Consider the following 57671-nt stretch of genomic DNA (forward strand, 5'->3'; position numbering starts at 1 on the left):
GGGTAAAAAATTAAACCTTTATCCTGAATTAGTTGAAGAAATGTTCAAATTGATTCACATGGAGTCTATCCGTAAACAAACGGAAGTAATGAACCAACAACCTGCTTAATTTTTAGCAAGTTTATTAATAGAAAAAGCATCAGTTTTATCGCTGATGCTTTTTTGTTTTTAGAAAGGTAATTTATCAATGAAAATACTTCCACATTTTCATTTTGAAAAAAAGCTGTTTAGTTTGACGGCTCATTGCATCCATATTTATTTCTCTATTGAAACAAATAGATGTTTGTGAGGATAATAGAAAAAAACAATCTCGTTTTTTAGAAATATATTGTAAGAATAAAGGCTTATTTTGGTCAAATAGAACTGGAACTTTCATACTTTGTTCCGAATTTTTGTGCTTAATTGAAGGAAGAAATGATGAATGTAAACGATAAATATCTGTTTGAGCAAAAATAAAAGTTGAGTAAAACATTAATCCAAAGATAAAAGTAGCTCTTTTCATGGGATAAGAATATTTGTTTTATTTGAATAACGTCAAATTCGGAGCAAAATTTTAAAAGTATTAATAAACGACTATTGTAATGAAGCATTTTTTAATTCACTAATAATCAATGGTTTATCTCTAATACTTTTTCTTTTTTATTATATTTTATCCGATTATGTAATTATTTAATTACATAATTACATAATTACATAATTTAGAATTCTTATTTCTTCACTAACTTTGCAAAAAAAACAACAATCAAGTGAGTAAATACGCAACAACCGAAATAACCAGTGCCGAAATTCCATCGGATAACCCTGTTCATCAACGTTTATATTTTCCGTATGTAGAGGCGGCAAAAATTATTCATGGAAATGTTTTAGAATTGGGCTGTGGCTGGGGTCGTGGCGTAGAAACACTCATAGAAAAATGTGAAAATTACACTGGTCTCGACAAAAACCAACCTTTGATTGACCAACTTCAAGCTGCCTATCCGAAACATACTTTTCGTACAGCAGATTTGCCGCACCTTTCTGCTTTTCAAGATAATACTTTTGATTTTGTAGTGACGTTTCAAGTTATCGAACATATTCAGGATGACCATAAGTTTTTGTCAGAGATTGCAAGAGTTTTGAAACCTAACGGCAAAGTTTTACTAACAACTGTTAATCGCCCTTATTCATTAAGTCGAAATCCATGGCATATTCGTGAATATGACACGCAGGAATTACGTACATTGATGCAAAATTATTTCTCTAAAGTAGAAACAATGGGTGTTGGAGGAAACCAAAAAGTATGGGATTATTACGAAGAAAATAAGCAATCGGTCAATAAAATTATGCGTTTTGATATTTTTGATTTGCAACACCGATTACCCGCTTGGATGCTCCGCGTTCCTTACGAATTTTTGAATCGTTTCAACAGAAATAAATTAATGGCCGAAACAGGGAGTTTAGCCGCTTCAATTGATGTAACTGACTTTCATGTATCAAATGAACCTGAGAAATGCATTGACTTCTTTTTTGTAGCAACTAAGTAGTTGTTTTTGTTGCGAGTTGTTTAAATTGCTAAAAATAAAAATACGATGATTCGTATCTAGCTTAAAATATAAATTTGCAACAAAACTCTGCCATAAAACTTTGCACCTTTATCTACACATACCTTTCTGCCGTCGAGCTTGTCATTACTGTGATTTTCATTTCAGCACAAATCTGATGTTGAAAACAACCGTTGTCGAATCTATTTGTAAAGAAATTGAATTACAAGCCGATTACCTCAAAAATAAGCATTTAGAAACCATTTACTTTGGTGGTGGAACTCCTTCCCTACTTAACATGAATGAATTGTACGACATTTTTGAGACAATTAAAAGGTTTTACACTTTTGCCGACGACATAGAAATAACAATGGAAGCCAATCCTGATGATATTACAAGAGATAGATTGGCTATTTTACAAAGGTTTGGTTTTAATCGTTTGAGTATCGGCATTCAGTCATTCGACGATAACCACTTGAAATACCTAAACCGCATCCATAATTCACAAAATGCGGAGGATTGTGTGCATCTGGCTCAAGAAATGGGTTTTGAGAACCTCACAATTGATTTAATTTATGGCATTCATCCATTGTTGACACTGCCTAAAAAAGAAAAAAAAACAGACTCGGCATTTACACACGGTGTTCATCAAATTTGGCAACGAGATTTAGAAAAAGCCATTTCGCTGAATGTACCTCATATTTCCTCTTATTGCCTCACAATTGAACCCAAAACAGTTTTTGGCAAATGGTTACAAATCAACAAGATTCCGCCGATTGATGAAGAGTTTGCGTCTCAACAATTTGATATTTTGGTCAATACTTTAGCAGAATCTGGCTATGAACAATATGAGATTTCTAATTTTTGTAGAGATAATCGCTATTCAAAGCATAATACTTCGTACTGGAAACGCCATGAATATCTAGGTGTTGGTCCGTCTGCTCATTCATTCAATGGGGAGTCTCGCCAATTTAATGTATCGAATAATCCAGCTTATATCAAAGCACTTTCGCTTGGGCAAGTACCCGCCGATTTTGAGATTTTAACTCCTGAAGAAAAAGTAAACGACTACATTATGACTGGCTTACGCACCAAATGGGGCTGTAATCTACTAGAAATCGACAAGTTAGTTGGTCAAAAATGGATAAAATCTAATGAAGAAGTACTACGCCAAAATATCTCTCTGAATTTCTTAAAACTTGATAACCATCTACTTACTCTCACACAAAAAGGAAAATTATTCGCCGATAAAATTGCAAGCGATTTGTTCTTGGTATAAAAATTTAAATAATCGTTTTTCTACTTAGCAAATCTTTTCACCAAAAACCTCATCAACAAATTCAGTAAAATATTTACCAAAAATCCTAATCCAAAGGCAATAGCAATTGGGTAAATCGGCAATAAAATTGCTTGTAAATACAAAAAAGAAGCAAAACCTATAAAGCCCGTTAGCATTCCTCTCAAAATAATTGAAGTACCATAAGCACCTTGTGTATAGTGCGTAAAAGCAGATAAAATAGCTGTAATAATGGGAAAAGGCGTCAATATTCCACTCCAAGTTGGACCAAGAATTTTGGCTAAATATGTAATAAGGGCAACAAAAACCGTGATAATAATCATTCTTAAATAAATATCATATTTCAATGTTTGGTTAAGGCTCGCTTTTTTTTCCAATATTGGAAAAATGCCAAGTCCAATCAAACTCAAAGCAATTGTTGAAGCAAACCACGCATTCAAACCCATCAATGCCTCAATACAATTAAGTAATAAAGTGGTGGTCAAAAATGCCAAATAAGCCAATAACAAACTTAAGTACCATTTGAATTTGATAGCCGAATAAATGTATGCAAAGCAAAAAGCAAGCACACCAATAATGCCAATCATTACTCCTTTGATGCTATTAACAGTAAAATCCACTCCTTGTTCGAGTGTAAAGAACAACATAATCGGTCCTGCTATCCAAGGTAAACTTGCAATCATTCCACCGACTAAATTCCCCCATTTTTTACTCGCTAATGTAACACCACCAATCACAATTGGCATCATTATCAATTTAATCAATAAAGTATTCATGGTGCAAGAAAACAAAAAAACTTGTTACAACAATCAATAATTGTAACAAGTTTTGGAAATCTGTAATGGTAAAATTTTATTTCACCGCATTCAATACTCTTGGAATTGGAATTATTTCAGTTTGACGGCCATCAATGTATCGGAAACCCTTTTCATCAAAAAAACCATCTTCTTCCAGCATGATTCTGACTGTTTTCTTCCATTCGGCCAATTCTACGGAAGCATTTAATTCGATTGAATAGGCCGTATTTAAGTTTAATGGGTAATCACCGCTACCGATTGTTTTGCCTTGATTGTCCCACATACCAATTGTCGGGCCAGCGGCGTGACCATGATTACCAATTGGATGTGTATAAATCGTTCCTTTTAAACCTTGTTTTTTTGATTGTTCGAGAGCTTTTGCCAAGATTTCATTACCCGACATTCCAGCTTTAAAATTATTTGTTAAGCAATTTTGTACTTCATTTCCTTGTTTAAACGCATTTTTCAAAAAATCTGGCACTTCGCTTTCACCCGCTCGAAGCACATAAGCGTGTTGTTGCTGGTCAGTATTAAGACGTAAATAAGTAATGCCAAAATCGCAATGTAATAAATCACCTGCCATGATTACTTGTTTTTGTGGACGTTTGGAAAAAGTACGTAAGTGGTCGAAATTTTCGGGGTCATACCGTTGAATGTCAACGGTTGGATGAAACCACGTTTCTAAACCTAAATCGGTTACTCGCTGACGCATCCACCAAACAACATCATCAGTTGTAGTTATACCAGGTTGAATAACTCTATCTGAAAATGCTTCTTGAATAATTTCGTGTGAAATACGGCAGATTTGTTGATAAATCGCCATTTCTCGTTCGGTGCGGGTTTCAAGCCAATTAACCGCTAAATTTGATGCAGAAACCACCCGATTATGAAACTCAGCAGGTAATTTATCCATAAATTCTTTTTGTTCAGTAAAAGTTAGGCCATCAGCATGTGCATAATATTTCGAGAAATTCAAGCCTATTTTTTTGGGATTTTTATCTTTAATGGTTTTTATTAAAGCATCCCATTGGTCAGGACTGGTATTCAAATCCCATTCACCTTTGAGCAAATTTCCAACATCATAGCGGGCAATTGCGTAGCGTTCGACCCCTCCTTTTTCACCTTCAGGCGGCGTTCCGCTGTCAAAGAAAACCATAATTGTACGCCTACGTGCAGAAAGCCATACGGCAGGCAACATCGTTTTCATTACAGGATCTTCGTTATATTCTCTCGAAATAATAATCCACATATCGATACCTTCTTTTCGCATCAATTTGGGTAAAAGATTAGTCATTTTATCTTCTAAAAGTTCATCAATAACGTTTGCACGTTCTCTTTCAGAAAGAATTTTTGGGGTAGAAATTTGTGAAAAACTAAAAAAACCAGAGAGTCCAAAGAGTAAAAATAACAGCGTTTTTTTCATGATGAAGCTAGGAGAAATGAATGATAAAAAATAAATAAACACCAATATTATTGCATTTTAAAGCCAAAGATAAATCGCACAATGCTAAAATTGACTATTTTCTAAAAAATATTCAAAGATTTTTATACTTTTGAAAACATTCCACTGAAATACAGATTCTAGCTATTCATATCTAATGAAACTAATTTCCTTCTATCTACTTTTTACTGTTCTATTTTTAAACAGTTCATTAATTTTTGCTCAAAATAAAACCCAAATTATCAGAGGGACAGTTATTGACCGAATCACTAGACAACCAGTTATTGGTGCTTCTATTGCAGTCATTGGCACTTCACAAGGTTCATTAAGTGATGTTTTAGGAAATTTTTCTATTCCAAATGTGCCAATTGGACGACGTTCAGTAAAATGTACTTCGATTGGATATGAAGCATTTTCGAGTGAAGAATTTATTTTGAATTCAGTGCGAGAAGTCGTATTGACTATTGATTTGAAGGAAAGTACTGGAGAATTACAAGAAGTTAAAATTACGGCTTCACAAAATACCAGTCGTCCTGTAAATGATTTAGCTTATGTAAGTGCGAGGTCATTTACGGTCGAAGAAACTGAAAGGATTCCTGCCTCGGTGAATGACCCAGGTAGGATGGCACTTTCTTATCCAGGCGTAAAAGCTGGAAGAGATGAAACTGAAAATAAGATTATTGTGAGAGGGAATTCTCCATTTGGCATTTTGTGGCGACTAGAAGGTATTGATATTCCGAATCCAAATCACTTTGCACAACCTGGTTCGGGTGGTGGCGGAATAACGGTTTTCTCTGCACAATTAATGAGTCGTTCAGATTTTTTTACTGGTGGAATGCCCGCCGAATATGGAAATGCTCTTTCAGGAGCATTTGATATCCGTTTTCGAGAAGGAAATCAGCAAAAAAGAGAATACCGTACAAAATTAGGGGTTTTAGGACTTGATTTTTCAACAGAAGGAGCGATTCAAAAAGGTCGTTCTTCGTATTTAATCAACTATCGTTACTCAACATTAGGTTTATTGAGCCAAATGGGTTTCAATTTGGTTGGAGAACGCGTTACAAATAATTTTCAAGATTTATCATTCAATTTAGCTTTTCATAGCAAAGACGGAAAAAAAACAACTACTATTTTTGGTTTAGGTGGATTAAGCGAAGAGCATTATATGCCCGTTGAAGACCCACAAAAAAGAATTTTGGGAAAATCAGACAATTGGGAAGAACGCATAAGGCCAGCAAATATGGGTGCTGTGGGCGTAACTTATAATGCAAATCTCAACGAAAAATCTTCTATCAAATTCGTTGTAGCGGCAATTGGAAGTTCAATCAATCGAACAGGAGATACACTAAATTTACAAAATGTTCATTATCGGTACGAAACTCAAAAATATGAAGAATCACGGTTAGCCACGACTGTGGCTTATAATTATAAGTTTACCCCTAAAACCCGTTTTAAAATGGGGGCAATTTTAAATCTTGTTGACTTTGTATTTTTCAAAGAAACAGCTCCTCGAACAAACGTTTCGGATGTAAATCAATTTAATGTTGGTCGCCAAACCTCAGTTAATGGCAGTGGAAACACTCAAACGAGTCAGGCTTACGCTCAAGTTGTACAAAATTTAGGAAAAGGCTTAACAATGAATGCAGGTTTACATTTTATGTACTTGTTTTTGAATAAAACTTCATCTTTAGAGCCTCGTTTTTCGATACAATACCGTTCTCCAAATGCTCATAGTTTGAGTTTTGCTTATGGTTTACATAGTCAATTTTTACCAATGAGTGCCTATTTTTATGTCAGAAAAGACAGTGTTGATGGCAAAGTTATCACTACAAAAGCGAATGCTAATTTACAATTTCCTCGTTCCAATCATTTCATTTTAAGCTATAATTATATTACACCAAATTTATGGAAATTTTCGGCCGAGGTTTACTATCAATTAATCAATCGAGTGCCCGTTGAACCTAAAATTGGCTCAACTTATTGGATGTTGAATTATGCAGAGAGTTTTCCTGAAACCCCAACAGTAAGCAAAGGGAAAGGAAAAAACAAAGGAATTGACGTTTCAATTGAGCGTTTTTTCTCTAAAAAATACTATTTACTTATCACTGGTTCAATTTTCGATGCTAAATATCAAGCTTACGACGGCAAAATATACAATTCAGCTTTCAATGACAGATTTAGTACTGCATTGACTTTTGGCCGAGAATTTATGTTTAAAAATGGTTCTGTATTCCAATTAGGTGGTCGTTCTATTTATAATGGCGGCTATCGTTATACCCCTCTCGATGAAGCTGAATCGGCCAAACAAAAACGTTTTGTTGCATTAAAAGGAGCAGATTATGCAGCTTTTGCCCCAGCCTATTTTAGAATTGACGGCAGAGTATCATACAGAACTAATCGCAAAAAATTTGCTTCAGTAGTTTCATTAGATGTTCAAAATCTAACTAATCAAATTAATTATACAAGTGTACAATACAACAGCGTCACCAATAAGCTTGAACCACGTAAATCTGGCAGTGGTTTTGTGCCAATTTTGAGTTATCAACTTGATTTTTAGCATTTAGTATTATCAAAAAGTTTTTCAATCAGAATGACTCACTTTCGACAAGAATTTAAAGTTGAAAAGTCATTCTTTTTTGTTATAATATTTCTGCAGAAAAATAAAGCACAACGTTTCTTCATTTTTTCACGTCATTAAATTAAGAATTACTGAGGAAACAGAATCGGGTCGTTTAGCTTCACACTTTGCCTATTCATCTCAATTAAAGCCCCAAAGGCAATTTTAATTTCAATCTTTCCTTAGAATTCTTATATTTGTCAAAAATACATTTATTCAATTCTAACGACAGTGATAAATAAAAAAATTACGCTATTAACAGTAGCGATGGGATTATGGGTATGTTCATGTGTTGAACCATTCAATCTGAACATAGCAAGTGTTTTAAGAATTTTAACAGTTGATGCCACCATAACTGATACTTCTGACGAACAAACAATTACACTTACAGAATCAGTCAACTCAAACGGTTCAGCTTATTCGCTTCCTTTATTAAAAGCAACAGTTAATATAATTGTAAATGGTTCGGAAACTACAGCCCTGACAGAGAAGGGAAACGGCGTTTATGCATTGCCAACAACATTTAAAATGAAGGCAGGAAATTCATATAAATTGATTTTCTCGAAAGCCGATGGCACAAAGTACGAATCAAGCGTAGATAAGTTAACTACTGTTCCCGAAATCATTGGAGTCCATGATGAATTTAAAGTTGATGGAATTGAAAAAGGAAATTTCTTTGACCCAGCCAATTACATTTATCTTGATACCCAAGACCCCGTCAACGATAAAAATAACTATTTATGGTCATGGAAACTATGGGAACGCCAGTCAGTTTGTGCTACATGCTACAATGGCAGGTATTTTCTAACTCCACTGCCAGCTCGATGCCGCGAAGAGAGAGCTTTTGCGTCTCAAATGTTCGATTACTTTTGTCCAGGCGACTGTTGGGATATACTTTCCAATAAAGACCTCAATGTTTTCAGTGATATTTATTCAAATGGCCAGCCAATAAACAACAGATTGATTGCTAAGATTCCTTATTATAATGTAAAAGGGGCATTAATTGAAATCAAACAACAATCAATTTCACCAGATGCTTATCGTTATTTCAAGTTGCTTGCTGACCAAGTACAGAACAACGGTAGTTTAGTAGATACACCCCCAGCTGCACTTATCGGGAATATCAAAAATATTGCAAAACCTGATGAGCCTATTGCTGGCTTTTTCATGGTGACAAGTGTTCGCACAGTTAAATATTGGATTGATCGAAAAGGAGCTGAAGGCAAAAAGCTAAACCCTGTTGGCTTACTTGACCATCCTTTAACTCCTGAGCCAATGGGTAATGACTTGACAAGACCGCCATTTGCACAATGTATTTTAAGTCAAACCCGTACTCCTAGCAAGCCTAATGGCTGGGTAAACTAAAAGCACTTTATTCAAATCCTTTTGAAAATTTCAGATATGAAAAAAATATATTTACTATTATTTTTACTTATCAATATCTCGGCAATTGCTCAAGTAAACTACCGTTTTAGCGGTTATGTACGTGATACCGTCGATGGTAAACCATTAGTAAAAGCATCAATTAACATTGATTTTGGCAAATTTGGTGGAGTTACTGATGAAAAGGGCTTCTTCGATTTATCATTACCTTCTGGAGAACATGCCATTACACTAAGATATGTGGGCTATCGACCAACAAGAGAAATTATTTATTTACGTGGAAATATAGAACGTAATTTTCTGATTCGTCCACTTGAAAATGAATTAGAAGAAGTAATTGTTTCTAGTAAGGGTGCTGAATCAAATATCCAACGACCTCTTCTTGGTGTTTCTCAATTGAGTATCAAAACTTTACGTAAACTCCCAGCCGCCATTGGCGAAGTTGATATTCTACGTGGTTTACAAATGCTTCCAGGGGTTACGAGTGTTGGTGAAGCTTCAAATGGGGTAAATATTCGTGGTGGAACAACCGACCAAAACTTATTACTACTTGATGATATTCCGATTTTTAACCCAACTCACATGTTTGGATTATTTACGGCATTTCCTTCGGAAGCAGCTTCAAGTGTGGAAGTTTATAAAGGAAATACGCCTGCTCGTTTTGGTGGAAGAGCGGCGTCAGTAATGGATGTCACACTTCAACAACCATCATTAGACAAATTTAAAGTAAGCGGTGGCATAAGTTTTGTATCAAATCGAATTGCTGTAGAAACCCCGATTATCAAAGATAAATTGGCTATTATGGTTTCAGGAAGAGCTTCTTATAATGACTTTTTATTGCCAATTGTGTCGCCAAAATTAAAAGATATTAAAGCAAATTTTGCCGATTTAGTTACAAAGATTTTTTGGAGAGTCAATAGTAAAAATACAATTACGGCTTCTGGTTATTATAGCAAAGATTTTTTCCAAACAAAATTATTGGGTGGCATTGGAGCAATTAACGCAACTTCAACACAGTATGACTACCGTAGTAAAAGTTTTTCAGCAAGATGGTTTTATGCAATATCTAATCGACTAAATCTTCAAACAACCATTGTTTCTGCCGATTATGTACCAAAAACTTTATTACCAGAACTTAATTCTGACAATAAGGTGGTGCTGCTTTCAGGCATTCAATATAAACAAGTTAAAAGTAATTTAAACTACTCGATCGAAAAACATAGAATCGAAGTTGGCGTGAGTGCGACTCGCTATAATATTGACCCAGGTCAATTAATTCCTGGTACAAGCAGAAGTGTTCTATCTATTCAAACACCGAAAGAACATTCACTTGAAACCGCCATTCATGCTGAGGATGAAATTGCACTTTCACCAAAAGCAACCGTTTCAATCGGAGCGAGATATTCACAGTTTTTTGCTCTAGGCCCAGGAAATGTACAAACTTACGCTCCTGGTGAACCAAGAGACGCTTTCTCTGCACGAGATACAATTACTTATGGCAATGGTAAAATTATGAAATCTTACGGTGGACTTGAACCACGTTTAGGTATCAAATATTCATTGAATCCGAGCACTTCTATCAAATTAGGCTATAATTTGATGCGTCAATACATGCAGGTTGTAACCAATACCACAACTCCCCTACCAACTTCTCGTTGGAAAACTTCTGATTTACACATAAAACCACAAGTGAGTAGTTTACTTTCTGGCGGTCTTTTTCATAATTTGCCAGGAAATATTTATGAGTTTTCATTGGAAGCCTACTATCGACTAACAAATAACATCATTGATTATAAGCCTGGTGCAGATTTTCTATTGGATGGTTACCCAGAAACGCAACTTTTACAAGGAAAAAATCGCTCTTATGGATTAGAAGTAATGTTTTCAAAGAAAAAAGGCGAAGCAACAGGTTGGATAAACTATACATATTCTCGCTCACAGAATAAAGTTTCTGAAGGAACAGGCTTTGGCGAACAAATCAATTTTGGTAATTGGTACGCCGCCAATTATGACCGTCCACACTCATTCAATGCTTCGGTTATTATAAATCAAGGTACACACCACGATTTTTCATTCAATTTTTCGTATAGCACAGGTCGTCCTTACACTTTACCCGAAGGATTCATTGTTTATCAGGGTCGCAGTTATCCATACTATGGGGTGCGTAATAATGCTCGTCTGCCTGACTATCACCGCCTTGATTTTGCGTGGAATATTTACCAGCCTGGTATGAAAGACAAACGTTTCAAAAGCCACTTTACGTTTACTATTTTCAATGTTTATGGCAAGAAAAATGCGTACTCGGTATTCGTAAGAAGTCAAGGAACTGCTGTTTCAACTTACAAATTGGTGGTTTTTGGAGCTCCAATTGTTTCATTATCATACAATTTCAAGTTTTAAATTTCGATTTTAAAATATTCAAACATGGCATAATTAATCAAAAAATTATGCCATGTTTAAAACTCCAAATAAGGTTCAATCTTATTAATAGTTGCCTCATCTAATACCTTAATTTGCTTCAAATCTACAATCGTTTTAAAAAAACCATGCTGCTCACGATAGGCGATAATCGCTTTTGCTTGATAATATTTTAAATAAGGATGCTTAAAATTTTCGACTGGTAATTGATTGATTTTCAGTTTTTTAACGCCACTTTTTACAAAACCATATTTTAATAATTCATCAACAGTTTCTGGTGGAAGCCCATAAGTTTCTCTTACTTGCTCAGCATTTACAAAACCACCTAAAATATCTCGATATTTAATTATTCTTTTGGCAAATCCCGACCCGATTCCTGTAATTTTCTTAAAATCGGTTGTATCTCCTGTATTCAAATCGAATTTTACGGGTTGTTTAAAAGATGGTTTTGGCAAAGTTACTATCGGCGAAACAATAGGAGTTTCATTTGATGAAGTCAATTCAGTTTGAGGCGTGTTATTCGCTTCATTTTCCGTAGAAGGCAAAGTAATAAAAGGTTCTAGACGTTCGTATGTTTCGGGTAAAATACCATAAATCTTTGCAAAATCCTCTTTTCGACGAAATTTACCTCCTTTACTACGATATTTTTCAATCCGTTCGGCAATAAATTTGGGTAATCCCAATTCCTCTAGCTGGGTTATTGAAGCAATATTTGGGTCAAAATTAAAGTTTTTAAACTTCTTGGAAGGAGCAGCATACTTATTATAATCATTATATTTTTGCCCATACTGTGATTCTTTCCCATAAAAAGGCTTCTGATTATCAAGCGATACGGTCAAACTATCAAGCATTTTAGGCGAAGAAATAACTAAATTTTGTTGTTTTTGACTGAAAATAAAATCAGCCCCAAACATAAGCACAATTATTAGTAAGATAATGCCGAAAATAACAATAACACCTCTCGCCTCAGCGGGTGACATACTAAGCAGATTACGAACAAAATTCGTTAGTTTTTTCATTGTGTGGATATATAAATTGAATTATTGGCAAAATTTAAGATATACGCTAAGTATTTGCAAGGTTTTCGTTAATTTTGTGAAATTTTTTTTCGCATCTTGTATAAAGTTCATATTCTATCATAAGTAAAATGAGTCAACCAACAACAGCAACGCCTGCCACTTCTCTCCAAGACATTATTAGCCATGCAAAAGAATATGGCTTCGTGTTTCCTTCATCCGAAATTTACGACGGACTTCAAGCCGTTTATGATTATGGGCAAAATGGTGTTGAATTAAAAAACAACCTCAAAGCAGCTTGGTGGAAAGCCATGACACAACTGCACGATAATATTGTAGGTATTGATGCTGCCATATTTATGCATCCACTTACTTGGAAAGCATCGGGCCACGTTGATGGTTTCAACGACCCAATGATTGATAATAAAGACAGTAAAAAACGCTACCGTGCCGACCAACTTTTGGAAGGAAAAGCAGAAGAATATGCAAAAGCTGGCGAAGAAGAAAAAGCACAAAATCTACTCAATGAAATGGGACGATTGCTAGGTGCTGAAGATTTAGAAGGTGTTAGAAACTTGATTATTGCCGAAAATATCGTTTGTCCAATTTCAAAAACTTTAAATTGGACAGAAGTTCGTCAATTTAACCTGATGTTTTCTACTCAAGTAGGTTCGGTTGCCGAGGATTCAAGCTTAATTTATCTACGCCCAGAAACTGCACAAGGTATTTTTGTAAATTTCTTGAATGTACAAAAAACTGGTCGAATGAAGGTGCCCTTTGGTATTGCACAAATCGGAAAAGCATTTAGAAATGAAATCGTGGCTCGCCAGTTTACATTCCGTATGCGTGAGTTTGAACAAATGGAAATGCAGTTTTTCGTTCGTCCTGATACTTCTGAAGAGTGGTACAAATCTTGGAAAGATGCTCGTTTGAAGTTCCATAAAGCTGTTGGACTTCCTGCTGCAAAGTTAAAATACCACGACCACGAAAAATTAGCTCACTACGCCAAAGCAGCTGTTGATATTGAATTTGAATTTCCTTTCGGTTTCCGTGAAATAGAAGGTATTCATGCACGTTCAGATTTTGATTTGAAAGCACATCAAGATTTATCGAAGAAAAAACAACAATATTTTGATGCTGACCTCGACGAGAACGGCAAACCTTTTGGGAATTATATTCCGTGGGTTGTTGAAACTTCGGTTGGAGCTGACCGTTTATTTTTAGCAGTTTTCTGTAATGCGTTTACCAAAGAAACAATTGTAAGTAGCGAAGAAGGCAAAGAAGATAAAGAGCGTGTTTACTTAAAATTGCACCCAGCTTTGGCACCAATCAAAGCAGCGGTTTTACCTTTGGTTAAAAAAGATGGTTTAGCAGAAAAAGCTCAAGCAATTGCAAATTCGTTGAAATCAAGTTTCAGAACTACTTATGACGACGGAGGTGCAATTGGGAAGCGTTACACACGTCAAGATTTAATCGGAACACCTTATTGCATTGCAGTTGATTATCAAACAATGGAGGACGATACAGTAACGATTCGTCACCGTGACTCAATGGAACAAGAGCGTGTAAAAATCAGCGAGTTAAAAGAAAAAATTGGTTATGAAGTCTCGATGGAAAGAATTTTAGAAGCGATTTAATATTTTCAAGCATAAATAAACGAGCAAGTCATTTTGAAACAAGAAAGCTTGCTCGTTTTATGTTTTTCTTAATTCAAATCATCTGTTTTTGTTGCATCATAAACAGATTTAATTGCAGCCATTTCTTTTACTAAAAAAGTTTGTAGCTGCTCATTAAAATCTTTTTTATCTTCATCAGAAAGGCTTTCGTATAAATCTTTTAATTCTTGATTTATCGCTAATTTCTCTTCATCGGTGGTTGCATTCATACCCCTTACATGATATGATTTTAGATTATAATTCTTCATTTTTTAATACATATTATTTACAAACAATTTCTATCACAAAATTAAGTACTTAGTTCATAAATTCTTGCTAAAAACCAATAAAGAGCAAAAGTTCAGTAATTTAAATTGAATCAATTATCACTAAATAATTTCCGTTAAATAAATATTTATATTTTTTATTTTTAAATTAATATAAATTCACTAGAATTGCTTTTGTAAGTGCCATGAAAAATGAATAAAAAGCAACTGCTTGTCTATTACACAATACTTTTACTGCTCCTAACAGCCGTATTTTTTCAAAATATTGCTTTAAGGATGGCTATGAATTCACTTTTCCCAATAGTGAGTATCATTTTTTATTTTTACTCTCGAAAAAACAACTTCAATTCAAAAGACCAATATTATGTTGCAAGCCTCTGTGCAGCATCTATTCAGGAGATTTTTACAGTTTGGAGACATCAGCAATGGGGAATTAACTGGGGTATCTTCTTTCTCTTTTTAATGTTTTTTTTCTTCATCCAAACTATTAAACAAGAAGAACAATACTTACTATTTGGCAAGAACAAACTGTTTATAAAAGCTGCCATTATTATTCTTGCTGCCGTTTGTTTTTTTGCTTCAATTTTTCTTCCGTTTATTCCCGATTATTTTATTATTCCACTATTTGTACATACATTCTCAATGTTTTTTTCGTTTTTGGTAGCACTCAATCGAAGAACAAATCATCAAAGTTATATTTTGGTCATTTTGGGAATGGTTTTATTTGTTTTCACTACATTATTTGCAAGTGTTTCGTTATTTATCATTGACTTCCCTCTCAGTTATTTTTTTGAAAGGCTTTCTTTTTTATTAGGCACAAGCTTTATTACCATTGGTATAATAAAAAGCTACTCCGCTTGAGTTTAATATCTTATATTCCCAAATCTTGTTTTTCGGTCAATGAAGTTTGGCTTAATTATTGAAAATGGAATGATATCATCCAATTCCAACTAAAAAATTAAGCAAATGAAAATTTACGAATACACTGCTGAAGCAAAAGACTTTAAAATCCATGATTTTATGGCCGCAGAAAATAAAAAACAAGCAACCGAAAAAATAAAAAAAGCAATCGCAAATATGGGTTATCAAAAGCCCAAAACCTTAAATTTATATTCAACAAAGTATTAAAAACATCTAATTATCAAAGAAGTAGTAAAATTAACTACTTCTTTGATAATCTATTTATTAGCGATTTATTACTATTTTTTGGGTACAATGTGTTCCTTTTTCATCAATAAGATCAACTACATAAACGCCTTTAAGATTTTCCTTTGGAGTGATACGTATAATTCCTCGTTCATCTTTTTTCCAATTAAAAGCTTGTTCTTGCCCAAGTAAATTATAGATTTTTATTTCTTTTTCGATAAAATTTCTGAGGTAAACGTTCACATCGTCACTAGAAATTGGATTCGAAAAAACTAAACATTTAGGGTTTAAATCACTCAAATTAACTTCAATTGTTTCAGAATATTTTCTAAAACCCTGGTTATTTAAGTAAATCAAACGATAGCAATTTTTGCCACTTAATGGTTGATAATCAATCATTTCGTAGCTACTTGCCAGTCCATTTGCTTTTACTTCTCCGAATGAAATCCAATTTTCACAATCTGTGCTACGTTCAATAATAAATTTTTCAGCATTTATTTCGAAAGATGTTTCCCAATTCAGTCTAAAATTTTGATTTTCAATTTCATTTACTGAAAATAAAATCTTGGTGAAATTTTCAATAGTCACACCTATTTCTGAAAAACTATTCAGTTGAAACTCAACATAAAAAAAATCATCTGTAACCTGTTTTCCAATTACATTTTTGTCAATAACTTCGCTTTTTCCTTCTAAAAAATTATCGTTATTTTGAAAATCGCAATCTTCTCTAACACCATCATAATGGACAATAACAAAATCGTTAATTGTCAAATTTGGTTGTTTCGTTGCTGTTTTAAAAGCTTCAAATTCACTATTTTTATAATAAATTCTTATAAAAACAGGATTAACAAATTTGTTTTTTAACATACTTTGAAAATCAATGTACCGAGGCATTAATGGCATTTTGTTTGATAAAAATGGCACTTTTTCAAAATATTTCATTAACGCCAAAACTTTGCCCAAATTTTCTCCATTTGGATTGACAGAAACATATAATAACCCGTTGCTATCATACAAATCATACCATTTTTGGCCATTTACTTTGTCAGACGAAACAGTCGAACAATTATTGAAATTATTCTCAAAAGTTGCTATGCATGGAACAATTTTTACCTTTAACTCTTCTCTGCTACTTTCACAATTTGTGGCATTTTTAGCACTCACAAAATAACTTTTCTGACCATCAACTTTCGTTTCTGGAAGGGGTGCTTGGATGAGTGAAATTTTAGTATCAAAAGATTCATACCAAACCAATTGATTTTCATTTTCGATTATGGCATTCAAAACAGTACTAGGTGCATTACGACAAAATTGAACATCGGTCGTAAGTGGGTTTGCAGGAATTGGGGAAACAATTATTTCAAATGATTTACGCTCACTTTCACAAGCAAATTGGTTTATCTGACTAACATAAAATGTATTCTTGCCAACTTTACTTACATCTAATTGTGGAGCAGCTTTTTTGCCTAAAGTATCCATTTTTGAATCATACCAAATAGTTGTATTTGTAAATATGACTGATTTTGAAAGGTTGAATGGGGAATTTTGACAAATTATTTTATCAATAACTTGCGGTGCAAGTGGAATTGGTTTTGTTTCTATTTTAATATCATTTGTGTTTTGTACACAAGTAGATTTGTCTGAAACTAAAAATGTCACTCGTCCACGATAAGTTCCCATTTCGTTAACCAAGGCTGTCCCATCTTCATTTGTCTGAATGTTTGTATAAGTATTTCCTTCTTTTTTCTGCCATTGATACTGTTGAGTTTTTCCAGTAATGAGCAAATTATCAAAAGAAAGTTTCGCCTTTTTACCAAAACAAAGATTAATATTGGATATTTTACCTTTAATTTCATTTACGGTCAAAGTTGCTTCATCTGAAATAATAGTTGATTTCTCATCATTCACAACACATCGGTACTTCGATAAATTAGGATTTTGTTCATCGCCTACATTTGCAATATTTAAGGATTTGGTCGTTTCTCCTAAAATATCACTGAATACGTTTTCGGTTGGTTTCTGTCGTTGCCATTGATACGAAATATCATTTGAACTTATTGCTGTTACACTAAACACAACTGCATTTCCATCACAATCTACTTGCGAAGTCGGTTGTTTTGAAAATTTCAAAATAGGAATAATACTTGCAGAAATTGCCAATCTCGAACCTAAACAACTATATTTAGATAATTGAGCTACATAACGGGTATATTTCCCAATTGCTGAAAAAGTTGGAGCACTGGTTGAAAAAGTAGTTCCTGTTGCCGAATTATACCAACGTAATATTTCGCTTTCTGAAGATGAATTTTCAGCAGAAAAAGTTAAAATAGTACCTTCCGAAACCGAATTTGGAGTTGTATTAATTGGGTTTGGAGGTAATGCTCCAATCTCAACATTTATGGCTGCTTTGGGGCCTTCGCAACCTTCATCAGTTTGGTCGGCAACATAATATTTGTATTTTCCAGCCAAACTTGTACTAGGAGTTGGTGCTAAATCACTTATTTTTTCTTCTTTTTGATTGTACCAAACCAAGTTTTGAAAAGAGCTATTCACCTTTAATTTACTTGCATTTGAATTCTGACAGTAAAATACATCATTAACCAAAGGAGCTGGAGGATAAGCACTTACAATCAATTTTGCGGCATCAGTTGGCTCAGTACATTCAAAATCTTCAGTATTAAATTTTATCAAACATCGGTAGTAAACACCTTGTTCAAAAGTTACATTATTGAATTTTAAAACATTTTTATTACTTCCGCTAATACCATTTTTATCGGTTAAATTAGTCCATATTCCGTTTGTTTCTGAGCGAAATTGCCACTGATAACTTGCGATATTTCCAGTAATAATAAAATAACTTTGTAGATTAAAACTCCTACTGCCTCCAATACAAATGCCAAGATTAGGTAAAGAACCAACGACAGAATTGACTTTTAAAGTCGCCGACTCAGAAGTTAGAAACTGATCTCCATTTCTCACAATACATCTATATTGCGTTAAGTGTGGGTTATCTTGATTTCCAACATTCGATACAGACATTGTTTTGCTAAACCATCCTTTAATTCCTTTTCCATCTTCTAATAAATCTAAAAATTCGGCTTCGTTTGGCCTTTTTCGTTGCCATTGGTACGTAAAATTTGCATTGGGTCCAACTGCAGTTACATCCATATAAACTGAATTTCCTTTACAATCTGCTTGAGTTGATGGTTGTTTTGTTATATGAAAATAATCCAAAAGCTTGGCATTAATTTGTAGTCTCGAACTTTCACAGGTAGTAATTGAATCTAATTGTGTTACCCAATAAATATATGACCCAACGCTACTATATGAAGGCGGAACTTCATCAAATGTACCATTTGTAGCTTTATTATACCATTTCAGTTTGCCATTAATAATGGTTTTAATTGCTTTAAAAGTCAATTTTTCAGGAAAAATCACATCAAACGTAGCATTTTCTGGAATTGGTGTGGCGTTAACTTTCACTTCAAATGGAGCTGACTCAACCACAAAATCACATTGATTTGATGTGCAAATTACGGTATATGTACTTGTTTCGATGGGAGAAACTGTAATTATAGGTGTTGTTTGACCACTTGACCAAGTTAAATTCCCATTACAATTGCTTGCCGTCAGTTTAGTAGATTTACCTAGACAAATCGCATTATTTCCTGAAATAATAGGCATTGTCGATTCATAAACCATAAGTTTTGCTCCATTGGCATCTTCTTCTGTTGTGTATCTGGCACAAGTTGAACTTCCAGCCGAAAAGTTAATTTTACAACGATAATATTGGGCATCAATTTTTGAAGCATTATTTATGATAAGGGTCGAATTTCTTTCTTCTAAAATATCATTCCAAGTTCCTGAAGTACTCACTCTTTTTTGCCATTGATAATTTTGTATAATACCCGTTGTGCGAATGCTATCCAAATCAAATGTTACATTGTTTCCTCCACAAATATATTGGTCGTCGATACTTCCCGATACATTATTTACTGTTAAAATAGCAGCAGTCGAAGTAACAGCACAAACATCATTTGCAATGATAATTCGATATTCGGATAAATTTGGATTAGAAATACTTCCTACATCAGTTATTGTTAATGTATTAGCAATTGCATAAGGAATATTTTCGAAGTTTTCATTAGTAATTTTCCTTTGCCATTGATAGGAATTTGAAGTAGATGCGTTCACTAAAAATGTCACAGAATTCCCTCTACAATCAGCTTGGCTTTTGGGTTGTTGATTAATAATTGGATATTCTTTCAAAGTAACAATCACTTGATTACTTTCAGCACTTATGCATATTCCATCTGTACAGATAGCGGTATAATTAGTTGTCAATGAGGGACTTACAGTAATTCTTACGCCAGTCATTCCATTACTCCAAACCACAATTCCGGTGCAACCTGATGCTTCTAAATTAGCAGAATTTCCTTTACAAATGACCGTTGATGAACTAATTATTGGAGGATTAATGGGTGATTCAACTTCAGAAATCAATGATAAAGCTCTCATAGTACTCATACAATTATTCACCGTGCAAGTGGCTGAATATGTTCCTGCCTCAGTCACCATAAGTGTACTTCCAGACTGATTTCCATCCCAAATTACAGTGCCATTACAACCATCCGCAATGAGTTTAATTGATTGGTTTGAACAAAGAACAGCCGAATTTGGTGAAATAGTTGGCGGATTTGGAATTGGATGAATTGTAACTTTAACAGTCTCCGAAATTGCTTGATTACACGCCGATGAACCAATTCCCGAACAAACATAAATAGCTCGAAAATATTTTATTTGTGGTAAATACGTATCATTTAAAATAGTCTTTGTAAATGAAAAACCGCCATTCTGTTCATTAATAAACATTCCAGAAGGCGAATTTGAAGACTGCCAAGTTATAGCACAAGTGCCAGCACCTCCAAGAATTGTTGCATTTAATACGATTTCACCGCCAGAACATAGTGTTTTATCCGTTGCATCAGTTATTGAAATTTGTGGATCCGAAACAATTATAATTTGATGAATATTGTCTGAGAATCCTTCTTCCTCACAAGCATCCTTTGTTATTCTTCTAAAATAAGTCGTTTGAGTTAAACCTGGTGGATCATAACTACTACTTTTTGCATTGGTAATATCTATAAAACTCTCTCTATTTATTGAACTTTGCCATTGATATTCATAAGGAATTTTACCTCCACCAGCAAGGTTAATACTTGAAATAACCCCAGCATTATAGCCCGAACAATTAATTGTACTTGAAGAGTTTTCAATGCTACCTCCAATCAATGGTGGCAAAATTGTTGCATCGAAAGGTTGACTATTAACACATCCAGTTTCTGTGTTTTTTAATGTAAGCGTAAAAACAAATATTCCAGATTTCGCTTGAGGAATATTTATTAAAATTGGACTTTCTGGTAATTCAGCTTCGTTTATTTCATCAAAATCAGGCATTGTTGAAACTAAACTATACTTGTCAGGTGAATTCTCTTTGGTCAAATAGCTTAAATCATACTCCGTTGCCGAATTACAGATTGGTAATATTGCGTCAAGTCTAATGTTTGGTAGTTGGTTTTCTGAAATAATATGCGGTGGTGAAATTAGGCTTGTACATTCATTTTCTGTACAAGTTGCAGTATACGTTCCTGATGATAAAACACTTAATGTACTCCCTAAATCGCCCGTATTCCAAGAAATTGTACCATAACAACCATTTGCAGTCAAAATTTGAGCTGAACCTTTGCAAATGGTTAAACTTCCTTTAATTAATGGAGCCGCTGGCACAGCCCGAACGGTCACTATTTTTGGTCGAGAAACTTCACTTTCGCAATCATTTTCCGTACAAGACACAGTGTATGTTCCTGATGATGATACGCTAATAGAAGTATTTGTTGAGCCAAAATTCCATCTTACAAATCCATTGCATCCATTGGCGGTTAAGATTGTTGCAGTTCCGAAACAAATACTAGCATTTCCAGAAATAATTGGTGGAGCAGGAATATTATTTACTACAATTATTTGTGGAGGAGATTTTTCACTCAAACAATTATTTACGATGCATTGAGCCGAGTAGGTTCCAGCAGTTGAAACAATAATTTCATTTGATGTTTTACTATTGGACCAAAAGACAGTACCAGCACATTCACTCGATGTTAAAGTTAGCTGTTCTCCTTGACAAATTGTATTATCAGTATCATTAGAAGTGATTTTTGGTGAATTTGGAAGGTCATTTATACTTAAAATATGTTCATTTGAATAATCACTTTCGCAGTTTTCTTTTAAACATTTAGCTTTATAAGCACCTGATAATGAAACAGTTATCATACTCCCTGTTAATCCATTATTCCATTTAACAGTTCCGATACAACCCGATGCCGTCAGTGTTGTTACATCTCCTTCACAAATATTATTTGATCCAGTAATAACAGGTGGTGGAATTGTTGTAACAGTCAATTTCCCACTAAGTGTTTGAATCGTACAAGCTCCACTCACTGTATTTGTAAAAACAATTTTACATCGATAATACTTATTCCCATCAATAGAACTAACTGGATTAATAACTAATTTATTGGTCTTTTCTCCACTAAATTGGCTTCCTGAAACAGCTATAAAACCACTCCCAGCAGATGAACTTACCTCCCACTCATAACTCGAAATAGTTCCGTTTATGGTAAGATTTTCAAGGTCAAAAATTGCTGTTTTTGCACTACATATTGTTAAATCAGGAATATCTCCGCTAATGGTATTTACCTTTAAAACGGCAATATCTGAATATGAAATACAACTATTGGAAGTAGCTTTTAATCGAAACTCAGAACCATTTGGATAGGTTGAAGAGCCTATATTAGACGCTGCAAATGAGCGACTTAGGCCAACAAATGGTGTTCCTACATTTGAAAACAAATCGTTATTTGTTTTTCTATACTCCCATTGTAAAGTAGCTATCGAATTGACCGTTGCTGAAAAACTTTGGCTATTTCCTTTACAATTTGTTTGATTTAATGGTTGTTTTGAAAACGTTGGGAATGAATTTACACTAGTAATCAATTTATCCGAAAGAAAGCTCATGCAATTATTTGCAAAACATTTTGCTTGATAAGTACCTGCTGATGAAACAGTTATCGAACTTGCAGATATTCCATTCGACCAAATTATATCTCCAGCACATCCATTAGCAATTAATATAGTAGAGGTTCCTTCGCAAAAACTTGTATTTCCAGAAATAATTGGAGCTGCGGTTGATGAAGTTATTTTAATAATAGCTGATGAAAAGTTACTTTCGCAACCTTCTTCTAAAACACATTTAAAATCATAAGTAATTGTTGTATTTGCTAGAAAAGATGATGGATTAATTGTTACTGAATTTCCTGCAATCCAACTTGAACTGTTTAAACGATATTGACCGTTTCCCGAATTACAAGAAACATTTAATGTAAAACTCTCGTCCGAATTGCAAAATGTTGTTTTATTCGCCGAATTATTTATTTCTGGCTTTGCTGGAATTGAATTTATGTTGATTATTACAGTCTTTCGTTCAGTTTGACAAACAAGGTTCGCTGTCAAATTTGCTTCTCTTACCACATAAAAAGTACTTGTTTCAGATAAAATTGGCGTTGTAAAACTTGTACCTAATGCTATAGGTGCTAAAGAATTCTCATCCGAAAACCACTTGTAAACACCAAAAGCATTTGGATTATCTATTTTTAGTGTTTTTGAACCACTGACACATAAATCAGGTAAATTTCCAGTCACATTTGGTGTATCAGCCAAACCTTGTTTGTTAACAGTTAATGTTGCCGAAGTCGTACAAAAACCCGATTTAACGATTGATTTATAAGTATCCGTATTGGCATTTTGGCTAAAAACAATGTATGTTTGATTAGTTGCAGTTTCAATATTTCCTGCTAAATTTTGCCATTGATAAGTAAATGTTCCATTTCCACCAATTGGATTGGTAGTCAATGTTGTTGAATTATTCAAAATTCCTGTAATACAAAAAGCATTTATTCCAGCAATCGTAGCCATCAAAGTTGGTGTAACATCAACTTCTATTTTTGCTCGAAAACTTTCACAACTATTCTCATCTTTCTGACTTACATAATAATCTTTTTTTCCTGACAAATTTGTTGAAGGAATTGGGGCCAATAAACTACTTGTTCCTCCAGTCGAACTTGTTCCATACCAAATCAATTGATTAGTATTTGTTGGGGTTGCAGAAAGCTTGCTCGCTAAAGCATTTTGGCAATAACCAATCGGAGAATTTACCAATGGTATAGTTGGATTTGCATTGATTTTTAAAGAAATAATTGATTTTATGCCTTCACAACCTGCTGGAAATGGCGTTTTTTGACTTACTTTAAAAACTTGAGTCCCAATAATTCCAGTATTTGGTGTTGGAGAACTTGTTAAAACATTGTCGTTTTCATCATACCAAATTAAACTATTTGAGTTTTCAGGAATGGCAATAAGCGATGTTGCAACAGCATTATTACAATAACTAATGTCAGTATTGGTAGTTGGTGCTGTTGGGTTTTCATTGATTTTTACAAAAATTTCAGCTCTCAAGCTTTCACAATTATCAACACTTTTTTGACTTAAATAATAGGTTGTCGAACCAACAATAGTCGAATTTGGAATCGGAGCATTAATCTCAGCAATTCCACCAATTGCATTTGTACCATACCAAAACAAAGAATTTGTACCAATTGCAGTAGCGGTTAATGCCGTTGATGATTGGTTTTGGCAATAATTTACTGGACTAATAACTGTTGGCTTATAGGGTGTTTCGTTAATTTTGACTGAAAAATTTTGTGGTTCAGAAATACAGGAAGTCGTCGAATTAGTCACTGAAATTGCAAATTGATAATTCCCTGCTGCTGAATTTGATGGAATTGGAATATTAATCGGAGAACTTCCTAAAGGGGCATTGTTAATCAAAGAAAAATTACTTAATTCGGGGTTACTGGCAGAAATACTATATAAATCTGGTGAATTTGACGTTTCAGAAAATGGTAAATTAAAACTTGTTTCAGCGTTACAAATAGCCAACACGTCAGCAAGCATAATTGTTGGTAAAGGTTTAATCGTCACTGTTACAGGAATTCGACTACTTTCACAAGTCGTATTTGAATTATAAATACTTAAATAATATGTATAAATTCCGACGTTCAGCAACTCGGTAATTAAGCTATCTTTTGTACTCAAAATCGCCGTGGAAGTAGCACTTTCATACCATCTAAATATTTCTTTTTCCCCTAATAAAGTAGTTGTTTTCAGCTTTACACTTCCTATTCCACATCTAGAAACATTATTTGCCGTTGGAGCAATTGGTGAATTGATAAGAGCAATTCTATTCTGCTGTGCAACCAACGTTGGCGAATAAACACAGGTCGCAGTCGTACATAAATTATTTGTTGCCGTAGCACCTAAACAATTATTATTTGGTGTTGAAATTGAAAAAGTAACTTTACAACGATAATCATTTCCATTATCAGGGCTGCCAATATTTGTTATTTTTAACGTTTGGGTATTTGCTCCGCTCAAACTTCCGCCATCGCTGACATCATTCCAAGTATTTACAGTCTTTTTTTGCCATTGAAAGCCAGTTGCCGTTCCTTGAATTGTTGTCGAAAGCGATGCCGTTGAACCCGTACAAACAATTGGGTCATTGGCCGATATAACTGTATTAATCAACAGATTAGAAATGTCTGACGTGTTAGTGCAACCTTTTTCATCGGTAATTATACACTTATATTTACTGCCGTGTGGGTCAACGGTACTACCAATGTCATCAACCAATAAATTAGAAGAAGTAGTTGTATTTACGACGCTATGATTGGCATCAAGCAAAATATTTGAAAAAGTGCCTGTTACACTTCGTTGCCATTGAAAAGTAAGCTTTGAGCCGCTCGCATTTACAATAAATCTGGTACTAAGTCCAAGACAATCCGACTGATTTGCAATGGGTTGACTCGTAATCATGGGTCGTGTATATGAAACCGTCATTGGATTTGAAATCAAGCTATTTAATCCACCACAATTAGTAAAAACACATTGATAAATTTCGGTAGCAGTAACATTTACTAGATTAAGCGTGGTAGTTGCTCCGTTAATAATCGAGCCATTACTAATATTTAGCCAGTCGTTACCAACTTTTTTTTGCCAATAAAAAGAATCTGCCCCCGTTGAAGTAGCACTGAGCACAGCATTGCTTCCATAACAAACCGATTGAGTTGAAGGTGATTGATTTGTTACAGAAATTGGATTTTCAATAGTAAAGGTAGCAGTATAATTTCGATTAAAATTAGTGTCATAAAAGCGTTCAACCGAACAAGACTGAGTCGTACCAACAAAATATACTTCAATTTTATAGACTCCGTTTGAAAGCCCTGAAAGCAGGTTAATTCCAGCGTTATTTTTTCGCCACTTTTGGCAAGAATAATCATTGAAACAAGTTCCTAAATCAGCGTTATTTGGTAATTCTATTTCAGAAAATGCAGGTAAAATTGTACTTCCTTGTAAATAAATTCGATAAGCTAATTTTATTGTTGAGATTTCGCAACCTCCATTTTTTTGAGTAATAGCTTCTCCTCCATTGAGTAAAAGTGTTGATGAACAAGCGAAGATTCCCAAATTTTTATCATTAAAACTTTCATTTCCTGACGAACCACTCCCATCAAAAATAACTTCGTTTCCATTACTATTAATGATGATTTGCGACTGAAATACACTTACATTTTGGGCAAAGAGTTGATTAAAGACAAACAAAAAAAAGCACGACATAAATGTCGAAAAATAGATTTTTCTCATCGTATATTAAAATTAATTGGTGGATAAATAGACCAATACTACATTGATGGCATTGGCTTAGTCTGGAAACCTAAAAATTGAAAGTTGAGCTTAAATTTTAGGCGGAACAAAAAAATGAATAAATAGTGTAACTTTTTTTAGGCAAAAAGTAGTTATTGGATATAATATTTTTCATATTAATCGAGCAGTTAAAGTTGTGTTTTGGAAATTAAAACTAGAACAAAAAATAATATTTACATAGAAAAAAGACTTTTTTTTAGAAAAATTCCTCATCCAACAGAAACAAACACAGATTGGCCGCATAAGCGTGTGATTTTTATTGGCTTCAAAACTAAAACAATCTGTATTATATGAGGGTTAAGAAAAGACTAAATAACTTTTTAATGAATTCAAGAGCAAAATATCATTCAATCAACGACCAAGATAGAGATAGAATCGTAGAAATGGCTTGGGAAGACCGCACTCCTTTTGATGCAATAGAAATTCAATTTGGACTGAAAGAACAGGAAGTTATCGAACTAATGCGACGAGAGATGAAACCGTCATCTTGGCGAATGTGGCGTGAACGTGTACAAGGTAGAGTTACGAAACATTTGGCAAAATCTGGAATTGATGATTTTCGCCATAAATGCAGTCGCCAACGAAGTATTTCTCATAATAAAATTGCAAAAAAATGAGGTAAATCTGTCATATCAATTTTTGTTTTCAGGCTTTTTTCCAAAATAAGTTTTCTTTTTTGTTATTTTTTCAGAATTAATAATTGTTTTATTTAAAAAAACAGTAACTTTGCACCAAATAATATTTTGCACTTCTAATAAATCAATTACTCCAAATGAGTATTAACAAACTAGACCAGATTGACCATAGCCTTCTGGAAATCTTACAAAGTAATGGTAAAATTACCAACGCTCAGCTTTCAAAAGAAATCGGATTATCGCCTGCTCCAACCCTCGAAAGGGTAAAAAAATTAGAAGTTTCGGGTATCATCAAAAGTTACCATGCTCAAATAGATAGAGAAAAAGTTGGACTTGGCGTAATGACTTTCGTGCAAGTATCGCTTTCGGGACACCGCAAAGCCGTTACCGAAGCTTTTGTTGAAAAAATCGCTAAAGTACCTGAAATTATTGAATGTCATCACGTAACTGGTTCGTGTGACTTTTTGTTGAAAGTGATTGCGAAAGATATAAATTCTTACCAAAAACTTATCATGGAGACCATTAATGAGATTGAAGAAGTAGCCAATACTCAAACAATGGTTATTCTTTCTACTTTTAAAGATACACAAGTATTGCCTGTACCTTGATAAATAGGCTTTACTTCTAATGCCAAAAGCACTAAAATTATTAATTTTAGTGCTTTTTTTGTTGCTAATAACGTTCATTAATACTTAATAATTTTTTGATTTATCCTTAATTTTGATGTTTTTAACGTTAAAATGTAAGTTCCAGCAGCATATTCTTCTAAAGAAAATTGTTCTTGCTGATTGATAGAAATTGACTTTTGTGACAATTTTTTACCATTTATATCTCGCAAAATCAACAGACCTTTGATTTGTTTATTTGTATGATTTTCTATGGTTATTTCTCCAAAAGTAGGATTTGGAAAAATACTCACTGCTTGATTTTCTTCTCCTTCAATCGCTAATGGAGCTAAAATTGAAATTTTATTATTACTTAAAACTGTACCATTGCCGCATATATTACTCACATTTTCTAAAACATAATTTGCACTTGCCAATTGCTTTACCTTCAACACAAGCTCTTTACTTTGGGCAGTACCTTCCGTAAAAGAGCTAATTTTATAAGTAAAAGGTAAAGAGCCTTCAAAACCAAGTTTTAAGGTTATGATAGTATCAAAAGGAATGATTGTTTCACCTAAAAAGGTGGCAGTTGCTGGTAAAAAAACTGAAAATTTTTGACTAGGAATTTCTTCAAAAAAATCGACATTTGGTCTTATTCGAAAACGATAATTGGGACTTTCTTTCAATGTGTCAGCAAGCGTAATTTCAAATGGACTTTTACTCGCTTTAGCTACAACTGTAGCTTTATCAAAAGAGCCATTTTCATCGGATAATTCGAGCTGATAATTCCATTTTCCTGTTGGAGTATTTTTAACATTAAAATATACCTTCAAGGATTTTTTTAAGCAAATTGGCTCAGAACTAAGGAATTCAGTAGTAATAATAGGTTTTGGCGAAACTGTAATCTGAAAAATATCCTTCAAAAAACCAAGTGAATCTACAACTGAAATAATTGTATCTTTTCGAGGAGAAATCTCTATAAATTCTTGATTTTTTACCCCAATCGACCATTGATGTGATCCTTTCCACGAAGCATTTAATCTTATTTTTTCACCATATTCGATACTTTTCTTTTCCGTTTTATTAACATTCTTAAAAACGGTGAAATTATCTCTAATTTCGCCATCGGCACAAACCCAACGGGCATCTAAGCGATTATCATTAAAAGTCATTAACAAAGAACCGCCGATGGTATAATTTGAATAGACTGAAGTTGGGTGTGGCTCAGGGTCGCCGTTCCAATCGAGTCTTCCTGCTGAACCAACAACAGCATAAATCGTACCTTCATCTTTATTGATTATTGGTCGAGAATCACCTTTTTTTTCATATTTCCCATTTACATTTTGTACGACATGAATCGCGGGATTAAAAGTTGCTGAATGCCCAGTTTGGCCTTTCATCAAAAACGAACGCTCGTAAACATGACTATGGCCATTCAATACTAAATCTACTTTATTTTTATCGAAAACAGGCACCAAACGTTCTCGAATTAACCTCAATTCTTCCTCTGCATTAGAATCATGAGAACGTTTTGTATATGGAGGATGATGAAAAAAAACAACCGTCCAAAGAGATTTATTGCTTTCTAAATCATGAACTAGCCATTGGTATTGTTTACTTTCAGTATTATAAAGTCGAAATTTTCCTTCTTCAAGTCCATATGAATCGAGGGCTACAAAATGTATATTTCCATAATTATAAGAATAATAAGCTTTTGTGTTAGAGGCAATGCCGCCCAATTCGCCTTGAGTTGGAACATTAATAATATTGAAATAACTAATCTTTTTGTCGATTTGTGCGGTGGGAGTTTCTAAATATTCGTGATTGCCTGGAACTGGAAAAAATGTAGTATTTCCTAAAATATTGCTACCATAAAAATCAAAAACTAACTTTTGGTATTCGGTATCAGTTCCAACCCCATAAGCATTGTCACCAAGCCAAAGCCACATATCTGTATAACTTGATTTATTTTTGAGATATTGGTCACGAACATCAGTCTGATTTTTTGTATAAACAGGTTTTGAGTTATCGCCAAAATCTCCCATCGCCCAGATATTTATTGGTCGAGAATTATTAACTGTTGGAGCGGTAATAAAGTAAAAATCTCTGCCTGATGCTAACGTTTTTGTATCTGAACCAACCGAATAAGAATACCTTGTATTTGGCTCTAAATCAGTTAGTTGCACAATATGTTCCTTCGTCAATGTTAAATCTTTTACTGTTTGTTTTTCTGCAAAATCTTGCTTGTTATAAGTAACTAAACTATTGGTAAGTAAGTCAGTTCGCCAACGAATTATGACTGAATTACTTCCCAATTGTTGCAAATAAGGGCCACGAATGAGCGTTTGTGCTTGAAGAAAACCCACCCAGCCCTTCGCAATAGGAAGGGATAAGCAGACAAATAATATGGCGGTGGATTGTATTTTTTTTCTAAATTCTTGAAATATCATATATTTTCTTGAAAATTACTTTCAAAAGTAAGGTCAAAAAAAATGAAATTTAAGAAGAGCGGCCTATTTCTTTTTCTTATCAGCCTTCATTACTTTTTTGGTCTCTTCAATAAGTTTTTTAGCTTCTTTATATGTTTCCAATTTTTTATCAGCGTTTGTGGCTACGACATTAAAATATTGCAAAGCTTTTACATAATCTTTTTCTGAATTTGCTATTTTCCCAAGTGCTAAATTAGCTCCTAAAAAATATCCTGAATCTTTAGAATCATTTTGTAAAGCAAAATCAATGGTTTTTTGATAATATTCTCGAGCTTTAGGCAAATCTCTTTTATAATTTAGATTAATATAACCCAAAATATATGCAGCATAACGGCCAGCAGTACTTTCGTAGCCGTATTTTGCTGTATTTACGTTATTGAGCAGCTCTTCGGCCAATTTTTCTGCTTCGTCAGATTTTCCTAACATAAATGCAGTTCGGGCAGCAAACCGATGAAAAAATGAATTATCAGGATACAATATGTGCATTTGTGTTGCCATATAATAGGCTTTTTGATGCTGATTTTCCATCGAATAGATTTGCATCAAGAAATATTTTGCTTCCATTCTTGTATAAAAAGCATTCGAGGCCACATATTCTAATTGTTTGATTCCTTCATTTTTAACTCCCTTACGGAAAAATACCAACATCGGTTTCAACGAAGGATAATTCTCTGGAATCCACTTTGAATAATAATTATACAACCCATCGCCAATGGCTAATTCGGGGTTAAAATCTCCAAATCCACGACATTTTTCTAAATATTTCATTGCTTGTTTACCATCCCATGCAGCTTTTATCCAATTTCCACGCTCCGAATGCAAACGTCCTTTAAAAGCATAAGCAGCCGCTTGAAAAAATGCCGCTTCTTTATCGCTGTCATCATCATCAAGCATATCATCGGCCAAATCAATGGCTCTATCCATATTTGCCAGACACGCATCATCGTGGGTTTCATCTTTGGTATCAGGAACAATTTTCCACCATTCGTTTAATCCCAATAAAAAGAAACCAATCGGATGTTCGGGATATTTGACAGTAAGCCATCTAAAATCACGTTCGGCGGCATCGTAATTAAAATTATACATATTATTGATAGCCTGAGTTGCTTCTATCTGAATAGCACGGTTAGCGAGTAGCACTTCATGATGTTTCTTTTTGGTGTCGCCGCCAAACCAAGAAAACTGTGCCTGAGCCAATTGACTAATCAATAAACAAACCAATAACCAAGCATTTTTAGATTTCATATTTTCTGGATTTTTTATTCATTAACGTAACACATTTGGCAAAATTACAAAAACTTAAAATTTTCTTAAAATTATTTTTCATTAAGTAGAAATCATTTGCAAATCAGCCAAATCTTAGCTTAAATTGCACAAAGAATAAAATTACTTCCAAAATGAAACACATTAGAGACAAATTCTTCGTACCATTCATCGAATCTACTCCTTTACAAGACCGCATAAAAGTTCTCGCCCAAGAGGTAAACAAAGATTATGCAGGAAAAAATCCTTTATTGATTGGTGTTTTGAATGGGTCGTTTATGTTTGTCGGTGATTTATTCAAATCTATTGAGATTGAATGTGAAATAACTTTTATTCGGGTTTCATCGTACCAAAGCACCGAATCTACGGGAAATGTAAAGCAAATATTGGGTTTGAAAGAAGATATTCAAAACCGAGATATAATTATTGTCGAAGATATTGTAGATACTGGTATGACAATGCAAGAGATTTTAGGACAATTGGCTGCCCAAAAACCCGCTTCAATCAAAATAATGACGATGCTTTTCAAACCAGATGCCCTCAAAGTTCCGCTGAAGTTAGATTATGTTGGTTTTGAAATTGAAAATAAATTTGTAATTGGCTATGGCCTCGATTATGATGGTTTTGGCAGAAATTTGGATGCCATTTATGTTTTGAAAGAATAGAATATTGCCAACTTATCCAATAAAATTTTAAAATGAAAAATAGCTTCATAGTAATATTATTATTTATCAATATTCTCGCTTTTGGACAAAAAAATAAGGAATATTTGGTTTCATTTATTGACTCGACTTCTGGAAAAAATTTGATTGGCTACAAAAATATAACTGGAATAATTGCCATAGAAGCTCAATTTAGCCAAACATCGACTGATACATTAACTTCAATGGCGATAGTTTTACTACATTCGGAATGGTTGGGAATTGACAAAAACGGGCAAGTAATCTTAAAACCATTTATCTACGATAATGGCCCAGATTATATCGAAGAAGGGCTTTTTAGGTTTGTCGAAAACAATAAAATCGGTTTTGCAAATGCTGAAGGTAAAAAGATTATTGCTGCCAAATTTGATTTTGTAACGCCTTTTTCAAATGGTTTTTCAGAATATTATTTGGGCGGTTATCGTGTATACGAAAAAAATCAAGAACATTGGTTTTGGAAAAATTACCGAGAAAAAGGATATTTAAACAAATCTGGACAACGTTTCAAGAAAATAAACAAGCTAAAAAACAATCAATGGTTAGCGTGGACACTTGATAATAAACAGGTTTTGTTGGATAAAAATGGTGTTGTGCTAAAAAACAAAAAAGCTTCAAAATGACGGTAAAAATCGAAAAATACAATGTCAATTTTCGGTCGCAAATCATAGATATTTGGGAAGAATCTGTGCGAGCGACTCATCATTTTTTACATTCAACGGATTTTGATTTTTATAAATCTATGGTCAAAGAAATTGATTTTACAGCATTTGATGTTTTTTGTATTTTGACAGAAAGTTCAGAGATGGCTGGATTTTTTGGCGTTGCTGATAAAAAACTAGAAATGCTATTTTTAAAACCATCATTCATCGGACAAGGAATTGGTAAATTATCACTTGGTTTTGCTTTGAATGAATTAAAAATAACTGAAGTTGATGTCAATGAAGACAATATAAATGCAGTCATTTTTTACCAAAAAAATGGGTTCAAAATCTATGACCGAATGCCGCTAGACAGCACGAATAAGCCTTATCCAATTTTAAAAATGAAATTATAGAAATACAAAAAATTCTCTTCCAACATTAATATTTCAACTTCTACAAAGTGATTTTCAATGATTATCAAAATCAGATTGTTTGAATGTTTTTGAATTTTCCTTATCTTTAATCCATCTCAAACTAATCCTAAAAAATCAATGAAGAAACTTTTTACATTTGTCTTCTGCTTTGGCAATTTTTTTTATTCTTTCGCCCAAAACAATTATTTTTTTCCAAAAAAACAACTCAATTCAAGTATTCCAACTCCCGAACAATTTTTGGGATACCCTATCGGTTCGCACCACACGCGGCATGATAAATTGGTTGAATATATGCGTGAACTTGACCGAGTTTCTGACCGAGTTTCAGTTCAGAAAATTGGCGAAACAAATGAACATCGTGAGCAAATAATTGTCACTATTTCTTCGCCTGAAAACATCAAACGTTTAGAAGAAATCAGAAAAGAACACTTAACGATTACAGACCCAAGCAAGCCCATGCCTGATACCAAAAAAGCCCCTGCCATTGTTTGGTTGGGCTATAATGTACATGGAAATGAGCCTTCGGGTGGTGAAGCATCAATTTTGACAGCTTATTATTTGACTGCAAGCCAAGACCCTGAGGCTCTAAATTGGCTCAATGATGCCGTAATTTTGATGGAACCTGTTATCAATCCTGATGGACGTGACCGCCATTCGCATTGGGCAAATATGCACAAAGGTGACCCAATGGTAGCAGATGCAAACGACCGTGAACACAACGAAATTTGGCCTGGCGGACGTACAAATCATTATTGGTTTGACCTCAATCGTGATTGGTATTTAGCTGTGAATGTTGAAAGTCGAAATCGGTTGGCTTTTTATCATCAATGGCTACCAAATGTGGTAACTGATTTTCATGAAATGGGAACAAATGCTTCACATTTTTTTGAACCTACAAAAGAAAACGCTGAAAATCCGCTTGTCCCAAAATTTGTGTATAAAGATTTGAACAGTCGTTTTGCCAAACATTTTGAGCAAGCCATGAATGAAATTGGCTCACTATATTATACCAAAGAATCGTTTGATAATTTTTATCCAGGTTATGGTTCAAGCTACCCAGATTTGGAAGGTGGTTTGGGGCTTTTGTTTGAACAAGCAAGTTCTCGTGGCCATGTGCAGGAAAGTCAAAATGGCGATTTAACATTTGGTTTTACCATCAGAAATCAGCTAGTCAATGCTTTAGCAACCGTTCGTGCTTCATTGATTGACAAAGAAATTTTATTGAACCACCAACGCAATTTTTTCATAGAAACCATTTCGCAAGGACAAAAATTTGCAACCAAAGCCTACATTATTGGCGATGCTAACGACCAAGGCCGTAATCGTGCATTTTGGGATTTACTATTGCAACATAACATTGAATTTTATCATTTGCCTAATGATATTACTGAAAATGGACAAAATTTCAAGAAAGGAAAAGCCGTTTTAATTCCTTCCGCTCAACCTCAATTTTTGATGGTTCGTTCTATTTTTGACCGCCCAACAACTTTTGCTGATAGTTTGTTTTATGATGCTTCAGCATGGAATTTAGCATTAGCTTACGGGCTTCCACATACTGAAATCAAAGGAAATTTCCAAAAAGGTGACCGAATTACCAAAACAGATTTGAAAGTAAATCAAGCTATTTTTAGTAAAAGTGAATATGCATATTTAATAGAATGGACTGATTATTTTGCTCCAAAAGCTTTAAACCAATTACTTGATAATCAAATACTTACCAAAACTTCATTCAAAAAATTTAGTATTGATGGAAAAGATTATGGCTATGGAACACTTTTGATTTCAGTACAAAAACAACAACTAAATTCGGAAGAATTATACCAAAAACTCAAACAAATCTCACTAAATACAGGCGTAAGCATCAATGCAGTTTCTACTGGTTTTAGTACTACTGGAATTGATTTGGGAAGTAATAGTTTCCAAACCGTCAAAAAACCACAAGCATTAATGCTCGTTGGCGGCGGTGTAACTTCATCAGAAGCTGGTGAAATTTGGCATTTGCTCGATACAAAAATTGGAATGCCAATTACTAAAGTTGAAATTTATAATTTTGCTCGATTAAACATCAATCGGTACAATACAATTGTATTAGTTGGTGGAAATTATTCAGCATTAGATAAAGCATCTACTCAAAAACTTAAAGCTTGGGTTGCCAATGGTGGTACTTTGATTACCCAAAAAACTGGTTCAGAATGGGTAATCAAGCAAGAAATTGTAAAAGAAAAATTACGAGAAGCAAAAATCGATAGTAGCCGAAATAAAACCAGAATTGCCTACGAAGATATTCAGGCAACTGAAGGTGCAAAACAAACAGGCGGAGCAATTTTTGACGCCGAATTAGACATTTCTAGTCCAATTGGTTTTGGTTATACCAATAAAAAAATAGCTATTTATCGAAACAATAATACTGTTTTAGAAAGAAGTGTTGGTGCCGCAAATTCAGTTTTGGTTTACACTGCAAATCCTCGAATTACAGGTTATGTTCATCAAGAATCTTTGAAACGAATTTCAAATTCGGCAGCCATTAATATTAGTTATGAAGGTAGCGGTCGAGTGATTTTGTTCTCTGACGACCCCAATTTTAGAGGAACTTGGTTTGGTACAAATAAACTTTTCTTAAACGCACTTTTCTTTGGTAGCAACATTAGCTTGGGCGGTCAATTTGGAGCGGAAGAAGAATAAAGCATTGCATAAAAGTGATTGAGCAAACAAAGATTTTTATATTTTTTGTCCAATTTTTTAATTCTCATTTGATATTGATGAAAGTTCAATTATTCACAATTAAATCTAAAAAAGATGGAAGAATTCGCTTTAATCATGCGTCATGAAGATGGTCAAAAACTTGCTTCACCCGAACAAATGCAAGCTTGGATGAAACAAACAATGGATTGGATTGGCGGAATTGCGGCTCAGAATAAATTTGTAAGCGGTACTGGCTTACCCTTTGATGAAGCTAAGGTTGTAAGATTCAATAATGTTGTTACAAACGGTCCATTTGGTGACATCAAAGAAACAATTGGTGGTTTGATTATTGTCAAAGCTGAATCCGTCGAAGAAGCAGTTGAATTTGCTAAAGGCTGCCCCGTTTTGCAAGGAGAAGGCAATACCATTGAAGTAAGAAAGGTTGCGAAAGGAAATTAGAAATCATTCAAAAAATTAAGGGCTTCTGAAATTAAACAGAAGCCTTTTTTATCTATGAAAGAACAAGAATTAATACCGCATCTTTTCCGAACCGAATATCGAAAAATTACTGCTGTATTGTGCAAACGATTTGGTATTGAACACATTGAAATAGCCGAAGATATTGCGAGCGACACCTTTTTACTGGCTGTTGAAACATGGTCTTTTAGAGGTTTGCCCGAAAATCCTAAAGCTTGGTTGTATTCAGTTGCCAAGAATAAAGCTAAAAATCTGTTGACTCACAACCACATTTTTTCAGAAAAGATTGTTCAGGAAATTCAGAATTCAGCTGCTGAAAATAGCGAATTTGAGATTGATTTATCAGAAAAAAACATTACCGATAGCCAATTACAAATGCTTTTTGCACTATGTCATCCATCAATTTCGGGTGAAGCTCAAATTGGATTATCGTTACGAATTCTTTGTGGATTTGGTATTGACGAAATTGCTGATGCCTTTTTAAGCAACAAAGAAACCATCAATAAACGTCTTTTTAGAGCAAAAGAAAAGCTTCGCCAAGAAAACGTAAAAATCGAATTTCCAGCCGAAACAGAAATTAATTTACGTTTAGAAACTGTTTTAACAACACTTTATTTGCTCTTTAGCGAAGGATATTATTCCGAAAGTCAAGACGAAATTTTAAGAAAAGACCTTTGTTTGGAAGCAATGAGATTGACTTTTCTACTTATCGAAAATGAACGAACTAATTTGCCAAAAGTAAACGCATTATTTTCATTAATGTGTTTTCATTCATCAAGATTTGAGGCCAGAAAAGACAAAAATGGTGAAATTGTTTTTTATCAAGAACAAGACGAAACGCTCTGGAATCAAGCATTAATTACGCAAGGAATATTTCATTTCCATGAAGCTTCTCAAGGAAATGAAATTTCTAAATATCATTTAGAAGCTGGCATTGCCTATTGGCATACCAAAAAGACCGACTCGCAAGAAAAGTGGGAAAACATTTTGCAACTTTATAATATTTTATTGCAAATCAACTACTCTCCTATTGCTGCACTTAACCGAACTTATGCACTGGCCAAAGTCAAAGGAAATGTACTGGCAATAGCGGAAGCTGAAAAATTAAATTTAAATGATAATCACTTTTATTTAACTTTATTGGGTGAACTTTATAAAGAAATTGACCAAAATAAAGCTAGAACTCATTTCCAAAAAGCACTTTTATTAGCTAAAACAAAAACTGATAAATTAACGATTCAAAAACAAATTGATAGTTTATGAAATTTTGTTTGAATAAAAAGAAAACTTTCTTAGAAAATGCAAATTAGAAAATACCAACATTCTGACCGAAAAAGCATTATTGACTTATTAAGGCAGAATACACCAACATATTTTGCACCTTCGGAAGAAAGTGATTTGAATGACTTTTTAGATAATCATCTCGAAAACTATTTTGTTGTTGAAGTTGAAAATGAAGTACTTGCTTGCGGAGGTTTCAACACATCTGAAGATGAAAAAATAATTAGAATTTCTTGGGATATTGTGCATCCACAATTTCAAGGAAAAGGTTTGGGCAGTAAATTAATTAAATTCAGAATACAGAAAATAAAAGAAATTAAAAACATTGAAATAATTGTTGTAAGAACTTCACAGCTAGTTTATCAATTTTACGAGAAATTTGGTTTTGAATTAAAAGAAATCGTCAGAAATTTCTGGGCTGATGGTTTCGACCTTTATCACATGGAGCTTCAACTTGACAAAAATCCTCCTCAATAAATTTACTGCATATACATATTCAACATCGACTAAAATTAAATGAATTTTAGTCAATGTTGATTGTCAAAATAATTTTCATTAATTTAACCCCGTCATTTTTACATAATGTATTCAATATATATAGTTGTAAGACCTTTTTTTCGCTAAAATCTCCATTACTTTCTTTAAAATAGCCAAAACTATAAATGTTTTTTGTTGAATGTTCAAACTTGCTCTCGTTGATGACCACGACATTTTTCTCAAGGGTTTGCAAAAAATCCTTGAATATGAAGATGATTTAAAAGTGGTACATTCATTCAAATCTGGTCAAGAAATCCTCAACAATATTTCTGATTTGGATATTGATATTTTAGTTCTTGATGTACAACTCCCTGACATTCAGCCCGAAGAATTATTACAGGCTTTACGAAGCAAATTGCCCAATCTTCCGATTTTATATTTAACGCTACTACGAGGAACTCGTTTTTTTCATAAGTTACAAAAATTTAATATTCAAGGATACATTTTGAAAGATTCTCCGACAGAAGAATTGATAAAAGCCATTAAAATCGTGGCAAATGGTGCAACTTATTTCTCAGAAAAAGTTGAGATTGCAGGTTTTGAAGATGAGTACAAAAACACCGTTATTTATGCCGACCAAAAAGTTAATGACATTTTGAGTCCACGAGAAATTGAAGTTTTAAAACTGGTCTGTCAAGAATATAGCAGTGCTGATATTGCCGCAAAACTATTTTTGAGCGTTGGTACAGTTGATACACATCGAAAAAATATATTGATAAAATTAGGCGTAAATAACACTGTTGGTTTAGTGAAATATGCCCTCAAAAACAATATAATTACATGAAAACATTGATTAAAGTAGCTTTATTATTAATTGTTCAACTTTCAACATTTGCTCAAAAAACTGCCGAACAAATTAATAAATTATGTTTACAAGTAATTCAATATGACGAAAGTCAATTGGATTCGATGAGATTTTATGCCAATCAAATCGAAAAAGATTCAAGGGCAATTAATTATACTTTAGGGATTTGTTATGGATACCGCTTGAGAGGTTTGGCCAACGAACTCGAAGGTAAATTTCAAGAAGCTTCTAAAGATTATATTTATGGTTTAAAAATTAGTGAAGAAAAGAAAGATTTAGAAGCTAAACTTCTTATGCTCAGCGACTTAGGCTCTCTAAAAGTTTCTACCAAACAATACGATAAAGCCAAAGGCTATTTTTCGGAAGCATTAATTATTGCCCAGTCGCTTATACCAAAACCGAAGCCCAAAAGATTATCTTCTTTTTATCAAAATTTGGGTATTTGTTATCGCAATCTCCATCAAATTGATTCAGCATTAATTAATTATAAAAAGTCATTAGAGATAAAAAAACAAATTGGAGATTCGGCTGGAATTGCCAATTTAGGCATAAATTTAAGTGCATTATTGGTTAATCAAAAAAAATATCAAGAAGCAAAAACGTACTTAGACTTTAACATAGCTTATCACACAAAAGTAAATGCAGTAGACGATCTTTGGAATGATTACTTAAATTTAGCAGGAATTTATATCCCTTTAAAACAATATGAAAAAGCAAAAAAGTTAATAGATAATGCTTTAATAATTGCTCAAAAATTAAAGTCAAAATCAAAAATAGCAGATACTTATAGAGATTATTCAACTTATTATCAAGAAATTAATGATTATAAAAATGCTTATGAATATGTTCAGAAATACCATTCTTTAGAAAATGAATTATTGAATACAGAAACAAATAATGCTATTTCTGAGCTCGAAGAAAAATATCAATCTGAAAAGAAAACGCAGGAAAACAAACTTTTAAATACTGAATTACAAACTCAAAAACAACAAAAACTCATTTGGATTATTTTGAGTTTAGCTATCGGGCTATTCGGATTTACGGTGGCTTATTCTTGGTGGCAAAACCGTAAGAAAAACATTATTTTGACACAACAAAATGATTTTATTCAATCACAAAACAAAAAACTAGCAGAGCTTAATCAAGAAAAAAACCATTTAATTAGTGTTGTTTCGCATGATTTAGGAAGTCCGTTTTCTACCATCAAATTATGGGGAAGTATTTTATTTAAAAATCCAAATTTAGATGATGATGCCAAAGAAGCCACTGAAAATATCAATAAAATGGCTACTTATGGGCAAAATATGGTGAAGAAGATTTTACAAATCGAAAAAGCTGAAACAAATGAACATACACTTAATTTGACTGAAATTGAATTGGTTGGTTTCACGAATACCATTTTAGAAGGCTTCAAACCTGCCCTTGACGGCAAAGAAATTTCGATTAATTTCGAGGCATCAAAACCTCAGATAAGCGTCTTATCCGACACGTTTTATTTGAACAGAATTTTGGAAAATGTCATTTCAAATGCCTTGAAATATTCTTACAGAAACTCAGAAGTAAGTATCAGCATCAACGAAGGAAAAGAAGATGTATGCATTTCGGTAAAAGATTATGGCGTAGGAATTGATGAGGAAGGAAAAAAGAATTTATTTTCAAAATTCAGTCAAATAAGCTCCAAACCCACTGAAAACGAAGATTCAATGGGTTTGGGTTTACACATTGTTAAAAGGCTTGTTGATGAATTGGGTGGTAATATTACCTGTGAAAGCGAAGTAAACAAAGGTTCAACTTTCACTGTTTTCTTAAAAAAGTAACTTAGTTCAATCGCATTCTTGCTAAAATAGCCGACATCGTTGCGGAAGGTGTATTAATATATGCTCCTCCAATGGTGACGGGGCTAGTGGTTACTGACGAAATAAATACATTGCCGAGGTTATCTTTAGTAATGCGAGAGTCTAAAGCTGAAGGAAACGAAAACAAAGCAGTTGTTAGGTTTTCAGTGTTTCGTCTCCAAACAAAAGTTCCATAAGGTTCTGCAATAGAATAGCCTTCTATTGAAAGATTTACGTTTGTATAACCAGTTAGGTAAATATTGCCATTGGCGTCGCTAATTGCATCGGTTACATACTCCACATTAGTTCCACCAAAAGTATTAAAACTATCCGAATCAATTGATAGCATCCAGTTTATTTGCCGTGCATTCATGCTTGGGCCAATCTGGTCTAATATTGTGGCTAAGAAAATATCTACACTACCTTTAGAAACATAATCAGAACCATTTACGGTGATAGTTCCTTGAAAGTCTCCCGCTAAAAACAATGTACCTTGAGAATCTTTAACTATTGAAAGAAAAACACCATCTTCTTCTGTTCCACCAACCGAAAACGAACTTTGATAAACACCATTTATATCAAATTTAGCCATGAATAAATCCGCCATTCCATTAGATGTATAGTTTTCTGTACCGATTGTAGTAGCATCATAATACGTTCCAGCAATGTAAAGTGCATTACTGCCATTATGGTAAATATCTTTCAGATAATCATAATTTACACCACCAACCGAATTTACCCATGTAATTAGTCCTGCCGAAGTATATTTAGCCACAAAAATATCTGACCAACCATTACTTGTTTTTTGAATCGCTCCTCCATTGAAGTTAATCGTAGATTGGTAAGTTCCCGCAACAAATACATTCCCACTGGCATCAGTAACTACTTTTTGTGCAATATCTGGCCCAGTTCCTCCTTCAGATTTTACCCACTGAATAGCCAGTGAAGTATTATACTTGGCAATAAATGCGTCGTTATCTCCTAAAGGTGTATAATTATATATTCCGCCAAATGCCACTGTGCCATAATATGAACCACTGACATAAACATTATCATTACTATCAATATGTAAATCAGTCGGAATTACTGAAACATTTGTCGCTTGTTCTTTCGTGTAAGATAATAAAGTACCTGATGTATTATATTTAGCGATGAAAAGGCTTTCGTATTCAGCTCCACCAGTAAGCGTTACGGTTGGGCTTAAAATAATTGAAGCTCTAAATAAACCAGCAATATAAATATTATTTTGGCTATCGTGAGCTACTCCTATGATTGTAGTAAATTGAGCATTACACCCAAATGCAGTTACATCTCCTTCTGTCGACTGGGCATTTAAAATTCTGACCCACTCATGTCCATTATAAATTCGGACACAATAAAACGTCAAATCAAAAACTAAATCGCCAATTGCCATGTCAGTTTTTGCTTGAATTTGGTCGTAGGTTAATTTAAGATGACTTGCTTGTACAGGCGTAATGCCACTTGGCAAAATCGTTACATTTTGTGCTTGAACTACCTTTAGAAAAAAGATAAGAAATAAACTCAATATAATTTTCTTCATTTTTTTATTGATTATGTTTTCTAAAGTTCTTATTTGCTTTTAGTAAACTTGATTTTCGATTCAATAATATCAATTTAATCTGACTCTCATTAAAACATTAGACATCGTTCCCGAAGGAATATTAATAAATGCTCCTCCAATTGTAGTTGATACATCTATTCCGCCCGAAAGAAAAACATTGCCAATATTATCCCTTGTTATATACGGATAGGTATTTAATGGATAAGAATAAAGCCCGATTGTTAAAACATCTGCGTGCCGTTTCCAGAGAAAAACCCCATTATGCACAGTTGTAGAAAAACCATCAATTGGCAAAGTACCACTTGTGAATCCAGTTACATATATATTTCCGTCAGCGTCATTGGTGGTTTCAGTTAAGAAATCATCAACGGTTGGGTCATCCGAACCAAATGTTTCAAATATCCCTAAAGATATGGTTGTGTTAACTCGAGCGTTTTCAACGTATGGCTTCGATAAGTTTACCAAAAACATATCTGAACCCCCTTTCGACACATAGTCTAATCCATCTATGGTAATAGTATTGTGGAAATCTCCTCCTACAAAAATCCAACCTTGTGAATCTTGGACTATTGTATTTCCATAATCTGCTCCTGTACCACCTCCCGAAAATGACGCTTGATAAACGCCATCTTTGTCGAATTTTGCAATATAAAAATCCGTTTCTCCATTTGAAGTATAAGAATCCGAACCGATAGTTGTGGCCAAATCGTAATATCCTGTCAGATAAAGGTCATTAATTCCATCGAAATGAATATCGTTTACTACGTCCGAATTTAGTCCTCCAAATGAATTTGCCCATGTAAGTGTACCAGTTGAAGTATATTTTGCTATGAATACATCATAACTGCCCACACTTGTTTTCTGAACTGCACCACCGTTAAAATTAATTGTTTCAGTAAAATAGCCACCAATAAATATATTTCCGCTTGCGTCACTAGCTATTTCAGAAGCAAATTCATCGCCAACTCCACCCTCAGATTTAGACCATTGTATAGCCAATGAAGTGTTGTATTTACTAACAAATGCATCATAAGTCGTACTATTTGAGGTAAAATTATACAATCCACCCATTGTAACGGTACCTTTGTAACTTCCTGCAACATATACGTTATCATTGCCATCAATATATAAATCATAAGGAATAACAACACTACTCCCCACCTCTTTTGTATAGGCCAATAATGTACCCTCTGCATTAAATTTTGCTATAAATAGGTTTTCAGAAACAGAATTTCCTGTAAGAGTAACAGTTGGACTTAACACAAGTGATGTTAAGAAATATCCTGTGATATAAATATTATTTTGGCTGTCATGTGCAATACCAGAAATAGTTGTAGCCACAGAATTAAATCCAAAAGCTGTTGCTTCGCCATCACTAGATTGAGAATTTAGCAAACGAAGCCATTCGTGACCGTTGTACATTCTCAAACAATAAAATGAAGTGTCGTAAATCAAATCACCAACGGTCATATCTGTTTTTGCTTGAATTTGTTCAAACGTAAGTTTCAAATAGCTAGTTTTTACTGGCGTAATTCCGCTTGGTAAAATCGTTACATTTTGTGCCTCAACTATCTTTACAAAAAAGATGAGAAATAAACTCAATATTATTTTTTTCATTTTGCTTGCTAAAATTTTAGTTTTGGGTCGAATACTTAATTTATTCTACTTAAAAATCAATTCATTCTAACCCTTAGTAAAACATCGGAAACTGTACCTGTGGGTACATTTATAAACACCCCGCCAATAGTCATAGATAAAAAAGCATTGCCTACAATAAATAGATTACCAATGTTATCTCTCGTAATTCCAAAGCCAGTTGGGTAAGCAAATAATCCAGTAGTTTTAGCATCGTGGTTTCGTTTCCATAGAAATGCACCATTATTTATAGATATTGAAAAGCCTTCGATTGGTAAAGTTCCGCTTGTAGCACCTGTTATATAGATATTACCGTCAGAATCATTGGTAGCATCATGGATGAAATCATTGACGCTTGCATCGTTTGAACCAAATGCTTTGAATGAAGTTAAAAGTATCTCGGAAGATGTTGAACGGGCATTGACAAGAATGGGTTTATACAACTCTGCTAAAAAAAAATCAATCCCCCCTTTTGATACATAGTCTATTCCATTTACTGTAATTGTATTTTGAAAATCACCACCAACAAATATTGTCCCTTGTGAATCTCTTACGATAAGATTACCAGATTCATCTCCTGTGCCACCTCCAGTCAAAGAACTTAAGTAAACACCATTCTTATCGAATTTTGCTATAAAAAAATCTGAGCCTCCATTGGATGTGTAAGCATCCACTCCAATAGTAAAATCTGTACCAAAAGTTCCTATCAAATACAATTCATTTGAGCCATCATAGTAAATATCATTGGCAAAATCATAGCTTGTTCCTCCAAAAGAATGGGCCCAAGTGAATGTACCAGTTGAGCTATATTTTGCTAAAAAAACATCATAATTACCCGCACTTGTTTTCTGAACAGCACCGCCATTAAAATTGATTGTTCCATCAAAATAACCTTCTAAAAACACATTTCCATTGGTTTCGGTAGCTATTCTCCTCCCAGAATCGTCTCCTGTTCCTCCTTCCGATTTTGACCATTGAATAGCCAACGAACTATTATATTTACTAAAAAAAGCATCATAACTACCAGTAGTTGAAGTAAAATTATACAATCCACCCATCGAAATAGTACCAAGATATCCACCAGTTACATAAACATTATCGTTGCTATCAACGTGTAAACCCTCAACAAAAATCGAATTGTTTCCTTGCTCTTTTGTATAAGACAATAATGTGCCTGCGGTATTAAATTTTGCTATAAAAATGCTTTCAAAAGCCGAACTTCCAGTTAGCGTAACAGTCGGACTTAAAACAAGAGAAGTGGTAAAATTTCCTGCGATGTAAATATTATTTTGGCTGTCGTGGACTACTCCAATAACAGTTGTACTGACAGAATTAAATCCAAAAGCCGCCACTTCACCTGTATTTGGTTGAGCATTTAAAAAACTAAGCCATTCGTGGCCATTGTACATTCTCAAACAATAAAAGGTTAAATCATAAACTATATCGCCAATGGCCATATCAGTTTTTGCCAGAATTTGTGCATTTGTAAGTTTCAAATAAGCACTTTGTACAGGAGTTATTCCGCTCGGTAAAATGGTTACATTTTGAGCTCGGATTTCCTTTAGAAAAAAGATGAGAAATAAACTGAGTATAATCTTTTTCATTTTTTATTGGTTAAGTTTTCTAAAGTTTGGATTCACTATCGAATTGAAATTATGCAACCTTCTTCTCGAAATAGTTAGACATTGGCCATTATGAAGTTCGACTTGGTCGCCTGATGATTTACAGATTGAATTGATGTTAACCAAAGTTGAACGATTGACCCTAAAAAAGCAGTTTTTTAAATCTTTCTCGTATTTTTTGAGCGTTTTTGCTACAATTAACTGATGTCCCGTTTTCAAAAATATGATTGAGTAATTAATACAAGCTTCAATTTTGAGTATTTCTTCGGGTAAAATTGATTGGTTTTTCTTCGATTGTTTAATATTTATTATTTCCATGACAGTACTTTTTAAGATATATTTTTAAGTCTAAATCATTCACTTTTAGTTATTCGTACTTTTAGTCAACATTGCCTCAATTCTATCCATTTGTTTTTTCAATGTGTCATTATCAGATTTCATTTGAAAATTTTCTTTTTCTAATCTTTCTATTTTTTTGTTCAAAGCCTTAATCGCTTCTACAATCATTGGGTCAAAATCTCCGTAGGCTGCCATCAAAAAACCTTGCTTATCCATTTGGACTTTTTCAGGAAAAACCGCTTGTATTTCTTGGGCAATAAACCCATATTGTAAATCTGTTGGTCGAATTGTACCAGTTTTAGTATCGTTCCAATGATAAGTTACACCATTTAATGCCACTACTTTTTCGAGAATTTGCTGACTGTTTAAGTAAGAAATGTCTTTTTTTAGTCTTTTATCAGAGTGAGAAGACCAATTGCCCGCAGTATTTTTTGAAGCAGTTCCATTAACTTGAAACGTATGAGGAGTAGCATCTAAATCTGTTTTTACTCGATTAATACCAACTTTATTTAAAACAAAATCGCCATTAATCAATGAATTTGTACTATCAGTATTTTCGATAATTAATTGATTATGCCCAAAGAGAGCAAATCCAGCTTTGTTACCAATAACAATATTATTACTAGCAGATGTGTTTACAGTCAAAGCTTCATTTCCAATCACAATGTTGTTGTTACCATCAATATTATTACCCAATGCCCCAACACCAATAGCAATATTGCTTGAGCCTGAGAGGTTGTTTCCAATTGCACTAAAACCAAGGGCAACATTATTTTGGCCAGACACATTTCTGTCAAGGCTCATCGAACCTATCGAAGTATTATAATTTCCGCTTGTGTTATTAAATAATGATTTATAGCCAATACTTACATTATCAATACCTGAGTTTGCATAAAAAAAAGCAGAATCTCCAATTGCTACATTCCTACTACCAACGGTATTGTTTTGCATTGAAGCAGTTCCGACCGAAACATTATCAGAGCCGCTATTATTCATTAAAAGTGAAGAATTACCAATGGCGATGTTTCGATTCCCAGTCAAATTTTTCTCTAATGCATTGCTACCAAAAGCATTATTATCGCTAAATACCGAACCATCCGACAACGCTGAAAAGCCAAAAGCATTATTTCGTTCACCAGCAGTAAGCAGATTTAAAGAGTAATTTCCAAAAGCATGGTTTAAACTTCCAGTTATGTTTGACGTAAGGGTATAATTTCCAAAAGCAGCATTGTTGTTTCCCTCTTCATTATCTCTTTGAGAAAAAGCTCCAAATGCGGAGTTATTCTGACCTATAAAATTTGAATTAAGCGAGAAAAAACCAAAAGCATTATTTAAAGAACCCACTGAATCTTTTTCTAAAGCACCACTACCAAAAGCCGAATTACCACTAAAATTAAAATCATTACTTTCATTTCTTGCCCCTGAACCTTTATGGTTTTTTAGTGCATTATTTCCTACGGCAGTATTATTTTGGGAATCAATGTTTTTTAGCAAAGCATTCGTTCCTAAAGACAAATTATTTTGATTATTGTTGAGTATGCGATTAGTAGTAATTCCAGATGGCAAAAGGGTTACACTCAAATTATTATTTTGTATTGTTTGTTGACCATTACAAAAACTTGCAATACCAATAGCAAAAAAAAATATTAAAATTGTTTTCATGTCTTGAGTCGTTTTATTTAAACCCAAAATTGAGAAACAACTCAACACCAAAACATCCTGTAAATAGGTATTTTTCTAAAAAACACATATTTTACTTAAATAAAACAGGCATTTTTAAACCAAAAAAATAAAAGAGATGGTAAAACCATCTCTTTATTAAATATACTAACCTTAAAATAGATAATTACTCTTAATTCTTTTTGACCAAAAATTTGAGCGTATCTGCATTGATACCTGTAAAAATCCCTAGTCCATTGATAATACTTGTCGGTGGCGTACTCAAATTTTGTGAGGTAGTTCCACTTGATTGATAAAGTGCTGCATATTCTGCATTTACTCGATAAAGTATTACATCGTGGTTGCCAAAATATTCAAAACTTTGTGACCTTAAAATATTGCTTGAACCTGTAAGTGGTTCGTTTGTAAATCTAAAATTTGGAAAAGTAGCTCCACTTGGTGGTATTAAAATCCGAATCGGGCTAGTTTCAGTATTTTCAACTGCCACAAAATGATAAATATTTTCGGGATTATCCCATGTAAGCTCAACTGAAGTATTTGTTTCACCGCCACCACCAAATGGTCCTCCTCCGCCACCCATTGGCGGAAAAGTCCCACTTGATAAATCTATTTGGGTACGAGAAATTTCGGTTTTATCAATCTTAAAATTGATTGGTTTAGCAGGTATTTCAGTTGAAGCAGCTACTTTTCTGCCTTTATAATCAAACTCCAATGTATAAGTTGTTTTTGCAGCACCAACTAACTCATTTTCGGCAGATTCATAAACACCATTTCCAACGGATTTTAAGTTAAAAACTTTGCCATTACTACCTGATATTTTTATAGAAAGTCCATCAATATTAACAGATGTTCCTTCTGATGTTTCGGTATATGGAATTTCGGTATAAACCTTCATACTTACCCGATGATTTGGAGCTAAATAAGCTTCGATAATTGGTTTTTCACCAGGATTAATAACTGTATTTGTTTCGGTGCAGCCCATCAAAAAAACTTGAAAAGCCAACAATATTGCTAATAAATATATCTTTTTCATTGTATTTAGTCAATTTTCAAAAATGATTTTTTACCATTATTTCAACTTCCAGCTTAAAACAATATTTGGTGTAATGCCCAAATAATTCACGTTCGTAATCTGTAATGCAGTCACGTCATCTTCTGTGATTACTTGGAATCGCTTGTACCAATTATTACTTCGATTATACAAATTGAAAATTGAGAAGCCTACATTAAAGTTTGCGTTGAAATTATAGGTAGCCGATACATCCATGCGGTGATAATCAGAAAAACGGTTGGCATTTTTATCTGACGGATTGGTAAAGTTTTTAACTGAGCCATCTAATAACTCTAATTGATAAGCACCCAAAATTGATGTATATGGTCGTCCTGATGAAAAAATCCATGTTGCAGCAAAATCCCATTTCTTGTATTTATACGAACCGATGGCCTTAAATTGATGACGTACATCTTGGTCAGAATAATATGCTTTATCAGAAAATGCCGTAATGTTTCGTTTTGCTTCAGCTAAAGTGTAGCCAATCCAACCATTAAAATCTCCAAATTTTCTTTGTATCAAAACATCAACCCCACGTACAATTTCAGAACCATTGAAAAACGTTTCGCTCGCACTTAAACCTTGACCAATTTTCGGCACAAAACGGAGTGTATATTCAGTGATATTTGTACTATTTTTCTGATAAAATTCAACATCAAATAAGTAATCAGTAATTTCATAGCTTCCCCCCAAAATTAAGTGATTTGATTTTGTAACAGGCAATGATTCATTGTTTGACAGAACCCAAAAGTTACGGTTTCCGTTAGAAATATCTTCTCGGTTGATTTGTTTCACAAATTGATAATAAATGCCCGCCGCTCCTTTAATTTTTAACTGTTTCGTAATATTATAATTGACCGAAAAACGTGGTTCAATGTAATTTTTCTTAGTCACATCAAAATATGTTGTACGAATACCTGGCTTTAAGTGCAATTTATCATTGAACAATTTTATGTTATCTTGTATATAAAAAGTCGCTGTGCTACCACGGTCATTGCGGTCCAAGACTTTCACCGTATCATTTTGACTATAAGTATATTTGATGATATTTTTGGTGAATTGCAAACCAAAATCTAGCTGATTTCCTGAAAAAACTTTCCACTCGAAATCAGTTTTGGCCGTAAAATCGTTCAAATTATTGTCTTCAATTTGTCCAATTTTCACATCTCTTGTTACACCATCTCTGGTAGTGGTAATATTTCGGCTGTTGTCTCGATTACTATAATAATTTGAATAACAAATCAAGGAATTACTATAAAATCTATCACTCCATCTTCGAGACCATTTTAAGCTTCCACCCAAATTCCCCCAATTAGACACATCCGTATTTGACGTATTCAAGCCAATATTTCTTCCACCAAAACCACCAAGTCCACCCAAATCAGAACTTGATGAATTATCCATATTATCAGTGCCATTATATAAACTCAAAGACAAAATATCTTTTTTATTTGGCGTATAAGTAAGTTTAGAATTGAGGTCATAAAAGTATGAACTCGCCACCTGCGTAGCAGAAAAACTGCCGAATCGTCCTCCACCTGGAAAACCACCTTGAGGCCCACTCTGCTGCGTTTGATTACTACTTGTAAATCTTTTGAATAATTTATTATAAAGCGGCCCTTTATATGACCTTCGAGCAGCTGCTAAAAAAGTAAATTTCGAGCCAAGTGGTGTTTCTACATAAGCATTGGCACTCAATAAACTAATATCGACGCCAGCATTAAACTCTTTTTTATTGCCTTCTTTGCCAGTAATTTCGGCAACAGCAGAAATTCTCCCACCAAATTTTGCATCAAAACCACCTTTATAAAGCTGAATATCTTTGATTGCATTGTAATTGAAAGCCGAGAAAAAACCAAAAAGATGGTCAACATGATACACTGTAAAACCATCGTAAAGTACCAAAGTTTGGTCGGGAGTACCACCTCGCACATATAAACCCGACGACGATTCGTTGGATGCACTCACCCCTGGCATCAACTGAAATGCTCGAAATGGGTCTCGCTCGCCTACATTTGGTAATTTTGCAATATTTCGTGGAGTCATTTTTATCATTCCAACAATTTCATTGGCTTTCAAAACCTCCGTTTTTTCACCTTCCACTACAACTTCTTCCAAAACTCCAATTGCTGGTTCGATTTCAATTTTTAGATCATTGATATTTAATTTTGGATTCAAGTGAAAATACCTGGTGCGATAACCCACATACCTGACTTCAAGCGTAACTGTATCTGCAGGCACTTTTTGTATCGTAAAATAACCATCAACATTGGTTTGAGAACCAAGTTTTGTGCCTTTCACCGTAACCGATGCAAAAGGGAGGTTTTCTCCGCTTGTATAATCTACAACCCTTCCAGTTAGGGTAAAATCAACTTTTTCAGCATTCCCTTTATATTGTCTGTCAACGGCGGTTTCAACTTTGACATTTTTTGAAACAATATTTAAAAAACCGTTTTCATCAACATAAGTTTTAAACGGTAATTTTTTAAAAATAGCTTTTAACCCATTTTGTAATGTTTCATTGGCAAACCAATAAGTCACAGTCAAATCTTTCAAAGCTGTTTTATCATAAAGAATTTTGAATGAATATTTTTTCTCTAAATCTGCCAAAATCGTTGGTAGAGCAATATTATTGTAAAACTCATCTTTGATAATTTGATTGTTTACATCAGTTGGTTTTGGTGTCTGTGCAAATACCTTTATTGGAAGCCAAAAAGTAGTTAGTAGAAAGCAAATAAAAATCCTTTTCATGAGTGGTCGTTTATATTGGTTTTATGAACATAGACGCACCGCTACAAAATTTGGATGTATCGATTTAGGCAAGTGTAGAAACATTAATGTAATGTGTCTATTGCTAGTATAATTTTGTAGAAATCAATTACTGTATTTTTGTTCAAACAATTCAGTGAATTTCTTCCCAATCGGAATTTCTTGTTTATCAATTAATAGTTTAGTTTTTTGAAAAGAAGTGATTTTCGGTAAAGAAACAATAAACGAATGATGGACTCGACAAAAAGTATTCGACGGAAGTTTCTTTTCCATCATCTTTAAATTCAGCCGAGTTAAAATAGGTTTTGGTTGATTTTTAAGAAATATTTTCACATAATCTTTCAAACCTTCAATGTACAAAACATCATCAAAATATATCTTGATTTGCTTATATTCTGCATGTATAAAAAAGTAATTATTTTCGTCCAAAACAGGTACCACATTCTCCTTCAAACGCAATCGAAACAGCTCTTCAGCTTTATTAACAGCTTTTAAAAATCGGTCAAATGGAATTGGTTTCAATAAATAATCAATGACATTCAAATCGTATCCTTCGAGTGCATATTGTTGGTAAGCGGTCGTAAAAATCACCATTGGAGGCGACGGAAGTGTACGCAAAAACTGGGTTCCTGTAATAACTGGCATCTGAATATCCAAAAAAATCAAGTCAACTTTTCCATCCTTGATGAGTTCCCAAGCATCGAGCGGATTTGAGAATTTTCCAAGCAAATTTAAAAAGGATATTTTCTGAATATCATCCGCCAAAATTTCAAGGGCAAATGGCTCATCATCAATGGCAATACAATTTATTTTAGACATCACGAAAGTTTTATTTTTAAATCAACCTTAAAAATTGAATCAATATTCTGAATCAATAACTCGTGTTTTTCGGGATAATGCAATGCCAAACGTCGTTCAACATTCTGAATACCAATGCCTGAATCGCTATTTTCAACACTGATATTTGCTCCAAAAACCTTGTTTTCAGCATAAAAATGCAATATTCCTTCGCTCACAGCAATACCTATTTTTATCAAACTTTTTTCTTGATTATGAAGTCCGTACTTGAAAGCATTTTCAACAAAAGGAATAAACAATAACGGTTCAATATAAATACTTTTCGTATTGCCATAGCAAATAAATTCAATCAAATCTTTTTCCGTCAATCGCATTTTTTGTAGGCTTATATAATTATTCAAATGCTCTATTTCTTGTGCTAAAGAAACTTTATCAGTACTCGTTTGATATAACATATAACGTAGCAATTGAGATAATTTCACAACTGCATCTTCGGTTTTTTCTGATTTTTGTCTTGCTAACCAACGAATATTATTGAGTGTATTGAACAAAAAATGTGGACTAACTTGAAGTTTTAAAACCGCTAATTCGACAGCAGTTTTCTCAAGAATAATTTGTTGTTTCTCATCATAACTACGAATCCTTTCGTTTATCAAAGCTAAAATTGAACTCGCAAAAATGACTAAAATATATGAAATACCTATGGCAAAAAAACGAAACGAAAAAAAAGTTGGTGGTGGAATATTTCTGCCAAATGGCGGTGGAATATTTTTACCAAAATTGGGAGACGGCCTAAAATCATCAGGTGATGGTGGAGGCGGTTGTGGACTATTGACCACTCCAATTTTAAATAATGCATCTTTTAAATAAAACTCAAATATTGCCATATTTATTAAAGATAATATGATAAAGCCAGCAAATAAGTATAGAAAAAAGCTTGTTGTATTTTGCTTGATAAGAAGATTTGGCGTAAAAAAATTAAGGTTTAGATAGAAAATTATTATTAAAAATAGCGTAACAATAATTTGTGGTAATACAAAAACCGTAAAGTTTGGGCGACTAAAAACATTACTCACGGGTAATGAAAGTAGAGGAACGGTGATAAAAACTATCCATCCAATTATATGAAGAAGAATCGAATATCGTTCTAGGATTTTCATGAATAAACTTTGATTGAAAATAACAAACGACAATTAACTCAATTATTATCTTTAATCAACAAATTTATTGATTTGTGTATAGAAAACCGCCATTTGTGTAGAATAACGCTAAAAAGCACCTTTGAAAGCTTTAGCATCTACACAGATAAATGATGCTTCTACACTATGAAATTTTTCACTAAAAAAGTATATTATTTATTGAAATTTAATATTCTTCTATCAAATGAAAAATTTCAATCTTATAAAAATAACAAAAATCGTTCTGTTGACTTTACTTTCGGTTGCTACTTTTGCCGCAAAACCTCCAGCAAAAAAACCGAATTATTCGATAGTTTTCCCACAAAACAAAGTAAATACACTTGAAATAATGCTTTCAAAAAAACAATGGGACAGTGTCAGAGCTGATATGAAACGAAAGTATGGCAATGATTTTGGTCAGGTGGGAATGCCTAATATGAGGAAAATATCACCATCGAATTTCGGAAATGAAGGAATGTTGAATTTTGGAAAAGGTGAACCAAACTATGTGTCAGTTTCAGTGAAATTTAGAGGAAAAACCTATCCAAATGTTGCTTTTCGGTTAAAAGGAAATTCAAGTTTAATGATGTCGTGGGGAAGAGGAGTTTATAAATTGCCTTTTAGATTAGATTTTAGTGAGTTTGAACAAAATAAGAAAAATCAAAAATTATACGGCTTTGAAAAGCTTTCTTTTTCACCAAGTATGAGCGATAAATCGCTAATACGTGAAAAAGTAACCGCTGATATTTTCCGAGCTGCAGGAATTCCTGCAGCTCAAACGGCTTTCTATAAAGTTTATATTGATTTTGGTGAAGGGAAAAAATATTGTGGCGTTTACACACTTGTCGAAGTAATTGAAGACACGATGGTTAAAAACCAATTTGACACAAAGGTTTCCGTTGGAAATATTTATAAACCTGAATCAAATTTTACTCAATTCAAAAAAGAGCAATTCGAGAAAAAAAATAATAAAAAACAAGCAGATTGGAACGATGTAAAAGCCTTTGTTAATGCCCTCAATAGTACAGAACGTACAACAAATGAAATAAAATGGCGAACAGATTTAGAAAAAACCTTCAACATTGACCATTTTATTAAGTGGCTCGCTGTTAATAATGTTATCGTTAATTGGGATACTTATGGAGCATTACCACATAACTATTATTTATATCATTCTCCGACCGAAAAACTCACTTGGATTCCTTGGGATAATGACCAATCGCTTGGCTTAAAAATGGAAATGCCAGAAGGATTCAAGCCACCAGATGGATTTAAAACGTCTGAAGGATTTAAGCCACCTGCTGGTTTTCAGCCACCGATGATGGGCGGCCCAATGGGAAAAGGCACTTCGCTTTCAATGAAAGAAGTTGGGAAAGATTGGCCTCTCATCCGATTCATCGCTGAAGACGTTTTTTATTACGCAAAATATAAACAATATGTGCAAGACTTTAATAACAAAGTATTTACACAAGACAAGATGAATGCTCTTTTTGAAAAAAATCATCGGCTTATTACTCCTTTTGTTATTGGCAATGAAAAAGAACAAAAGCCTTATTCTCACTTAAATAAGTCCGAAGATTTCATACTAGAACTTGAAAAATTAAAAGAACACGTAGCAAAACGAAACAAAGAAGTAGCAGAATTTTTAAAATAGTACATTTAATCAAGCCGTTTTATAATGTGGAATACCTAGATTTATGAAAATAATCTTATCATTCCACATTTTTATTATAATTTACTTCTTTTGAATTTGTCATTAAAGTTAAAAAAAACTTTTTTTTGCGAAATAACTTGCATCATTCCAAGCTAAGATTTACTTTCGCAAGCTATTGATTATCAAGTACTTAATAGCTCCTATAAACTAACCCCTAAAAAGAAATAAAATGGATTTTCGTACTGAGATTGAAGTAGCTCCAGCTCACTTCAAAATCAGCACTGACTCGAAAATTATGACAGTCGGCTCGTGTTTTTCCGAAGTCATTGGGAGTCAGCTAACTGATAACAAACTGCAATGCCTCTGTAACCCGTACGGGACAGTTTTTAATCCCTCTTCGATTTTCAAATTGGTGAGTCACAGCCTACAAAATCAGCCAGTTTTTAAGCATTTAATGCTCGAACACGAAGGAATTTGGCAACATTATGATTTTCATTCAAAATTCTATGCTCACTCAAAGGAGGAACTAGAAAAAGAATTAAACCAAACCCATAATAAAGTTAATCAATTTTTACGAAAAGCAAATTTTTTGGTCATTACACTTGGCACTTCAATTGTATATCAACTCAAGGAAAACAGCCAAATTGTATCCAATTGTCATAAAACACCTGCATCAAATTTCAAAAAAGAGATGCTGACCGTCAAAGAAATTTTATTACGTTTTCGACCTATGTATGAGGCATTGAAAATGCAAAACAATAAAATAAAAATCCTTTTGACAGTCAGTCCAGTACGTCACACCCGTGAAACTTTACAGCTCAATTCAGTCAGTAAAAGTATTCTTCGTACGGCTTGCTATCATTTAGAGCAAGATTTCAACGACGTTCATTATTTTCCTAGTTATGAAATCATGTTGGACGATTTACGTGATTATCGATTTTATAAACCTGATTTAATTCATCCCAACGAGCAAGCCGAACAATATATTTTTGAAAAATTTGGAGAAACATATTTCACCGAAGACTTAAATGTTTTTTTGAAAGAGTGGAATAAAGTAAAAATGTCGCTCAACCACCGTCCTGTTCAAATTGACACGCCAGCTCACCAAAAATTCTTGAATGATTTATTAAGAAAACTAGATGGTTTTAGTACAAAAATCGACGTTTCAAGTGAAATCGAATTTGTTCGTTCTCAACTAGTTGCCGCCTAAATCATTGCATTAAAAATGTAAAAACTGACGAATTGATGCGAATATTTGCATTGATTCGTCAGTTTTTACATTACTTTATCAACAAAATTTTAATTCCCTCTAAAATGTCTGGTAAAACTTTCCTTAAAGCTCAATGGAGTAATCTGGTGATGGCAAACTATGAAATTTCGCCTGAAATTTTAAAAAAATATTTACCTTATAAAACCGAATTGGATACTTGGAACAACCGATGCTACGTAAGTTTGGTTGGTTTTCAATTTCTCGAAACTAAGGTTTTGGGTATAAAATTTCCTTTTCATACCAATTTTGATGAAGTAAATTTACGTTTTTATGTTCGATATAAAGACAATGGTCAGTGGAAACGAGGTGTAGTTTTTATCAAAGAAATTGTTCCTAAATTTATGATAACCCTAGTTGCGAATACACTTTATAACGAAAAATATGCTACACACCCATGCAAACACCATATTCAGAAAACTGATGGTGAACTGTTTGTAAAATATTTATGGAAATCAAAATCTGGTTGGAACCACATACAAGTTAGTGCAGATTCGGGCATTTTACCGATTGAAAAAGGCAGCGAAGAAGAATTTATTACCGAACATTATTGGGGTTATGCTGGTTTTTCTGCTCAAAAAACCAATGAATACCAAGTTGAGCATCCAAGATGGAACATACACCCTGTAAAAAACTACCATATCTTATGTAATTTTAAGGAACTTTATGGCGACGATTTCGCTTTTTTAAAAGGTACTCAACCCACATCGGTTCTACTCGCCGAAGGCTCAGAAGTGTCAGTTTTCAAAGGACAAACCATCGTTTGAAAGTCCAATTAAAAATCATAAAATTAGATCTGAATAATCAGATTAATGAAAGTCTAAATAATGGGAGAACTAACAATCACCAAAGAAAAAATACTTCAAGCCCTCAGTACTGTTGAGGAGCCAGATTTAAAAAAAGACCTCGTTACCCTCAATATGATTCGTGATATTGAAGTTGGAGTCAATCAAGTTTCATTTACAGTTGTTTTAACAACCCCAGCTTGTCCGTTAAAGGAGCTTATCAAGAAAAACTGTACAGACGCCATCCATCAGCACCTCAATCCTGATGTAAAAGTAACGGTCAATATGACTGCCGATGTTACATCTATTCGTAATAATGCTCCTGTTTTAGCAGGTGTAAAAAATATTATTGCCATTTCATCGGGTAAAGGTGGCGTTGGTAAATCAACAGTAACCGTTAATTTGGCAATGGCTCTCAAAAAATCTGGAGCTAAAGTTGGTATCATTGATGCAGATATTTCGGGGCCATCTATTCCA

Annotated in this window: 41 protein-coding genes (2 of these 41 only partly in view); 24 read left to right on the top strand and 17 right to left on the bottom strand. The window is 33.6% G+C overall.

Annotated features, from left to right (window positions below; all coding sequences use genetic code 11):
- Positions 1-109, top strand: partial view of a chorismate mutase gene (locus MJQ71_RS08915; protein ID WP_238806227.1) — the 3' end only. 986 nt of this gene lie to the left of the window's left edge; 109 of the gene's 1095 nt are visible here — the last part of the coding sequence; its start codon lies off the left edge, out of view; its stop codon occupies positions 107-109.
- 75 nt (positions 110-184) lie between these two features.
- On the opposite strand, the gene MJQ71_RS08920 is transcribed toward MJQ71_RS08915, so the two are convergent.
- Positions 185-502 carry a hypothetical protein gene (locus tag MJQ71_RS08920; RefSeq protein ID WP_238806228.1) on the bottom strand — a complete coding sequence of 106 codons (318 nt, stop codon included), beginning with the start codon at positions 500-502 and terminating at the stop codon, positions 185-187.
- A 244-nt stretch (positions 503-746) separates the two neighbouring features.
- Between MJQ71_RS08920 and MJQ71_RS08925 the strand changes: the two genes are divergently transcribed.
- Both MJQ71_RS08925 and hemW read left to right on the top strand, forming a co-directional pair.
- Positions 747-1523, top strand: coding sequence for a class I SAM-dependent methyltransferase (locus tag MJQ71_RS08925; protein ID WP_238806229.1), 777 nt, complete (start codon positions 747-749; stop codon positions 1521-1523).
- Positions 1524-1623: 100 nt separating this feature from the next.
- Complete coding sequence (gene hemW, locus MJQ71_RS08930) at positions 1624-2799, top strand: radical SAM family heme chaperone HemW (RefSeq protein ID WP_238806230.1); 1176 nt, start codon at positions 1624-1626, stop codon at positions 2797-2799.
- A gap of 20 nt (positions 2800-2819) precedes the next feature.
- On the opposite strand, the gene MJQ71_RS08935 is transcribed toward hemW, so the two are convergent.
- A complete protein-coding gene (locus MJQ71_RS08935; RefSeq protein ID WP_238806231.1) occupies positions 2820-3593 on the bottom strand; it encodes a hypothetical protein in 774 nt (257 codons plus the stop codon).
- Positions 3594-3669: 76 nt separating this feature from the next.
- Complete coding sequence (locus MJQ71_RS08940) at positions 3670-5037, bottom strand: M24 family metallopeptidase (RefSeq protein WP_238806232.1); 1368 nt, start codon at positions 5035-5037, stop codon at positions 3670-3672.
- Positions 5038-5212: 175 nt separating this feature from the next.
- Here MJQ71_RS08940 and MJQ71_RS08945 point away from each other — a divergent pair, with 175 nt between their 5' ends.
- The 3 genes from MJQ71_RS08945 (at position 5213) to MJQ71_RS08955 (ending at position 11455) form a co-directional block, all read left to right on the top strand.
- Complete coding sequence (locus tag MJQ71_RS08945) at positions 5213-7612, top strand: TonB-dependent receptor (protein ID WP_238806233.1); 2400 nt, start codon at positions 5213-5215, stop codon at positions 7610-7612.
- Positions 7613-7903: 291 nt separating this feature from the next.
- Positions 7904-9037 (top strand): DUF4249 domain-containing protein, encoded by a 1134-nt coding sequence (locus MJQ71_RS08950; RefSeq protein WP_238806234.1) that lies wholly within the window; start codon positions 7904-7906, stop codon positions 9035-9037.
- Between the two features lie 36 nt (positions 9038-9073).
- Positions 9074-11455, top strand: coding sequence for a TonB-dependent receptor (locus tag MJQ71_RS08955; RefSeq protein WP_238806235.1), 2382 nt, complete (start codon positions 9074-9076; stop codon positions 11453-11455).
- A 56-nt stretch (positions 11456-11511) separates the two neighbouring features.
- Here MJQ71_RS08955 and MJQ71_RS08960 read toward each other — a convergent pair whose 3' ends face one another.
- A complete protein-coding gene (locus tag MJQ71_RS08960; protein WP_238806236.1) occupies positions 11512-12492 on the bottom strand; it encodes a ComEA family DNA-binding protein in 981 nt (326 codons plus the stop codon).
- A 128-nt stretch (positions 12493-12620) separates the two neighbouring features.
- Between MJQ71_RS08960 and MJQ71_RS08965 the strand changes: the two genes are divergently transcribed.
- Complete coding sequence (locus MJQ71_RS08965; RefSeq protein ID WP_238806237.1) at positions 12621-14126, top strand: glycine--tRNA ligase; 1506 nt, start codon at positions 12621-12623, stop codon at positions 14124-14126.
- A 68-nt stretch (positions 14127-14194) separates the two neighbouring features.
- Here MJQ71_RS08965 and MJQ71_RS08970 read toward each other — a convergent pair whose 3' ends face one another.
- Positions 14195-14413, bottom strand: a complete 219-nt coding sequence (locus MJQ71_RS08970) for a hypothetical protein (protein ID WP_238806238.1) — start codon at positions 14411-14413, stop codon at positions 14195-14197.
- 210 nt (positions 14414-14623) lie between these two features.
- On the opposite strand from MJQ71_RS08970, the gene MJQ71_RS08975 reads away from it, so the two are divergent.
- Positions 14624-15292: a hypothetical protein gene (locus MJQ71_RS08975; protein ID WP_238806239.1), complete on the top strand. Its 669-nt coding sequence runs from the start codon at positions 14624-14626 to the stop codon at positions 15290-15292.
- Between the two features lie 105 nt (positions 15293-15397).
- A complete protein-coding gene (locus MJQ71_RS08980) occupies positions 15398-15559 on the top strand; it encodes a hypothetical protein (RefSeq protein WP_238806240.1) in 162 nt (53 codons plus the stop codon).
- Between the two features lie 57 nt (positions 15560-15616).
- Here MJQ71_RS08980 and MJQ71_RS08985 read toward each other — a convergent pair whose 3' ends face one another.
- A complete protein-coding gene (locus tag MJQ71_RS08985) occupies positions 15617-26389 on the bottom strand; it encodes an Ig-like domain-containing protein (protein WP_238806241.1) in 10773 nt (3590 codons plus the stop codon).
- 383 nt (positions 26390-26772) lie between these two features.
- Here MJQ71_RS08985 and MJQ71_RS08990 point away from each other — a divergent pair, with 383 nt between their 5' ends.
- Positions 26773-27066, top strand: a complete 294-nt coding sequence (locus MJQ71_RS08990) for a TIGR03643 family protein (protein ID WP_238806242.1) — start codon at positions 26773-26775, stop codon at positions 27064-27066.
- 155 nt (positions 27067-27221) lie between these two features.
- Positions 27222-27692 (top strand): Lrp/AsnC family transcriptional regulator, encoded by a 471-nt coding sequence (locus tag MJQ71_RS08995; RefSeq protein ID WP_238806243.1) that lies wholly within the window; start codon positions 27222-27224, stop codon positions 27690-27692.
- Between the two features lie 77 nt (positions 27693-27769).
- Here MJQ71_RS08995 and MJQ71_RS09000 read toward each other — a convergent pair whose 3' ends face one another.
- Together MJQ71_RS09000 and MJQ71_RS09005 are read right to left on the bottom strand one after the other, a co-directional pair.
- The gene (locus MJQ71_RS09000; protein WP_238806244.1) at positions 27770-30139 is read right to left on the bottom strand and encodes a metallophosphoesterase; all 2370 of its coding nucleotides are present in this window, start codon (positions 30137-30139) and stop codon (positions 27770-27772) included.
- 63 nt (positions 30140-30202) lie between these two features.
- Positions 30203-31423 (bottom strand): tetratricopeptide repeat protein, encoded by a 1221-nt coding sequence (locus tag MJQ71_RS09005; RefSeq protein WP_238806245.1) that lies wholly within the window; start codon positions 31421-31423, stop codon positions 30203-30205.
- Between the two features lie 152 nt (positions 31424-31575).
- Here MJQ71_RS09005 and hpt point away from each other — a divergent pair, with 152 nt between their 5' ends.
- The 9 genes from hpt (at position 31576) to MJQ71_RS09050 (ending at position 40816) form a co-directional block, all read left to right on the top strand.
- A complete protein-coding gene (gene hpt, locus MJQ71_RS09010; protein ID WP_238806246.1) occupies positions 31576-32106 on the top strand; it encodes a hypoxanthine phosphoribosyltransferase in 531 nt (176 codons plus the stop codon).
- Positions 32107-32138: 32 nt separating this feature from the next.
- On the top strand, positions 32139-32762 hold the full coding sequence (locus MJQ71_RS09015) for a WG repeat-containing protein (protein ID WP_238806247.1): 624 nt from the start codon (positions 32139-32141) through the stop codon (positions 32760-32762).
- On the top strand, positions 32759-33196 hold the full coding sequence (locus MJQ71_RS09020) for a GNAT family N-acetyltransferase (protein ID WP_238806248.1): 438 nt from the start codon (positions 32759-32761) through the stop codon (positions 33194-33196). Before MJQ71_RS09015 ends, MJQ71_RS09020 begins: the two co-directional genes overlap by 4 nt.
- Positions 33197-33334: 138 nt before the next feature.
- Positions 33335-35899 carry a M14 family zinc carboxypeptidase gene (locus MJQ71_RS09025; protein ID WP_238806249.1) on the top strand — a complete coding sequence of 855 codons (2565 nt, stop codon included), beginning with the start codon at positions 33335-33337 and terminating at the stop codon, positions 35897-35899.
- A gap of 114 nt (positions 35900-36013) precedes the next feature.
- Complete coding sequence (locus MJQ71_RS09030) at positions 36014-36358, top strand: YciI family protein (protein ID WP_238806250.1); 345 nt, start codon at positions 36014-36016, stop codon at positions 36356-36358.
- A 54-nt stretch (positions 36359-36412) separates the two neighbouring features.
- Positions 36413-37639 (top strand): RNA polymerase sigma factor, encoded by a 1227-nt coding sequence (locus tag MJQ71_RS09035; RefSeq protein WP_238806251.1) that lies wholly within the window; start codon positions 36413-36415, stop codon positions 37637-37639.
- Between the two features lie 36 nt (positions 37640-37675).
- The gene (locus MJQ71_RS09040; RefSeq protein ID WP_238806252.1) at positions 37676-38134 is read left to right on the top strand and encodes a GNAT family N-acetyltransferase; all 459 of its coding nucleotides are present in this window, start codon (positions 37676-37678) and stop codon (positions 38132-38134) included.
- Between the two features lie 199 nt (positions 38135-38333).
- Positions 38334-38978: a response regulator transcription factor gene (locus tag MJQ71_RS09045; RefSeq protein WP_238806253.1), complete on the top strand. Its 645-nt coding sequence runs from the start codon at positions 38334-38336 to the stop codon at positions 38976-38978.
- On the top strand, positions 38975-40816 hold the full coding sequence (locus MJQ71_RS09050; protein WP_238806254.1) for a tetratricopeptide repeat-containing sensor histidine kinase: 1842 nt from the start codon (positions 38975-38977) through the stop codon (positions 40814-40816). The genes MJQ71_RS09045 and MJQ71_RS09050 overlap by 4 nt, the downstream gene beginning before the upstream one ends.
- Position 40817: 1 nt before the next feature.
- Here MJQ71_RS09050 and MJQ71_RS09055 read toward each other — a convergent pair whose 3' ends face one another.
- The 9 genes from MJQ71_RS09055 to MJQ71_RS09095 all read right to left on the bottom strand — a co-directional run bounded on the left by MJQ71_RS09055 (position 40818) and on the right by MJQ71_RS09095 (position 53470).
- Entirely contained in the window at positions 40818-42395 is a 1578-nt protein-coding gene (locus MJQ71_RS09055; protein WP_238806255.1) for an NHL repeat-containing protein, read from the bottom strand.
- 69 nt (positions 42396-42464) lie between these two features.
- Positions 42465-44033 carry an SBBP repeat-containing protein gene (locus MJQ71_RS09060; protein ID WP_238806256.1) on the bottom strand — a complete coding sequence of 523 codons (1569 nt, stop codon included), beginning with the start codon at positions 44031-44033 and terminating at the stop codon, positions 42465-42467.
- Positions 44034-44089: 56 nt separating this feature from the next.
- Positions 44090-45655 carry an NHL repeat-containing protein gene (locus MJQ71_RS09065; protein WP_238806257.1) on the bottom strand — a complete coding sequence of 522 codons (1566 nt, stop codon included), beginning with the start codon at positions 45653-45655 and terminating at the stop codon, positions 44090-44092.
- A 3-nt stretch (positions 45656-45658) separates the two neighbouring features.
- Positions 45659-45991, bottom strand: a complete 333-nt coding sequence (locus tag MJQ71_RS09070) for a LytR/AlgR family response regulator transcription factor (protein ID WP_238806258.1) — start codon at positions 45989-45991, stop codon at positions 45659-45661.
- Positions 45992-46036: 45 nt separating this feature from the next.
- Complete coding sequence (locus MJQ71_RS09075) at positions 46037-47674, bottom strand: tail fiber domain-containing protein (protein WP_238806259.1); 1638 nt, start codon at positions 47672-47674, stop codon at positions 46037-46039.
- A gap of 190 nt (positions 47675-47864) precedes the next feature.
- A complete protein-coding gene (locus MJQ71_RS09080) occupies positions 47865-48725 on the bottom strand; it encodes a DUF4249 domain-containing protein (protein WP_238806260.1) in 861 nt (286 codons plus the stop codon).
- 36 nt (positions 48726-48761) lie between these two features.
- Positions 48762-51494 carry a TonB-dependent receptor gene (locus MJQ71_RS09085; RefSeq protein WP_238806261.1) on the bottom strand — a complete coding sequence of 911 codons (2733 nt, stop codon included), beginning with the start codon at positions 51492-51494 and terminating at the stop codon, positions 48762-48764.
- 123 nt (positions 51495-51617) lie between these two features.
- A complete protein-coding gene (locus MJQ71_RS09090) occupies positions 51618-52331 on the bottom strand; it encodes a LytR/AlgR family response regulator transcription factor (protein ID WP_238806262.1) in 714 nt (237 codons plus the stop codon).
- Positions 52331-53470 carry a sensor histidine kinase gene (locus tag MJQ71_RS09095; RefSeq protein ID WP_238806263.1) on the bottom strand — a complete coding sequence of 380 codons (1140 nt, stop codon included), beginning with the start codon at positions 53468-53470 and terminating at the stop codon, positions 52331-52333. Before MJQ71_RS09095 ends, MJQ71_RS09090 begins: the two co-directional genes overlap by 1 nt.
- Before the next feature lie 223 nt (positions 53471-53693).
- Here MJQ71_RS09095 and MJQ71_RS09100 point away from each other — a divergent pair, with 223 nt between their 5' ends.
- From MJQ71_RS09100 to MJQ71_RS09115, 4 genes are all read left to right on the top strand, one after another.
- Positions 53694-55142 (top strand): CotH kinase family protein, encoded by a 1449-nt coding sequence (locus tag MJQ71_RS09100; RefSeq protein ID WP_238806264.1) that lies wholly within the window; start codon positions 53694-53696, stop codon positions 55140-55142.
- Positions 55143-55371: 229 nt separating this feature from the next.
- A complete protein-coding gene (locus tag MJQ71_RS09105) occupies positions 55372-56352 on the top strand; it encodes a GSCFA domain-containing protein (protein WP_238806265.1) in 981 nt (326 codons plus the stop codon).
- A gap of 104 nt (positions 56353-56456) precedes the next feature.
- Positions 56457-57176, top strand: coding sequence for a YqjF family protein (locus MJQ71_RS09110; RefSeq protein WP_238806266.1), 720 nt, complete (start codon positions 56457-56459; stop codon positions 57174-57176).
- Between the two features lie 60 nt (positions 57177-57236).
- Positions 57237-57671, top strand: the beginning of a protein-coding gene (locus tag MJQ71_RS09115) for an Mrp/NBP35 family ATP-binding protein (protein ID WP_238806267.1). The gene runs 669 nt beyond the window's last position; the window shows 435 of its 1104 coding nt (coding positions 1-435); the start codon lies at positions 57237-57239; its stop codon lies beyond the right edge, outside the window.

It is taken from the genome of Emticicia aquatica (genome assembly GCF_923079645.1).
GTDB classification, from domain to species: domain Bacteria; phylum Bacteroidota; class Bacteroidia; order Cytophagales; family Spirosomataceae; genus Emticicia; species Emticicia aquatica.

Coding starts and splice junctions, on each gene's coding strand:
- MJQ71_RS09095 (WP_238806263.1), bottom strand. CDS start 53,470: ATGAAAATCCTAGAACGATATTCGATTCTTCTTCATATAATTGGATGG.
- MJQ71_RS09000 (WP_238806244.1), bottom strand. CDS start 30,139: ATGATATTTCAAGAATTTAGAAAAAAAATACAATCCACCGCCATATTA.
- MJQ71_RS09050 (WP_238806254.1), top strand. CDS start 38,975: ATGAAAACATTGATTAAAGTAGCTTTATTATTAATTGTTCAACTTTCA.
- MJQ71_RS09080 (WP_238806260.1), bottom strand. CDS start 48,725: ATGAAAAAGATATATTTATTAGCAATATTGTTGGCTTTTCAAGTTTTT.
- MJQ71_RS08980 (WP_238806240.1), top strand. CDS start 15,398: ATGAAAATTTACGAATACACTGCTGAAGCAAAAGACTTTAAAATCCAT.
- MJQ71_RS09075 (WP_238806259.1), bottom strand. CDS start 47,674: ATGAAAACAATTTTAATATTTTTTTTTGCTATTGGTATTGCAAGTTTT.
- MJQ71_RS08920 (WP_238806228.1), bottom strand. CDS start 502: ATGAAAAGAGCTACTTTTATCTTTGGATTAATGTTTTACTCAACTTTT.
- MJQ71_RS09040 (WP_238806252.1), top strand. CDS start 37,676: ATGCAAATTAGAAAATACCAACATTCTGACCGAAAAAGCATTATTGAC.
- MJQ71_RS09015 (WP_238806247.1), top strand. CDS start 32,139: ATGAAAAATAGCTTCATAGTAATATTATTATTTATCAATATTCTCGCT.
- MJQ71_RS09065 (WP_238806257.1), bottom strand. CDS start 45,655: ATGAAAAAGATTATACTCAGTTTATTTCTCATCTTTTTTCTAAAGGAA.
- hpt (WP_238806246.1), top strand. CDS start 31,576: ATGAAACACATTAGAGACAAATTCTTCGTACCATTCATCGAATCTACT.
- MJQ71_RS09060 (WP_238806256.1), bottom strand. CDS start 44,033: ATGAAAAAAATAATATTGAGTTTATTTCTCATCTTTTTTGTAAAGATA.
- MJQ71_RS09090 (WP_238806262.1), bottom strand. CDS start 52,331: ATGTCTAAAATAAATTGTATTGCCATTGATGATGAGCCATTTGCCCTT.
- MJQ71_RS09100 (WP_238806264.1), top strand. CDS start 53,694: ATGAAAAATTTCAATCTTATAAAAATAACAAAAATCGTTCTGTTGACT.
- MJQ71_RS08965 (WP_238806237.1), top strand. CDS start 12,621: ATGAGTCAACCAACAACAGCAACGCCTGCCACTTCTCTCCAAGACATT.
- MJQ71_RS08955 (WP_238806235.1), top strand. CDS start 9,074: ATGAAAAAAATATATTTACTATTATTTTTACTTATCAATATCTCGGCA.
- MJQ71_RS08970 (WP_238806238.1), bottom strand. CDS start 14,413: ATGAAGAATTATAATCTAAAATCATATCATGTAAGGGGTATGAATGCA.
- MJQ71_RS08945 (WP_238806233.1), top strand. CDS start 5,213: ATGAAACTAATTTCCTTCTATCTACTTTTTACTGTTCTATTTTTAAAC.
- MJQ71_RS08935 (WP_238806231.1), bottom strand. CDS start 3,593: ATGAATACTTTATTGATTAAATTGATAATGATGCCAATTGTGATTGGT.
- MJQ71_RS09085 (WP_238806261.1), bottom strand. CDS start 51,494: ATGAAAAGGATTTTTATTTGCTTTCTACTAACTACTTTTTGGCTTCCA.
- MJQ71_RS08960 (WP_238806236.1), bottom strand. CDS start 12,492: ATGAAAAAACTAACGAATTTTGTTCGTAATCTGCTTAGTATGTCACCC.
- MJQ71_RS09030 (WP_238806250.1), top strand. CDS start 36,014: ATGGAAGAATTCGCTTTAATCATGCGTCATGAAGATGGTCAAAAACTT.
- MJQ71_RS09025 (WP_238806249.1), top strand. CDS start 33,335: ATGAAGAAACTTTTTACATTTGTCTTCTGCTTTGGCAATTTTTTTTAT.
- MJQ71_RS09055 (WP_238806255.1), bottom strand. CDS start 42,395: ATGAAGAAAATTATATTGAGTTTATTTCTTATCTTTTTTCTAAAGGTA.
- MJQ71_RS08990 (WP_238806242.1), top strand. CDS start 26,773: ATGAATTCAAGAGCAAAATATCATTCAATCAACGACCAAGATAGAGAT.
- MJQ71_RS09035 (WP_238806251.1), top strand. CDS start 36,413: ATGAAAGAACAAGAATTAATACCGCATCTTTTCCGAACCGAATATCGA.
- MJQ71_RS09070 (WP_238806258.1), bottom strand. CDS start 45,991: ATGGAAATAATAAATATTAAACAATCGAAGAAAAACCAATCAATTTTA.
- MJQ71_RS08940 (WP_238806232.1), bottom strand. CDS start 5,037: ATGAAAAAAACGCTGTTATTTTTACTCTTTGGACTCTCTGGTTTTTTT.
- MJQ71_RS09110 (WP_238806266.1), top strand. CDS start 56,457: ATGTCTGGTAAAACTTTCCTTAAAGCTCAATGGAGTAATCTGGTGATG.
- MJQ71_RS08975 (WP_238806239.1), top strand. CDS start 14,624: ATGAATAAAAAGCAACTGCTTGTCTATTACACAATACTTTTACTGCTC.
- MJQ71_RS08995 (WP_238806243.1), top strand. CDS start 27,222: ATGAGTATTAACAAACTAGACCAGATTGACCATAGCCTTCTGGAAATC.
- MJQ71_RS08985 (WP_238806241.1), bottom strand. CDS start 26,389: ATGAGAAAAATCTATTTTTCGACATTTATGTCGTGCTTTTTTTTGTTT.
- MJQ71_RS09105 (WP_238806265.1), top strand. CDS start 55,372: ATGGATTTTCGTACTGAGATTGAAGTAGCTCCAGCTCACTTCAAAATC.
- MJQ71_RS09020 (WP_238806248.1), top strand. CDS start 32,759: ATGACGGTAAAAATCGAAAAATACAATGTCAATTTTCGGTCGCAAATC.
- MJQ71_RS09045 (WP_238806253.1), top strand. CDS start 38,334: ATGTTCAAACTTGCTCTCGTTGATGACCACGACATTTTTCTCAAGGGT.
- MJQ71_RS09005 (WP_238806245.1), bottom strand. CDS start 31,423: ATGAAATCTAAAAATGCTTGGTTATTGGTTTGTTTATTGATTAGTCAA.